Genomic DNA, 57,671 nt, shown 5'->3' with positions numbered 1-57,671 from the left:
ACCCGCCGGCCATGGTTCCCAGCACACTGCCGAGAGCTACCATAAAGGGTACCAGTAGTATGCGAAAACCCATTTCCCGGATTTTTTTGAATAAATCTCCCTGTCGCCCCACATCTATGCCTACAAAAAACAGTAGCAGGCACAGGCCAAACGTTATGAGGTTGCCCATATGGGGGATTATGGTGGGGGGGACAACCAGAATGCCGGCTCCAATGCCCAGAGCAACTGCAATGAAAATAGCGATGGTCATCTTGAGTCTCCTTTTCGATGAAGAATATGGGCAGAAACCATCTTAACGCCTATGACACTAAAAACAATCGAAAAACCAGCCAATACAAATGCCTGTAGTCCGATGGTGCCGAAGGATGCGATCACTGTTTCGTCAAGGCCAATGTTCACGCCCATGATAAATAACAAGAGTAACAGGGCACCACTCTGAAAAAAATCCAGCCGGTTCAGGATGGATGGTTTTAACATGCGGCGGTAACCGATGAAGCCGCCGGTCACAATAATGATCAGGTACAATAAAATATCCAAGCGGTACGCCTCCATTTCGAAAGTCTCAGGTAATTATATCGCAGGCGCAAGTTTCCAGCAATAGGAAATGCGGTATGTTGCCTTACTTTCACGTGAACACTGCTATTTAAAGCACGTGTTTAAGGAGGCTCTCCCGACTCCCTGTGGGAATCGAGATGCCTCCTGTGGTTGGTTGTTTGTTTTATGGGGTTATACTTCCATGATGATGGGGAGAATCATGGGGCGTCGCTGGGTTTTGTGGTAAAGGAAATCTTTGAGACCGTCACGAATGCCATTCTTGAGCTGAGCCCATTCTTTGACGCCCCTCTGTTCCATTTGGTCAAGTGACTTTTGCACAACTATGCGGGCTTCTTCCATCAAATCTTCTGATTCGCGCACATAGACGAATCCTCTGGAAATGATATCGGGTCCGGCAACGACTTTGGCTTCGCTGCGATCCATGGTGACCACAACCACCATTAAACCGTCTTCGGCCAGATGTTTACGGTCACGAAGCACAATACTGCCTACATCTCCCACACCCAGACCATCCACCAAAATCGGTCCTGCCTGAACCTTGCCGGTGATTTTTCCTTCTGCCTCGTCAAACTCCAACACCTGTCCATTTTGCATGGTGAAGACATTTTCTTCGGGCATACCCAAGCTCATGGCCAGATTGGCATGCTGCTTTAAATGTCTGTACTCTCCATGAACGGGAATAAAGTATTTGGGGCGCACCAGGTTGTGCATCAACTTAAGTTCTTCCTGGCAGGCGTGCCCGGAAGTATGCACTTCAGCCAGAGAATCATAAATCACATTTGCTCCCTTTTCAAAGAGTTGATTAATCACTCGGCTGACAGTTTTTTCATTGCCAGGAATGGGTGAGGCGGAGAAGATCACCAGATCCCCTGCCTGTATATCCAGTTTTCTGTGTTCGCCGGAAGACATGCGGCTCAGCGCAGCCATGGGTTCTCCCTGGCTTCCGGTTGTTAAAAGCACCAGCTGATCATCCCGGTATTCATCCATATCTCGAAGATCTATGACAAGACCTTCAGGCACGTTCATGACACCCAGCTCACTGGCAACAGCAAAAACGTTGAGCATGCTGCGACCGTTAATGACCACTTTACGGTTAAATTTTTGTGCTGTGTTAATAATAATCTGCAGCCGGTGGATATTGGATGAGAACGTGGCCACGATAATACGGCTTTTGCAGTTCATAAAAGCATTCTCAAGGGATTTGCGTACATTTTGCTCTGAGATGGTGGCGCCGGGGCGTTCAACATTGGTACTATCAGCCAACATTAACAAAACACCCTGTTCTCCCAGATCTGCAAACTTATGAAGATCCATCACCTGTCCATCGACAGGTGTGTAATCAATTTTAAAGTCTCCTGTATGAAGAATGGTTCCGATATCAGTATGCACTGCAATGGCAAAGGCGTCAGGAATACTGTGGGTGGTTCGGATTGGCTCGATTTTAAAGACGCCCAGCTGGAATGTTTCATCACCCTTGATGCGTTGCATACGTACATTGTTCAGTCGATGCTCTTTGAACTTAACTTCCAGGAGTCCCAAGGCCAAACGGGGGCCATAAATGGGAACGTTGATCTGTTTCAGCAGGTAAGGAATAGCACCAATATGGTCTTCGTGACCGTGGGTAATGACCACGCCTCTTATTTTTTCCTGGTTTTTCACCAAATATGTCATGTCGGGAATGACAATATCGATGCCCAGCATTTCATCGTCAGGGAAACTGAGACCGCAGTCGATGATGAGGATTTCATTTTTGTATTCCACCAGGGTCAGGTTCTTTCCGATTTCTTTCAAACCGCCAAGGGGAATGATTTTTATTTTTTCGCCGCCTGGTTCTGGCACCGGCACCGGTTGAGCTTTTGCCGGTCGTTTCTTTTTCTTGGCTGGTGTCACTTTAGTTGTTGCTGTTGAGCTGTCTGCTGTGACTGTGGGAGTACTACTCTCCACAGGCTGCTCTTTCGGTTTGTCCGATTTGGGGGGGCGTTTAAACCACTTCTTTTTTTTCTTTGGTTTCGTTGTTGTATCTGTCATATTAATTCCTTTCTGTTTTCGCGCACACAAACACAGGTAGTCCCATATCTTATAGATGGACTACCTGCATTTGGAGCATAATCCGAAAAATTTGACTTTATGGTCTGTGATTGTAAACTGATACTTGTTGGTAATCTCTTCTTCCAGCGGATCCAAAAGGTCTTCCCCGACTTCAATAATGGCTCCGCAATTCTGGCAAATCAGGTGATGATGCTGGTGATCTTCTTTGTGATTGTTGAACTCGTAGCGGCTGCATCCATCATCCAGATTGATCTTCAGGATCAAACCCATTTCATCAAGGATCTGCAACGTTCGATATACCGTCGCCAATCCAATGTCCGGGCATTGGGTTTTCACCAGGTCATAGATCTCTTCTGTATTGAGATGCTGCCCCTGATTTTCCATGATAATATTTAAAACTGCCCTGCGCTGCGGGGTCAGTTTATATCCTTTTTCTTTTAGTAACGTTTTTAATTGATCAAGGGGATTTTCCATAAATTCACCTGCTTCCATCAGGTTCTAAGCCTGATGATTCTCATGTAATAATCATTTCATTTCTTATTATAACGGTTGGTCGCATGATTGTCAAATGAAAAAGGGGATATACACTGCAGGCAGAGCTCATCAAATGGATCCACCTGCAGTTCTTTAATATGCAGTCAGTATGTTAGCTTTCTTCTGTTTCCATTTCATCCAACATGGTTTCGTATGCAGCGGCAACCTGTTCAAACTCATCGTCATCTTCAACTGCCACCAGCATTACCTGCTCTTCATCATTGGGATCCTGCTCCATACGGAAAATGTAGGCATCTTCATCTTCGTCAGCATCGACGGGCAAAAGAATGGCATATTCCTGGTCTTCCATTTCCATGGTCATAATAATCTCGAAGTCTTGTTCTTCTCCATTTTCATCCACCAGGGTAACAATGTGTTCATCGTGAGTGTGATCATGTTCGTGGTCATGGGTCATATTTCTTACCTCCTTTGGGAATTGGTTGTCATTGCATTTTCATCTATTCAAAAAATCCAGATACCCTTGCAGAATACAAACTGCTGCTGCAGTATCAATGATTTTTTTTCTTTTGCTGCGTCTTAAATCTGCTTCTATCAAGGAACGTTCGGCCATTTTTGTTGTCAGACGCTCGTCCCATTCTGTGATTTCGCAGCTAATTTCAGGGCGAAGCTGCTCAATAAAATGACGCACTTTTTCTGCCTGCGGCCCAATGGTGCCATTCATATTTTTGGGTAGCCCCACCACCAGATGCGTAACTTCGTACTGTTTGATGACTATTTTCATGGCTTGGATATCGGCTTCAGGGGTTTCTCTGCGGATGGTGTGCAGGCCCTGAGCAGTCCAACCCAGCGGATCACTAACGGCCATTCCGATGGTTTTGTCACCAACGTCAAGGGCTAGAATGCGTTTAAAGGGTTCCATAGTGTTCTCCTTTTGTGTGGTTAAATAAAGACTCATAAGACTTTAATGCAGAACTCTGGGCAATCAACCACACAATAACTGCATAAAATACATCGGCTGTGATCCACAACTGCCTTTCCATTAGTCATGGAGAGAGCTTTCTGACGGCATCGCTTGATGCAGTTTCCACATCCCCGGCACTCGTCTCCCAAGTGAAGTTTTCTTTTTCTGGACATCGCTGCTTCACGAACAGCCCGGGTGAGGGGTAAACCATTTACCAGCTGGCAGTTGGCGTTGATTTCTGCTTGTGACTGCATACCTACTGCCACAGCATCCAATAATGGATGTTCGAGAGAAAATCGGAGGGCCTCTTCGTAGGTGCCCAGTAAGTGGCCGCCACCCAGTGGTTTCATCCCCACAATTGCTTTTCCCGCAGTTCGGGCTGACTGCAGTGCCAGGGTCATTTCGTCAATGCTCCCGTCTTGAATTCCCAGACCAGCAGGGTTGAAGATGGGGAAAATCACCTGCAACTGAGGAAAACGGAGGCTTGCAGTGACGGCCGCAATACGGTGAGTGGAAAACCCCACAGCACGAATAATGCCCCTGTCTTTCAAACGTACGTACTCTTGCAATGCGTCCCCATGCCCCTGCAGGGTGTGGAGACTCTCCTGCTCATGCATCAACATGATATCCAGATAATGGGTTCCCATTTCTTCCAGGGCTTCTTCCACTGCTTCTCTGGCGGTTTCTGCTGACCAGGCGTATGACTTGGTCATAATGACCACATTCTCCCGGCGCACCTGCTTTAGTAAGTACCGGAGATGGGGGTAAGTACCATATAGCTGGGCCGTATCAAAAAAAGTGATACCTTGTTGGTAAGCGTGACACAACAGCCGGCCGCCAGCCTCAGGTGTCATGTTTCGCTGAAGGGGGCCCATTGTCAGGGTTCCGTAACAAAGCCTGGAAACCCTGATGTGCGTCTTGCCTAACGCATGCTGGGAAACCGGTGAAATCATTTCTGGTGCATGTGGTGCTTTATATAGCTGTTAAGCAGTTCTTCCAGTATTTCATCCCGTTCAATTTTACGAATCTGGCTGCGTGCACCGCCATGACTGGTGATGTAGGACGGATCTCCTGAAAGAATATATCCAATAAACTGATTGGCAGGATTATAGCCCTTTTCTTCCAATGCCTGGTAAACCTGTGTGATGATTTCCCGGGCCTGGTCTTTTTTGTCCTGTTCAAGACTGAAACGCATAGTATTATTCATTTGATCACTCATCACTGATTCCTCCTTTGATAAAACTGCTTTTACGCTAAAGCCTGCTGGATCATTTCCATGGCACGGGAAAGGGCTTCAGGGATTTTATCAGGTTTTTTACCACCGGCTTGGGCCATATCGGGTCTACCGCCGCCGCCGCCGCCTGTGATGGCAGCAACTTCTTTCACCAACTTACCGGCATGAAGGCCCTTTTCAACCAGGTCTTTCGAAAGAGTAGCCATAATGTGTACCTTCTCGTCTTCATGTGAAGCAAGCAAAATCACTGCCGAACCTGCTTTATCTTTGATGCGGTCTCCCAGTTCCCGAAGTGCGTCCATTGACTGACCTTCAAGAGAAGTGATCACCACAGCCGTTTGCCCGATGGTTACTGCGTTCTGCAGCAAATCACCCTGCTGGTCTTTCATCTGTTCCTGTTTCATTTTTTGAATAAGCTGATCTTTTTCCCGGTTCTCCTGAATCATTTCTTCCAATCGGGGAAGCAGTCGTTCCTGGCGTGTTTTAAGCAAAGAAGCCATGATTTGCAATGTTTCCTGATGCTGTTTAAAGAGGCGGTATGCGCCTGTACCTGTAACGGCTTCAATACGCCTTACTCCTGAGGCAATACCGCTTTCACCAAGAATCAGCAACATGCCGATTTCACCACTGTTATTGACGTGGGTACCTCCACATAGTTCAAGACTGAAGTCACCGGTTTTTACAACACGCACCGTCTCGCCGTATTTGGCATCAAACAGGGCTTCGGCTCCCAATGACCGGGCTTTTTCCATTGACGTTTCCATGATTTGAACCGGAAGTGATCGCTGTATTTGTTGGTTGACAATGGTTTCAACCGTTTCAAGTTCTTCTGCGGTCATGGGTTCAAAATGGTTAAAGTCAAACCGGAGGCGTTCTGGGGTTACAAGAGATCCCGCCTGCTGCACATGTTCTCCCAGTATATGTTTAAGTGATTTATGCAACAGGTGGGTTGCAGTGTGATTCCGGGCTGTATCGGCGCGGCGCTCGGAGGTGACAATGGCCTGGAGGGTGTCTCCCACGGCTATCTGCCCCTGATCGGCCTCCACAACATGGTAGATCACTTCCCCGCTTCCCTTTCGGGTATCAACCACACGTCCTATGAAAGTGGCGCCTTTTAGAACACCCTGATCACCCACCTGCCCGCCACCTTCTCCGTAGAACGGGGTTTGATCCAAGAGAACGAACAGCGTTGTTCCTTTTTCGGCAGGACCTCTTTCAACAGAAGTTCCCTCTTGAATGAGTGCCGTAACAGTGGCAGATACAGCGAGACTATCATAACCGACAAAATTGGTTTGAGGCACTGCGGTCAGTATGGTTAAAGGATCTTCTTTCCAGCCTACAGCCCCGGCTTCGCTGCGGGCATTTCGGGCACGTGTTTTTTGTTGTTCCATTTCTGCTTTAAAGGCAGGTTCGTCGACGGTCATACCTGCTTCTTCCAGAATTTCTTTGGTTAGATCAAGGGGGAAACCAAAGGTATCGTATAGTCTAAAAGCCTGGGAGCCGCTAAGAACTTGTTGGCCTTTCGATTTCATCGTTTCGATGTATGCGCTGAGCATTTCGCTGCCCTGATGAATGGTTTCCTGAAAACGGTCCTCTTCTACCAGTATTACCTTGCGAATCATCTCCTGTTTTTCCATTAACTCTGGGTAACCGGAATGGAATTTTTCGACAACTTGATCCATCAGCAGATAAAGGAAGGCCTGGTTGAGTCCCAGAAGCTTTCCGTGACGGGCAGCCCGACGCAAGAGCCGACGTAACACATAGCCCCTGCCCTCGTTGCTGGGTAGTATGCCATCGCTGATCATAAAGGTGATGGAACGTATATGGTCTGTAATGATGCGAATGGATATGTCATGTTGATGATTTTCTCCATAAGCAACGCCTGAACGTTCACAGATATTGTCGAGAATTACCCGCATGCCGTCTATTTCAAAGATGGAATCAACTTCCTGCAACATACAGGCTACGCGTTCCAGGCCCATACCGGTATCGATATTGGGATTAGGCAATGGTGTATAGTTGCCGGCTTCATCTTTGTTGAACTGGGTGAAAACAAGATTCCAGTATTCCACATAGCGGTCACACTCGCAACCAGGTTTACAGGCTGCATCACCACAGCCATATTTTTCACCCCGGTCAAAGTAAAGCTCAGAGCAGGGTCCGCAGGGGCCCAGTCCAATCTCCCAGAAGTTATCTTCTTTGCCAAGTCGCACAATGCGTTCTTCTGGCAGGCCCACTTCCTGACGCCACAGATGAAAGGCTTCATCATCTTCTTCATAAATTGATGCCCAGATACGTTCCGGCGGAAGTTTTAAATGATCCAGTGAAAATTCCCAGCTCCATCGTATGGCTTCTTTCTTGAAATAATCACCGAAAGAAAAATTTCCCAGCATTTCAAAGAAAGTGGCATGCCGGGCAGTTTTTCCAACATTCTCTATATCGCCTGTACGAATACATTTTTGACTGGTGGCCATTCTTTTTTTGGGGGGAACCTGTGTACCTGCAAAAAACGGCTTTAATGGTGCCATACCGGAGTTAATCAGAAGCAGGCTATTGTCGTCTTTGGGTATCAGGGAAAAACTGGGGCGCACCAAATGATTTTTTGATTCAAAAAATTCAAGAAAAGCTTGACGAATTTCATTGATCCCTTTTTTCTCCATGTTGATCCTCCTTTTGTGGCACCATTATATCACGGGGCAGGGGTTTCCTGCATCTGATTCATGTAAAAAAGTGATAGAGGTACTTCAGCAACAGAAACCAGCGTCCATTTATCTGATACGCGACTCAATGATGCCGCCACCAATTACCACATCACCATCATACAGTACCACTGACTGACCTGGCGATATGGCTTTTTGAGGCTCATTAAACAATACTTCCAGTTTCCCATCTTCTGTTATATTGGCAACACCCGGAACCGGACTGGCATTATATCTGACTTTGATGGTGACTGGATGGCGGGTCAGTAGAGTGTCCCAGGGAATGAAATTCAGGTCATTGGCCAGCAACCCATGAGCCATTAGATTTTCCGGATTGCCGATATGAACTTCGTTGACTGCCGGAAGAATATCTGTCACATATACTGGTTTTCCCATGGCCAGACCCAATCCTTTTCGCTGTCCCACCGTGTAGTGAATAATTCCCTTATGGGTTCCAACAGTATGTCCGTCTTGATCTTTGAAGAGCCCTGTTTCAGTTATCTGACCGTCGTACGCTTCGATGAATTTTCCGTACTGATTGTCTGGTACAAAGCAAATTTCCTGGCTTTCGGGTTTGGTTGCCACTGGCAGGTTAAGCTCTTGTGCAATGCGCCGAACCTCTTCTTTGTGGTAGTTTCCAAGAGGCATCAGCGTTCGCTGCAGTTGCTCCTGAGTCATTTGATACAAGGCGTAGGTTTGATCTTTTCTGTCAGTGACCGATTTTTTCAATAGATAGCGCCCTGTTGAGGAGTTTTGGTCGATGATGGCATAATGGCCGGTGGCTACGTAATCACACCCCAGTTGCAAGGCACGTCGCAACAGTTCTTCGAACTTGACATATCGGTTGCAGGCAATGCAGGGATTGGGGGTTCGGCCTGCTCTGTACTCCCTGACAAAATAGTCGATCACCGTTTCACGAAAATAGTCTTTGAAATTCATTACATAAAAAGGAATGTCCAGATGACTGGCCACTCGTCGCGCGTCTTCAACGGCACTGAGGGAACAACAGCTGCTTTCCGGTGTGTTTTCTTCCGCCTTTTCATCTTGCCAAATTTGCATGGTAACGCCGATGACATCATATCCCTGTTCTTTTAGCACATAGGCAGCCACTGAACTGTCTACCCCGCCGCTCATTCCCAGCAACACTTTTTTTTGATTTGTTTTCTTCATACACATTTCCCCAATTCGCTATGGATCAATCAATAATGACACGCATGGACAAAGCGGAGAAATGTCTTCTCCGCTTTCGTTTATTCTTCTTCGCCGTGATCGTGATGATCTTCGTCCCCGGTGGGCGGTTGGTATCCTTTTAGACCTTCAAAATCCCGCTTGTGTCGCTGTGCAAAATCAAACATGGCACTTTTGATGGCTTCTTCTGCCAGAACAGAACAATGCATTTTTGCCGGCGGTAGACCATCAAGAGCATCTGCCACAGCCCGGTTGGATAATGCAAGTGCTTCGTCAATGGTTTTTCCTTTAATGAGTTCGGTGGCCATACTGGAAGATGCAATGGCGCTGCCGCATCCAAAGGTTTTAAATTTAACATCCACAATAACATCGTTTTCAATCTTGAAGTACATTTTCATGATGTCGCCACATTTGGGATTGCCCACCTGACCAATGGCGTCAGCATCTGCAATTTCACCTACGTTGCGGGGGTTGGTAAAATGATCCATGACTTTTTCGCTATACATGATTAACGGTTGCCCTCCTTAACCTGTTCATATAGGGGTGACATGTCACGTAGCCGCTGCACGATGGGCGGCAGCTGCTTCACAACATAATCAATTTCTTCTTGTGTTGTCATATCTCCCAGGGTTAACCGAAGTGACCCGTGGGCGATTTCATGACTAAGACCAATGGCCAGTAACACATGGGAAGGATCCAGTGACCCGGAGGTGCAGGCAGATCCACTGGATGCACCTATTCCCACCATATCCAAACTTAAGAGCATGGACTCTCCTTCAATAAATTCAAAGCTGAGGTTCACATTATTGCACAATCTTCTTTCCGGATGGCCATTGAGGCGGGTATAGGGAATGGCCTCCATCAACTGATTCTTCAAATCATCCCGGAGCGCTGTCAGACGTTGATCGTGGGTTTCCACATCAATATAGGCCAGTTCAGCTGCTTTTCCAAAGCCCACAATACCCGCAATATTTTCAGTGCCGGCCCGCTTCTTTTTTTCCTGGCCGCCGCCGTGTATGAGGTTGTGAATGCGTACACCCTTGCGAAGATAGAGAGCACCCACACCTTTGGGCCCATATAGTTTATGGGCGGAAATAGAAATCATGTCAACAGGAAGATTTTTGGTATCCATCTCCAGATGCCCATAAGCCTGCACTGCATCTGTATGAAAAAGCACGCGATGTTCTCTGGCGATGCGGCCGATTTCTTCAATGGGCTGAATGGTTCCAATTTCATTATTGGCATACATAACACTGATGAGAATGGTATCACTTTTAATGGCGTTTTTCAAGTCATCCAAAGAAATCAAGCCGTTTTCATCCACTGGCAGGTAAGTAACTTGAAAGCCTTCCTTTTCAAGATATTCACAAGCATGCAACACCGCATGATGTTCAATGGCTGTGGTGATAATATGACGTCCTTTTGACTTAAGTGCATAGGCAGTGCCTTTAATCGCCCAGTTATCTGCTTCTGATCCACCACCGGTAAAAAAAATCTCGTCAGGACTGGCGTTCAGGGTTTTGGCAATCTGATCGCGGGCGTTATCAACTGCTTTGCGGCTTTCACGCCCAAAACTGTGAAGACTTGAAGGGTTACCATACTGTTGTGTCAGAAAAGGCATCATGGCTTCCAGCACTTCTGGTTTTATTGGTGTGGTGGCACTATAGTCCAGATATACGTTCATAAGATCACTCCTTTGGATGTTTGGATGTGGGTGCATGGAGATGAAGCTGTTCTTCAATCATGTGTTGCAGCGTCATGGCATCGATGACATCATGAATACTCACACGAATTTTTTCCCATACGCTCCGGGTGACACATTCATCTGCTAACCGGCAACGGGGAGCTTCAGGGTCTGCGACACACTCTGCAGGCGCCAGAGGTCCTTCCAGCGCCAGCAATACCTGTGCCACCGTCACCTGATCAGGCGGACGAAGCATCAAATAACCGCCCTGGGCGCCACGGACACTTTTAACCAGGCCGGCTTTTCTAAGAATGGCAATGAGTTGTTCCAGATAATTTTCTGGAATGCACTGCCTTTCGGCAATGATTTTAAGTGGGATGGGTCCTTTTCCATAATGAAGTCCCAACTCGAACATGGCCTTTAATCCATAACGGCCGCGTGTGGAGAGAATCATGATATGCCTCCGTTCTATCCATTACAATATCTACAGTATAGAATACCCGACTAAATTTGTCAACATTACTTCGATTGTTTAGTGTAATGGTTTTGGCATGCTCCTTGCTTACTAAACTAACAGATGATTTAAACAGATCGTTAATGTGCTTGATTGATTGATTTTTGTGAACATCGCCATCGATAATTCGGCTTAAAATTTGAATGACAAAGGAGCGTATCTAATGCTGAAGCGCATTCAGGAAAACACAGAAAAGTACACCCTTGAACTAACTCGTATCCCCAGTGCTGTGGAAACTGACGGTGAAACAGAAATTGCACGACACATTTTTGAACTATTGAAGAATGAGGCTTATTTTCAGGATCATCCGGATCAGCTCTTTCTGCAAAAACTGCAACAACACAGCACTGACCAGCGTCGCAACGTCATTGCCTATGTGAAAGGTGGCAAAGGTGAGCACCGTAAAACCGTTATTTTACTCGGGCACATTGACACGGTTGGCATTGAAGATTACAGGGATTTGAAGCATATTGCCAATAATCCTCCGGCTCTTGAAGAGGCATTGAAACAGATGACACTGAACGATGAAGTAAAACGCGATCTGGAAAGCGGTGAGTGGGTTTTTGGACGGGGTATTTTTGATATGAAATGTGGCGTGGCGGCAAATCTGGCCACAACACTGGAAGCTGCGCGCAACCCAGACCTTTTCAATGGCAATTTGATCTTTTTAGGGGTACCCGATGAAGAAGGTAATTCGGCAGGCATGCTCAGTGCTTTAAAGTTACTGAATGCCATTCGAAAAAAAGATGATCTGGAGTATGTGGCAGTTCTGGACACGGACTATATGACATCTCGTTATGAAGGCGATGAGAACCGGTATATCTATGTGGGAACCATCGGCAAGTTGCTTCCCTCCTTCTACATCGTTGGAAAAGAAACCCACGTAGGCCAAAGTTTTGGCGGTTTGGATCCCAACGAACTTTCCTCGGAACTGGTTCGAGAAATAAACTTGTGCAAGGATCTTTGCGATGTTGCCGATGGCGAAGTAACAGTGCCCCCTATTACATTAAAACAGAAAGACCTAAAGCAGGACTATTCGGTTCAAATTGCCAAATCTGCTCACTTATACTTCAACTATCCAACTCATGCCAGTGAACCCGATGAAGTTATGGACAAACTTGTTTTAAAAGCAGAAAAAGCCTTCAATCAAGTGATTGAACGTCTAAATGATAACTATAAGGAATATTGCAGAATGAGCGAAATTCCTTTCCAAAAACTGCCATGGAAAACTAAAGTGTATACATTTGATGCTCTCTATCGCAAGCTTGAAACAGAAATGGGAGACAAATTGAAACAGCGTCTTGCTGCATTGAAACGCCGTCTTGATCCTGAAACGATGGATGACAGGGCATACAGTCTGGCAGTTGTCGAGGAAATATGCAAAATGAATCCCGACTCAGATCCGATGATCGTCGTCTATTTTGCACCACCCTATTACCCGCATATGTACATCAATGGCAAAGATGAACGGGAACAACGCCTGCTGGAAGCTTTAAATAACAGCGCGGCAAAAGTTCAGCCTAAAATCAGCGAACCACTAAAACTGCGAAAGTTCTACCCCTATATTTCTGATTTAAGTTTTTGCAGCGTGACCGATAATCAGGATACGATCAACAAGCTGATTACCAATATGCCTGCCTGGCCTGAAAAGTATGAGCTGCCCATTGACGAAATGCGCGCTTTTAATGTGCCGGTGGCCAACATTGGTCCCTTTGGAAAAGATGCTCACCAGTTTACAGAACGATTACACAAACCTTTTTCATTTGAAGTCATGCCTGAACTTCTTGTTGAAACAATTATCGATTTATTTCGTTAAACAATACAAACAGGCACCCGGCAAACTCTTTCAAGTATTTTGACAGAGTTTGCCAATTTATTTGCATTATGCGCCCATTCATTTGCACTTGGTGTGAATCGTCTATAATTTTAATAAAACAATTACATTTTATGCTATTTGAATGACGATAATGCGATTATCGTCATTTTTATTTTCGCCCACTCTTATCCTATTGATTAGCACATTGTAAAAATTGCTTGATAATTGAATTTGTCTGCCATAACCGATGACCATTGGAATTTAAAGCATCCATCGATCAAATCTTTGAACAAAAATTCAGTTGACATTCATTTTATAAAAATTAAATCTGATTCTTCCATTTGGTACTAAGATTCTGAATTATGAACACTATGTTGGAATGAAACTTGCAAATAAATACTAATGAGATTATACTTATCGATGTTTGCTAAATAAAAGGAGGTGTTGCCATTCATGACTGTTTTTGTCTGATACCTGATGCCAAAGTGCTCAGGAATTTGCAGCAGAACATTATGAAAGAAAGGGGTTATGTTAAATGGAAGGATTGCTTAACTTTGTAGGGTGGCTCACCGGTTTGGTATGGGGACCACCAATGTTGATTTTACTTGTGGGGGGCGGTCTTTGGCTCTCAATTGAACTGGGATTTTTTCAGTTCCGTTATTTTCCATATATCGTTAAACAAACCTTTGGCAAGATTTTTACCAAACCAGAAGGCGAAGGTACTGTAACACCTTTTCAATCAGTAACTGCTGCCCTGGCTTCAACAGTGGGTGCCTCTAATATTATTGGTGTCCCTGCAGCCATTATGTTTGGTGGCCCAGGTGCCATATTTTGGATGTGGGTTATTGCCTTTGTGGGTATGGGTTCCAAATTTGCCGAAACAGTATTAGGAGTCAAATACCGCGAAAAAAATGCAGAAGGTGAGTTTGTCGGCGGACCCATGTACTACATGAAAAAAGGGCTAAATTCCAAGTTTTTGGCGGCTTTCTTCGCCTTTGGCCTGATGCTGGAATTGATCCCCAGCGTGATGGTTCAAGCCAATTCCGTTGCTGCATCTGCTTCCACTGCCTTTAATCTCTCGCCGCTGGTATCAGGGATAATTATGGTGGCTTTGGTGGGCATGGTAGTTGTTGGCGGCATTAAACGAATTGGCCGTGTGACAGAAAAGCTGGTTCCCTTTATGTCAATACTATATTTATTGGGAGCTATTATCATCATTCTCTCTAATATCACAAAAGTTCCTGCTGCTTTTGGCCTTATTTTTTCACACGCTTTTCAACCAGCAGCAGCAGTTGGTGGTTTTGGTGGTGCTGCCTTTGCTGCCGTTGTGCGCTGGGGGGTAGCTCGTGGAGCTTATTCTAATGAAGCTGGAATGGGAACTGCACCCATGGCCCATTCAGCAGCCATTACAGATCATCCTGTTCGTCAGGGTTTCTGGGGCGTTTTTGAAGTTATCATTGATACACTGGTCATTTGCACCATTACGGCATTGGTGATTCTCACCAGCGGTCTCTGGCTGGAAGAAGGTGCGGCGGCAGATCCCTCAGCATTGCCTGCAATGGCTTTCGGGGAAATGTTTGGCCCCATGGGCGGTGCCGTGGTTACTTTCTCGTTGCTGGCATTTGTCGTATCAACCATCATCGTAGTCATTTTTTATGGTGAAAAGCAGGCAGAATACCTGTTTGGAACTGCTTTTTCCAAAAAATGGATTTATGTTTATCTGATATCAATCATTGTGGGTGCTGTGGGTGCCGCTGAAGTATTGTGGCATTTTCTGGATATCATGCTGGCGGCCATTATCATCCCCAACATGATTGCTATTATTCTCCTGCGTAAGGAAGTGGTAGCGTTAACCAGAGAGTTCTTCACCAGTGAGAAGTATTACTTGAAGGATATTCGGTAATATCTCCATCTTTTATACAGCACTGACAAAGCCAGGTACCATTTTCATTTGGTACCTGGCTTGTATTTATGGATAGGCAATATTATGCTTAAAGCACTACTTCTGCTGTCAACTGTAATTCTGTTGAACCCAAACACTGGAGATGGTACAGCGTTATGGCTCCTGCCCAAGTGATTCTGTTTGAAGCAGCTGTTGGATTGCATAGGACAGCAATGCCGGGTATATTCTGAATGAGTAATCTGCATGTAATCTTTCAGTGTTTTTATGAGCATCCTTGCCATAAGGACCAATGTTCATCACCGGTAAGTTCAGCTTTTTGATGGTTTCAACGGGGAGCTCGTAAGAGAATCCCCAATTGGGCATATTGGGTTGAATATTTGAAATCACATCTTCAGCATTTTGAAGACACACAAAACTCAAATCACATAATCCGGTGAAGAACTTGTCCACCAGCACTGTTTCACCAAAGACTTCTTTTGCATATTCAGCCACTTGATTGACCACCTGAGCAGCTTTCGCCTGACGGGGAGTGGTGGTGCTGGGTTTAATATGGGGATAGTAAGGAGGCACATACAACAAGATAATTTTGGGATGCTGGTCGGCACAGAAACTGTGCACCTCCTGAACCATTTTAAGGCTGAGAATGCGTTGATCCATTTCTGGTTGCTGTTTCCATTTTTTTCTGCAAGAATCCATATGAGCTTCAAAGGTTTCACCACCGTTTTCCAATGCCATTTGCCAGAGTTCGCTATAGGAGAGGACGGTGGGGTCCCAGTCATAGTAGCTACCCTCTGAACCCGTCATTTGAAAGTAGCGCTGGGTTTGATCTTTCTGACGTTTCAGTGCATCTTGCATGGATTCCATTGCCAGTTGGCGAACCTTATCAAAAAAATGCTTGGGAGATTGATCCGCTGTCAGAAAATTATAATAGGCATAGGCGGATTCAGGAGTTTTCACATTGTAATGTTCCTTGGTGTCTGTTTGCTTCAGTGAAGTGGGAGGTGAAACCACCACATCTTCAAAAACATCTGCCAAATCCATGTTAAGCTCGATGCGCCGCGTCAGTTCAGATATGATAAGGTTGGCATTGAGACCGGTAAGGGAGTCGCCTCCATGAGTTTCTTTGCCTACAGCATAGGCCATTAAAACAAATTTTCCAAGGGTTCCTTGATACACATATTTTCCAGGATCACCGGGATATCGGGGAAACTGAGGCTCTCCATCAATGCAGACTACATAGTCAAGGTTGTGGGTTTCAGCCAAAGTTACCAGATTGTTGGTAGCAGAAATCATTCCAAGAGAATTGTTTTCTTCATCTGGCACACCAACGAACAATAAATTGCCTTCCAAAGTGTCAGGGGCACCGGCGGCAGCTTCAATCATTGCCATGGCAACAGCAACACCACAACGCATGTCCATTACACCCCGACCAAAAATCCACTCTTTTGATTCATAATCACGGCGCGCATCCGGAGAAAGTGATTCCGGATTAATTCGTTTCATCAGTTCTTGAGGGTGGAAAGCAACATCTTGATTTTTTCCATAGTCTGATGCATCTACCACATCTGTATGACCGATCATAACAATAGTGCGGTTGGAATCATGCTTTCCTTTTACCAGTGCGGTCACAACCTTGCGATGGAAAGCATCACCTTCAATGGGGAATGCTCTCAGATATTGGGTGTGCTTTTGAAAATAGGGCACTGATTCAAAGTATGCCATAATTGCTTCGCTGGTTGTGTTCTCCTGCACTGTTCCAGAAATGCCAGGTGTTGCCACCAAATTGTAAAAAAGTGCTTCAAGCCGTTCGCGATTAATTTCCAGCATGTTGTCTCCTCCTGTTCACTTTTTTAGGTAACGATTGATTGTATTCTTTCGCATCATACTTTATTTCTATGCAAGCTGTGTGCCAGTTGTTTTTCTTTTGAAAGCGTCTCGCTTTGTGTCTAAGACCGTTAAAATCTATGCTATAATATTAAACAAGAAAGAATAAGTGAATCAAACTGTTTCAGTAAACTGCATCAGAACACTTTGACCATTCAAACCGACAGGAGTGATGAATGTGAAAACTCTCTTTATTCATGCAGATCCAGTGCTGTTTGACGGCCAGGCTTCATTCGATGCTTTTCTTGTGGAGAATGGTTTCATCGTTGCAACAGGCACCGAATTATCTTTGAAACCTCACGATATGACTCAGGACCCTGCTGTAACAATCGTTGATTTGGAAGGACATGCCGTCAGCCCCGGACTGGTTGACTGTCATCTCCACTTGATTGGTTATGCAGCCATGAAAGAAAAGAATGTCAGTCTCAAAGGTGTAACCAGTCTTGAAGCCATGCAGCAAAAAGTGACCGATTTTATTCATCTAAAAAAAGTGGTGCCCGGAACATGGATAAACGGATCCGGCTGGAATCATGATGCTTTTCCGGTTCGAAAAATGCCCACCCGCCACGACCTTGATGCCATTTCAGACCAGCATCCAATGAAGTTGCTTCGGATGTGCTACCACATTTGTGTGGTGAACACTGAAGCATTGCGTTTGGCGGGTATCACCAAAGATACTCCCGATCCCGAAGGTGGTCGCATTGACAGGGATGTTGATGGGCATCCAACAGGTATATTACGGGAGACAGCCATGAATTTGGTTGATCGTGTCATTCCACCCATCAAAGAAAAAGAAGAAATAAAAGAGTTGATTCTTGCAGGTTGCCAGGATTTGGTGGCCATGGGCTTTACCGGCGTGCATACAGACGATTTTGGGATGGTTGGAGACCGACAGGCTCTGCTGGAAGCCTACCTGGAGCTTGACACTGCCAATCTTTTGCCTTTGAATGTTGTTCTTCAGATGATCACCTACGAACCTTCTGACTTTCAATTCTATCTCGACAATGGGTTGAAGACCGGCAAGTGTTTTAACCGGCTGATGGCCGGACCAATTAAAATTTTGGGTGACGGTTCGCTGGGATCACGCACAGCGGCTTTAAAGTCGCCATACAGTGACGATCCAACTACCAGTGGCTTTATGCTCATGTCTGAAGAAAACCTGGATCAAATGATTCGTCAGGCATTTGAACACGGTTTTGATACAGCTGTTCATGCCATTGGAGATCTGACCATGGAAAAAGTACTGGCAGCTTACGAAAGATACCAGCCGCTGATTCAACAACACCATTTAATGCCTTCCATCATCCACAGTCAGATTGCCAGTCCAGCATTACTTGAACAGTATCAACGGTTGCAGGTGGTGGCTAATTTTCAGCCTGTCTTTCTGCATTCTGACTGGCAAATTGCCGAAGAAAGAGTGGGTACTCAACGTTTAAAAACCAGCTATTGCTGGAAAACCTACCTTCAGATGGGAATCCCCTGCGTTGGCAGTTCAGACGCACCCGTGGAAGGTTTCAATCCTTTTGAAAACCTCTATACGGCCATTGCCCGAAAAGACCTTTCCGGCCATCCGAAGAACGGGTGGATTCCGGAAGAAGCGCTGTCTCGGGAAGAGGCACTTAAACTATTTACCCTCTACCCGCCTCTACTTACACGAGAGACAACCATTAAAGGTCAGCTGGCACCTGGGAACCGGGCTGACTTTGCCGTGCTGTCAGCCCACCCATATCAGGTGGAGGAGGAAAGCATTAAAGAGATCAAAGCTGTAGCCACCTATAAAGACGGCATAAAAATTTATGGTTAAAGCACCACAAGACTCAGCAGAAGTATTCAATAGAACCCTGCCAAATCAATATGGCAGGGTTCTGTTTACTGGTTATGCAACTTATCCATATAGGCTTTTCGTTTCTTTTCTTCTCCCAGCTCAGTCATTTCATAGTATTTTGCACCCAAAAGAGAATCAGGCAAATATTGCTGGTTCACATAATGATCGGGATAATCATGAGCATATTTGTAGTCTTTTCCATGCCCCAGGTTAACCGCACCTCTATAGTGTGCATCGCGAAGATGCTGCGGTACTTCTGTGCTGTGTTTTTCAACATCGGCCTGGGCTCGATTGATGGCCAGAAAGGCAGCATTGCTTTTTGGCGCAGTTGCCAGATAAGTTACTGCCTGGGCAAGGGGAATGCGTGCTTCAGGAAGTCCAATGTGTTTAACGGCATAATGAGCTGCCATCGCAACAGCCATTCCCATAGGAGCTGCGTTTCCAATATCTTCAGAGGCAGAAATAATGATGCGACGGGCGATGAACTCTGGATCTTCTCCGGCCGCAATCATTTTTGCCATGTAATGAAGGGCGGCATCGGGATCGCTGCCACGAATACTCTTTATGAAGGCAGAAATCACATCGTAGTGCTGATCTCCATTCTTGTCATATCGGACGGCCCTTTTCTGAATAGATTCTTTGGCATCCTCAAGACTAACCAATATATTTCCCTGTTCATTTGCCGGAGTACTTAAAGTGGCAATTTCAAGTGCATTCAATGCTTTTCGGGCGTCTCCTCCAGCAGTCTCAGCAAGAAAACTCATGGCTTCAGGCGCCACTTCAGGTGATAATCTTCCCAAACCCCGTTCTTCATCGATTAAGCTCTTTTCCAATAAAACCCGAATATCTGATGTTTCCAGTGGCAACAGTTTCAAGACGGTTACTCTGGATATCAAAGCACTATTTACTTCAAAATATGGGTTTTCAGTGGTGGCTCCTACTAAAACAATCAGTCCTTTTTCCACGTGTGGCAAGAGGGCATCCTGCTGATTCTTCGAAAATCGATGAATTTCATCAATGAAAAGGATGGATTTCTTTCCGGCATGTTTACGTAAATGTTCAGCTTCTTCAACTACAGTGCGAATGTCTTTTACCCCTGCCATCACTGCACTCAATTGAAAAAAAGTGCTGTCTGAGGCTGCTGCCAGCAACCGGGCCATTGTTGTTTTTCCGCTGCCAGGCGGACCGTACAGAATCAGGGAGGGGATCCGCCGTGCACTCACACATCGTTGCAAGAAACGACCTTTTCCGAGAAGCTGGCTTTGACCCACCACTTCTTCCAATTTTTGTGGCCGCATTCGATCAGCCAAAGGTGCTTCTTCTTTTATCTGATTTCGGTTCATGATATCAAAAATATCCATACAATTTCCCTTTCTTTACAAATCAGGCAGCTAGTGTCAAGTTACGTCAGCTTGGGCCTGATGATATCATTAGCGCAGAATGTGATTAAAAATGGCAACAGCCTCCATAATTTGATCCCGACTCACATCTTTATGCGTTACAAAACGAAAATGACGACGGCTTCGGGCATTGGCCAATACGCCATTCTGGGCCATTTTTTCCAGTAGATCAAAGGCGTTGTTTTTTTCACTATCCAACACCGCATTGACAATGTTGGTTTTAACCGACTCTGGTTGAGTGATGAAATGACCTGTTTTCAAAAGTTCTTCTGCTAGAAAACGTGCGTTGTCGTGATCTTCGTGCAGTCGCTCTACCATGTGTTCAAGTGCCACGAGGCCACAAGCTGCTAAAACCCCCGCCTGACGCATACCGCCACCCAGCATTTTTCGGTGTTTGCGTGCCGTATTAATAAAAGTCTGGCTACCCACCAGCATGCTTCCCACTGGAGCGCCCAGGCCTTTTGACAGACAAAACATCACTGAATCTGTATACTGTGCAATTTCTCGAACGTCTCGTTTCAGAGCTGTGGCGGCATTGAATATGCGCGCTCCATCTAAGTGAACTGGAAGGTTTCTTGACTGTGCTAACGCAAAAACTTTTTTCATGTACTCCAGAGGAAGCACCGCTCCACCGTACATATTATGGGTATTCTCCAATGCAATGAGCCCTGTCTCAGGGAAATGAATATTATCTGGACGAATGGCCTCTTCAATACATTCCAAGTTCATTTGTCCCCGGGGGCCACAAAGCGGGCGTGTTTGAACACCGGCTATCCGAGCAACACTGGCCACTTCATAAAGAAAAATATGGGACTTTTCTTCAAGAATCATTTCCTGCCCCGGTTTCGTGTGGGTGAGAACTGCAATCAGGTTACCCATGGTGCCCGTGGGAACCAGGAGAGACGCTTCTTTACCCAGTTTTTCTGCAGCCATTGCCTCTAAACGGTTTACAGTGGGGTCATCGCCATACACATCGTCACCCAGTGGTGCTTGTGACATGGCTTTTATCATTTCTGGGGTTGGTTGCGTCACTGTATCACTTCGAAGATCGATGGGATTCATGGAACCATCTCCTTTAAGAATGTTACTTTCATTATAATTCATGTTCACAAAAGAATCCAATGAAAAAACCCTGTTTGCACAAGGATCAGAATGGCATATAGCCAATATGATTGATCACAAAACTGTGCAGACAGGGTTTCAGTTTTCAGTAAATCAACTCGCTTCAGTCTAAGCACCTTCCACATACTGAGTTGATACATAGGTGCTGGTATTTAGGGCCAGCATTGCACCATAACTGAGTGAGAAAGTCACTTCATCTCCAACACGATAGGTTCGTGATGCATCGCTGATATCTAAAATTAGATGATCGCTGCTGGCACCAAGAATCTCAACTCCCTGGTTGAGCGGGGTAATAGCATGAGTGGCAAAATCCTGTTTGCCGACAGCTGCGATCGCCCTTTTTCGGATGCCGCGATCTTCAAAAACAGGCACCTGCCCAAAAGCGTCTTTTCCAATCGTACCTGTTGGTACAGAGGGCTTTTCTTCCACTTCAATCAGTTCTGCCACCAACTGGAAACAGTCATGATTCATATTTGGAAGTTGAGTGCCATAAGCACTTTCGGTTCCAAGAAGAATTCCTTCGCCAATTCTCAAGTGATTGATACCTTTGGGAAGTTTGCCTTCCTGCAACAAATAAAGGCTGCTGCTATTGCCACCACTGACCATTTCCAGTGGTTTTCCTGCAATCGTGACAGATTGCTCGGCAACGGCTGTTAAACGACCCAGGTTTTTTTCATCAGGCAGAATCGCACCGAAACAGGTGAGATTCGTTCCAATTCCTTTCAGCTCAATATGGGATAGGCGGCAGGTGTTTTTCACCAGATCCAGGAAAGCCCTTTCGCTGAAAAGCCCTTCACGAAGATCACCCAGATCCATCATTAATATCACACCATGGCGGACACCTCGTTTTCCAGCTGCTTTGTTCAAGGCCTGAATGGTTGCCCATTGTGAGTTTAAACTGATGTCAGAAAACCAGACGACTTGCTCAGCCTGGTTGATCATTGGAAGACGCAGCAGGAGTTTTTCTGCTTCGAGAGGTTGGAGCTTGCGAAGGTTTTCGATGCGCGAATCCGCGAGACTGGTGATGCCGCCCTTTAGCAGAGCTGCTGCTGCCTGGGGTTTTGCGCAGAAGCCTTTGGTGACGGCGCTTACTTTAATACCCGATGCAGTGCACATGTCAACCATTTGGGCAGCGTTTTGTGTCAGTTTTCCCAGATGAATCTTAATTCTTGGATTCATGGAATGCTCCTCCTTTCCAGCGCATACTTTTTTTCATTAATTGATAAGCACTGGCCGGATATTTTCTCGACAGAACTCCCAAAGAAGCCATAATATAATCATGATCAAGTAATACCACTGCATCTTCTGTAGGCAGCAATTTGTTTTGCTCATGTTTTGCAAGGATGCTGCGCAGTAATTGGTAGCCATGGGGCAGTCGAGTCAATGCACCACCCGTCCCAATAATATATTGCACATTAGACAAATCTTTACCTTCTGCAATGGTGGTTTTTCCACCAGGCCCATACAGGTGTTTAATCTGCCCCACATGTCTTCCAAGTGCTGTTTTAACAGCCTCCTGAGTCAAACGTTCTGCAAATGCAATCTGATGGGGCGTGACAGGAATTGCCTGATGTGTTTCCATCAGCTGAGATAGATCCATCTGCATCTTCTCTTCTAACTCTCTTTGAAAGTTTTCTTCTCCTATGAGAGCCACAATATTTTTTAGATTCACAAAAACTCCCAGATCGCCTTCAACCGTTCTTTTGGCAATAGGTTCAGGGCTGATCAATATGCGGTTGATTTCTTCGCTTCCCTCTGTAACTGAATGCAGATCTGTTGTGGCACCACCTACATCAAAGACAAGAAGATCCCCCATTTGATCTTTTAGTAGTTTTGCTGCTTCCATCACTGCGCCGGGAGTTGGTATAATAGGCCCGTTAACAAGTTCTCGTACATGTTCCATACCAGGTGCATGGATAATATGGGCTTCAAATACATCCTGAATAATGCGGCGTGTGGGCTCAATGTTTAGCTGATCAATTTTGGGATACACATTTTCGACCACATACAGGCGGCTTTTTGTTTTTTCAAAAATAAGTCTTATTTCTTCCTGATTTTCGATATTGCCGGCATAGATGAAAGGGATCTTCAGATTTAAGGATGCCAACTTTTCAGCATTCTCGATGGCAGTTTCCTTTTCACCGTAATCCACGCCTCCTGCAATAAGAATGATATTGGGGTTAATCTCCTGAAGGGCATTCAAATCGGTTTGACGGAGTTTTCCGGCGGTGACTTGATGAATAATGGCACCGGCTCCTAATGCCGCTTCTCTTGCCGCCCGAACTGTCATGTCATGCACCAGGCCGTGTACTGTCATTTTGAGACCGCCAGCAGCACTGCTGGTGGCCAGCATTTCATCATAGGTGACTGCCTCTGTCTTTAGATTTTTTGAAAGCTCCTCGATGGCGTTGTTGACTCCGATGCGCACATCACCTTCGAGAACACTGGTTGGTGCCTGCCCCTGACCCAGAAAAACCGGGTCAGGGGTGTGAATTCCATTAAACGCATTCACGACTGTTGTCGTGCTGCCAACTTCTGCCACAAGAACATCAACTTTCATGGGTCATCTCTTCTCTCCGATTCACCAGGAATGTGGCGACATGAACTCCTTTAGTGCCACGGCCGAATCCGGCATCGATCCCTTGTTTAACTGCCAGCTCAGGTGTCACCTGGGTGCCACCGGCCACCAGAATCAGTCGGTCTCGCACGCCTTTTTCGATACAGATTTCATGCAGTTTTTTCATATTTTTGTAATGGATCTCATCATGACTAATAATCGTGGAAGCCAGAATAGCATTCGCGTTGAGTTCAATGGCTGCATCTACTAATTTTTCAATGGATACAGAGGTTCCGAGATACTCACATTCTATGCCATATTTTTCGATGCCACCATGTTTAATATCAATGATTTCACGCAATCCAACGGAATGTTCATCCTCACCAACTGTACCTGCAACAATTTTCAAGGGTTGTGCTTCAATTGATTCCCGAATTTGATCATCAGACATGATTTCTGGCTCTGGCGGTATCACCAGGTCGTTGATATCAACCGTAAAATCAACGCGACCTTTTAATTCAACCCGCGTTCCTTCAGCTGTTTGCATGACTTCTTTATGGATGACTTCCACTTCTTTAAGGTTCATTTTCTTAGCAAATTCAATGGCTGCGTACTCGGCTATTCGACGACTGGCAGGAATAAACATGTTAATCATAACAATGCCATCCCCCCGCCATTCCATTTCTGGTTTCAGCTTGCTGGTATCTATTAAATCTTTTTGCTCTTCAAGGCGTACATGCACATTATCTGTCTCATCAAGTTCGTCAATATAGATTATTTTGTCGGGGTCTTCAAGTGTGCAGCCCCCAATAAGAATTGATGGGTTTTCTCTGGCTGCAGGATCATACTGTTCAATGTTGTTGTACCCATAATGTGCTGTCACCGGCGCCAGATATTCCTTGTCTCTTTCAAATATGTTCCCAGCACCAATACCTCCATCGATTTTACGGGAAATACCGTCACCATTTCGTTCAGGGTAGTAACCAGAGTCTACAAAGAACCCTTCTTCCACTGCCTGAAAGTAACCACCTGTCTCCAGCACTTCTTCCATAAAGAGGACTGCTCGTTCTTTGATTTCTCGGCTTCGCTCGTGGAGATAGCCATCTTCTTTCAACTGAACCATGGACATAAGATCGTCCATTCCTACAAAAGCCTGTTTGGCGGTATCAACGGCTTCCATGTTGTAAATGTGCCAGGGAACATTGCGCCCTTCATCCGGGGTGATGGTTGACTGGATATCTGCACGGGTCAGGCGGGAAATCATGAGATTTAACACGTGGGTAACGGTGGCTTCACGGGTGGAAGATTCAATGTATTTTGTGTTCATCTGTGCCCGCATTTTATAATCTCTAAAAAGGTCTCTCAGTGCAACTGCATAGGGTAGATCCAGCTTCATGCATGGTGCTGGCGGTGCAGTTGGCGGCACGGTGGAAAGGCAAATATTTTCTTTTTTCATGCCCACTTTAACAGAAAAGATTGAATTGATGGCATGCTGCACCAGAAGCTCTGGCATTACTTTCCAGGCTTCACGAGCTGTGGCATTGGCGTTGTGTGCACCATCAATTTGCGCTATATCAGCCCACACCATGATTTTTTTCGCTTCTGCAGCATCAACATAGGAGCGCACCATATTAATGTTTCTGTAAAGTACATTGTATTGGGGATCCTGATGAGCACCATTGACGCCCTCTTCGGCAAACATGACAGAAATTTCCGGCCCTGCAACTCCGCTGATGTATGAATGATAATTTAAAGGACGTCCCACTTCTTCTTCGATAAGATCAAGGGCTTTGCGCTGGGCACGTACTTGCTTGCGGGTGATGGGTATGCCTCCGATGCCCTGAGGGGTACCCTCAATAAGACCGTCAAAATGACTTTGACCTGCTGTCCGAATCACCATCAGATGATCAGCACCATGCCAGGCGGCCATGCGCATGCGGCGGATATCATCTTCAAAACGTCCAGAGGCTATTTCTGTTGTGATCACACTGTCGGGCTGAGGATCAATATCTCCAAAGTATTTGGCTGATGGAAGGGGAACGCTCTGCTCCAGTGGTTTGGCACAGTCTTGATAAGTAAAGTGGCCCATTTTTAAATCTTTTTCTTTTTCTCGCCAGGTCCAGCCCCTTCGTTTGGGTCTGTACTTGTCCAGATCTTTCAAAAGTTCTATGATGTTAAGTTTATCATTGGGTTTAAGTTCCATTATCTTGCCTCCTTAAACAAAGCAACTGCTTCATCCCAACCTTCGCCTGCAGCCAGCTTTAGTCCTGTTTCACGTATGTCTGTATTTCTCATCTTTGCCAGCTTATACACCACATGACCTGCCCCCTTGCCCATAAGGCCTCTATCCATAACACCTTCAACAATGGCTTTTGCTTCCAGGCTTGAGAAACCCATGCGCAGTAAAACGGATCGCTCGATGGAAGGGGTGGTGTTATGATGGGCCAGATCAAGCATGGGATCAACCAGTTTTTCAGCCAGCTCCCAAAAACGTTGTTCCAATGCTTCATCACTCAGATGTGTCAAATGCTCTCTTCTGGTTTGAAAATCATCAGTTCTTTTCAAATCATTCACCTCGTTTCAAAAAATCGATGCAGGAAATGCCCAGCGGCATTTCCTCATCGTATCATCATTATGTTCGACCTGTTCGCATGAAATATCAGACTTTCACAGAAATGTTCATTTTTTCAAGTTCAGCCGCAATAAATGTCTGGTCAGTTTTGGTTTCAGCCATCAGGTATTCCACATCTTCCTGAGTGAGTATTGATGCATCTGCAATGGCATTTTTGATGAACGAAGCGCGGAGCTTGTTCATGTCAACATCTCGTGCTTTCATCATTGAGGGATGTTCAGGTAATATGATATTTTCACCTTTTACTTCATCATCAGGGTTGCCAAAGAAAATCTGAATTCCATTTTCACGTGCAAAAGTCAATTGTGCCTGAATGTGCTTACCCGCTCCCGTATACTCGGTTTCCTGCACAACAATGATCTGATCTTCATTCATCTCCTGCGCCAGTGCAAAGGCAGCAGCCAGTGCTGTATTGCCTGCAGGACCACGTTCAAGGCCTTCAAGCTGGGCCAGTGCTTCTGTCATATAAAAGACTTCTCCCTGATTTACCAACAAGTAGCGATCCATGTAACGCAGGGGTCTGGCTGCAGATCTGGGAACATCAGACCGGTCAGGACTGGTTGCGAAGGGTATTCCAAAGCCGGTATGCCCAGTGGTAAAGGACTTGCGATTAAAGTGATTGTCGCTGGCCATATGCAGCCCTGTCAGGTCAACACTGGCTCCCACTATTTTCGTTTCAGTTGCTCCAGCTTTTATCAACCCTCTGGCAGTGCCAGTTAAGTTGCCGCCACCAGCATTGGTGCATAAAACCACATCCGGGTCGCGCCCTTCTTTTTCTCGAAATTGCATGGCCAGTTCGTAGCCCAGCGTTTCAACACCGGCAATTCCAAAAGGTGTATAGAGGGAGGCGTTAAAGTAGCCTGTTTCTTCCAGTAATGTGAGGAAAATGTAGAATAGTTCTGGACCCACACTGGTCTGTAACACCTCGGCTCCATAGGCTTCACATTTTCGCGCTTTTTCAATGATTTCAGGCTGTCCCACATAATGACTGTCGTAGCACTCCTGAACAATGATGCACTTCAGCCCGTGCATGGCAGCCTGACTGGCAACTGCAGCTCCGTAATTGCCGCTGGTAGCTGCAATGACACCCTTGTATCCCAATTTTTTGGCGTGATGAACTGCATTGGCAGCCCGCCTGGCTTTAAAACTGCCTGAGGGATTAGCAGCCTCATCTTTTATGAAAATACGCGCGCCTTTTCCCTTCGGCGCATACTTTCGGGCAAGCGCTGTCAGGTTACTCATTTCCAGCAAAGGTGTATTGCCAACTCCTGTTGATCCTTGAATCTCTTGCATTTCTGAAAGAGTATAGCCAGTTTCTTTCATCATTCGTTCATAGTCAAACCCAATACCACTCAGTTCAAACTCTTGATAATCAATTCCAACAGAAGCTTTCATTATTTCTGGGCGTCGTGACATGACAGCTTGGTAGCTGTTATCTCTATTCATCATCGGCACCTCCCCAACGTTCCCGACGCAAATCGGCACCAATGCGAAGCAATTCAGGTATAAAAGTGCCGTAATTATGTTGATAAGTCGGTTCCACTTCTGTTAGTGTTCCTTCAACAAGGCGTCCCGTTATGGTTTTGACAGTTACCAGACTGTTCATCTCAGCCTCTGCCACCAAAAAACCTTTCGCCCACATCAAAAATGGCACTTGCTTGGTGTCTTCCGGCAGTTGAGGTGCCCGCTGGCCAACCGGCAATACCTGACGTTGTATTTTTACCCAAGTTCCCTGTTGTATCAAAACAATCGCTTCCTTTCCTGCTCACACTCATACTTCAGTATTATAGATTTTTCTGTTTGATTTTCACGCTGCTAATACCGACTTCATCTAATGGAAGAATACCCTATCGCTCGATCATATCTCTCATATCTCCCATGATTGCACGAGGTACTGGCATATCCATCATCGTTTTCAAACCGGGACGGGAGTTAATCACATGAGGAATCATGTTCACTGCCATGGCAATGGTACCAATACCACCGGGAATCTCCGGCTTAATTTGCATATCGATGTTAGGAACACCACGCACCCATATATAGTCACCCGTATCCTGGCCTTCAAGATTTGGATGAATTTGCTGTGGATGCTCCATATCTATCTTCACTTCGCCATCAACTTCACCAGTGGCACAATGTCTGCACCCTGCCACATTACCTGGATCGACTGAAACATATTTGGTTTCACGGGCAACGGTACTGATGATAGGCTCTCGAGTTTGTTCAATTTTGCTGATTTTCCAGCCCAGGCCTTCTGCCACCATGCTGATGCTCTCGGGGAAGCCCACATGACCAACCACTTCGCCGCTTTCCACGCCGCTCATAAATGCTTCTTCTGTCAGCCCCACCCCTTGTCCTTTCATCACAGCCGTGCCGAAAGGTGATAAGTCATTGACACGGGAAGCTTTGATATAGTCAACGGTTTCGCAGGTTCCAGTAAGGGCCAGAATCAGCAGGTCCAATACAAATCCAGGGTTAATGCCCGTCCCCAGAATTGTCACATTGTTCTCTTTAGCGATCTGATCCATTTTTTCTGCCAGTTCAGGTTCCTGTGCCTTGGGGAAAGCCATTTCTTCAGCAATGGAAATGACGTTAATACCATTCTCAGCTACTTTTTTGATTTTGTCAAAAGTGTCGCGTGTGAAAGAATCTGTTGCAACAAGTACCACGTCAGCTGATTTCTGCTTCACCAGTGTATCAATATCATTGGTGACGATGATGGGTTGACGCCCGGCTGCATCTATTTCCAGTACATCGAACAAATTTTCTCCAACGTGACTTCTGCGGCTGCAAACACCAACAATATCAACACCCTTTTTTTCCAGTAGCATTTTAGCCATTCCACTACCCATTGCACCAATTCCCCAAATAATCACTTTCACATTTTCCATCATTTTGCCTCCTTTTGAAATAGTCATTCGTTCGACGTTAATCTGACATCAGCTTTTGGAATTTCATTAACTTATACACTATGCAAAAGGCGTGCCAATATATAATAAATCAAAAAACGCCGGAATAATTCCGGCGTAACAATCATTTCAGCTAGTGTTCAAGGCTGTATTTTTTGAGTTTATGCTGCAGTGTCTGCCTTTTGATTCCCAATCGTTGTGCAGCCTGGCTGATATTTCCACTTGTTTGGAGCATGGCATTTTTGATATAAGCGCTTTCCACTCTGTCAACCACTTGATTCAGATCGACAAACTCATCCAATGACACATGCAAATTATTTTGCGTTTGTGCAAAATTTTTCTCAGCTTCTCTGAAAATATATTCAGGAAAACTGTCACGCATCAGGAGTGATTCTCCAATACTCAGGTTCATGGCACCTTCGATGGCATTTTCGAGCTCACGTACATTGCCAGGCTAGGGATAGTTCATGAAAGCATCCAAACACTCTGAGTCCATACCAGTCACTGACAGCTTCAGTTGGCTGTTGTACTTGGCAATGAAGTAATCTGTCAATCCTTCGATATCTTCTTTTCGGTCTCTCAGGGGGGGAATCAAAATATTAACCACATTCAATCGATAATATAAGTCTTTTCGAATTTTTCCGTGTTGGAGGATGAACTGGGGGTCTTCGTTGGTAGTGGCAATAATTCTGACATCTACCGGAATATCTTTTAAGCCTCCCACACGACGAACATATCCCTCCTGAAGCACACGAAGAAGCTTCGCCTGAAGTTGAAGGCCCATGGAATTAATTTCATCAAGAAGGATCGTGCCACCGTTAGCCTGTTCGAAAATCCCAGGTCTATCAACAGCACCTGTAAAGCTGCCTTTCGAAGTTCCAAACAGAAGACTTTCCAGCAAAGATTCTGGAAAAGCGGCACAGTTCTGGGCAATAAACGGGTTGGATGACCGCCTGCTGGCATAATGAATTCCCTGAACAAAGAGCTCTTTTCCAGTACCGGTTTCCCCGTAAATAAGAACGCTTGAAGATGACTTGGCAGCTCTTTTTGCCAGTTTGATTGCTTTTTGAAATGTAGGACTCTGCCCTTTCAGATCTTCAAAGGAGTAGCTTCTAATGTGATGTTTACCATGATAGACCGGCTGTGTTATGGTTTGCTGCAGGCGCATAATTTCATCAGAAAGTTCTTTGATTCGGGTTATGTTTTTTGCAATTTCAACTGCCCCAATTTTTTCATTGTTAACATATAGAGGAATAGTGGAATTGATAGTCATTATTTTCTTCTTCTGTCGGTTCATATAAGTCTGGCTTTGATCAAGAATTGGTTTTTCGGACGTTAGTACCTGCAAGAGGGTGCTGGTTTGATGATTAAGGTCGGGGAAAACACTGAGAAATTTTTGTCCGACGACATCTTCTGCCTGCATACCCTCTAATTCTCCCATAGCTTTATTATAGAGAATGGTAAATCCGTTTTTGTCGATGACATGTATCCCTTCATCAATGACATTGAGAATATTTTGGAGAATTGCCATCAAAACGCTTTTTGTGACCATTCCGTTTCCCCCGTCCCTTTAAACCACTTTCACTGGGTTGCTGATGAGTCTATTCGTACAGTTTATACCTGGAGCACAGGGCACCGACTCTGGTCTGTACCTTTTCCTTATGAGTTGGATGATGAATGATCTCAGCAATCAAATCAGCAATCTCTTTCATTGCATCTTCCTTCATACCCCGGGTCGTCACCGCTGGTGTTCCAAGGCGCACACCACTGGTTACAAATGGACTTTCAGGGTCATAGGGAATGGTGTTTTTATTGCAGGTGATGCCAATTTCATCAAGTAAATGTTCTGCATCTTTTCCTGTAATGCCCTTATTGCGAAGGTCCAGCAGAAGAAGATGGGTGTCTGTTCCATCAGATATCAGATTAAACCCATGAGATTTAAGCGCTTCACCCAAGGCTATGGCATTGGAGATAGTTTGACGCTGGTACTCCTTAAACTCCGGTTCCAACGCTTCTTTAAAGGCTACTGCTTTTGCGGCGATGACATGCATCAGTGGACCGCCTTGTATCCCTGGAAAAATAGATTTATCGATCATTTTCGCATGCTCTTTTCGGCAGAGAATAGCTCCTCCTCTGGGGCCGCGGAGGGTTTTGTGAGTGGTAGTGGTAACAAAGTCAGCATAAAGGCAGGGATTTTGATGAAAGCCGGCTGCAATTATTCCTGCGATATGAGCCATATCAACCATTAGGTATGCATTCGCTTCATCCGCAATTTCTCTGAAGCGTTTAAAATCAATTTCACGGGGATAGGCACTGGCACCAGCAACAATCATTCGGGGTTTTTCCTTAAGAGCGAGTTCCCGAACTTCATCATAGTTGATCAGATGAGTTTCAGCATCAACGCCGTATGCCACAAAATTATAGTAGTTGCCAGACATATTGACAGGACTGCCATGAGTAAGATGGCCACCGTGGGATAAGTTCATGCCCAGCACCTTGTCACCTGGCTTTAAGACAGCGAAATAGACGCCAAAATTCGCACCAGATCCTGAATGAGGCTGCACATTGACATGCTCAGCATTAAACAACTGCTTCATTCGATCCCGGGCAAGATTTTCAGCAACGTCAACTTCTTCACAACCGCCGTAATAGCGATGTCCAGGATAGCCTTCCGCATACTTATTTGTCAGCTGACTGCCCATGGCTTCCATGACCGCTGGAGAAACAAAATTTTCAGAAGCAATCAGTTCAATTTTATGACGTTGTCGAGCTGTCTCCCGATGAATCACATCCAGAATTTCAGGGTCTTGCTTTTTCAAAAATGAGTAATCCATTTAATCATCTCCTCTCAGTTTTAAGCTTAACCACAGCATACCTCATTGAAGGAATGCTGTAAAGCCCATAATTTTGCACTTTGATAGTTTCGTTGAAAATGCATATGATGATCTTGAAGCTATATGAAATGCTGTAATTAATTTAACGCTGATCTACTTGATTTTTGCTTTCAAAGAGCCTATACTTCATAGGAAGCTTGTCGACTTAAACAATTGACATGTGCAGTTTCCGAAAAAGTGATGATTTGTTCCAACTGGCATAATAGCCAGTTCAGGAGTTGTTGAAAGAAAGGCTGATAATCATGAATACTGATGCTTCTAAAAAGCTTATGATCTTTGCCCTCTACGCTGGAGAAATACTCCTCAAAAATGGCGCCGAGACTTATCGAGTTGAAGACACGATTTCACTGCTGTGTCGATCAGGTCACTATGAGTATACCGAAGTATTTGTGACACCCACGGGTATTTTTGTTTCCATTGACCAAAAAGATGATCATACAGGACATATGACAACTTTCATCAAGCGCATTAAGAATCGATCCATTAATCTTGAAAAAGTTTCACTGGTAAATGATTTGTCACGACGGTTTGTTGCTGGACACATATGCCTGGAAGAAGCCATGCAGGAACTGAAAGTCATTGATCGATCACCTGGATATCCCTTTTGGCAAAAAGCTGTTTTTGGAGGTATGGGAAGCGCCTTGTTTGCTGCGTTGTTTGGCGCCAACTTTCTTGAGTTTTTCTTTGCTCTGTTAGCCAGTATTCTGGTCACTGTCACCGCTTCTAAAATGGATGAAGCCAGTTTCCCGCCTTTTGTTTGTCACATGGCAGGCGGTGCTGTGGCTGCGCTTCTGGCTGTTATTGCTTCGGGAGTAGTGCCTGGGGTTGAGATGGATAAAGTGATTGTAGGTGCTGTTATCGTATTGGTGCCGGGAGTTGCCGTTACCAATGCAATTCGTGATTCCATTGCCGGTGATTTGATTTCCGGCATGGCCAAGGGAGCTGAAGCTGTTATTATTGCCACCTCCATTGCCATTGGTGTTGGAGCTGTTCTTAAAACCTGGTTGTTGCTGACGGGAGGAAGCCTGTTATGATGATACTGAAAGAACTTTTAATCGTCAATTTTATCATTTGTGGATTTGCCTTTTTGTTTAATGCACCGTTATCTACTCTTCCAAAAGCAGGATTTGGTGGAGCAATGGGGTGGTTGGCACACCTTGGAACAGTTTCATTGACAGGATCTGTCATTATCGGAAGCTTTACTGGTACTCTTGTCATAGCCTTGCTGGGAGAAATTTTTTCTATCAGGGATAAGAAACCGATGACCGTTTTTATTGTTCCAGGCATTGTACCTTTCGTTCCTGGTTTTGGTCTCTACAATACCATGCTTGCCATTTTGGAGCAGGATTATTCGCTGGCAGCTTCGTATGGTACTGATTCATTCTTCGTGGGATTAGCTATTGCATTTGCATTAACGATTATGCTAAGTATAAACACTTATCGAAAAAGCAAAAAGCAAAACCGCCAAATGAAAAAAGAAAAAGGATCCGACAAAAGTGTTGATGTCACTTTGTCTGAATCCTCTTTATAAACATCAAGAGTTATATTTCGGCTTAATCTGCTTCCTCAATCACATTGGTGATAACTGGAAGCATTTTTGATTTAAACTGTTGATTTTTTTCACTTCTGTTTAAAAGCACATAGGCCAGTGCTGTCATTGAGAAAGCAAAGATCGCCGTTAGTAAATCTGCATATTGCTGAACACCCATTGCCTGCAGACCATAATGCCCGACTACCACACCTGTTACTAAAAACAACAGTGGAACCACATACATCAAAAAGGCAGCCAGCAGTACATGCTGATGTTCCATCTCAACTTCAACGATTTGACCTTTAGTCACATTTTGAGGATTCAGTGCTTCCAGTTCGATGGGCTTTTCAGAGGATCCCATCTTGCAGGCATTGCATCCGGCACAACTGGAATGTCGTTGCATTCGGACTCGAGCTGTCTGGTCGCCAGTTTCAATCACCAGTCCACATTGTTTCATCAGTTGATCCTCCCAAATATCTGAAAAACCCATTTGACAGGGCTAAAATTTAAGCGACACCCGCCATGCCGTATGTCGATCGTTTTGGACCTGCTCTCGCAGGTGGGTGCCCTGCCAATGATTTTACAAGTCCCAAAGGGCTTTTGTTCCACCATCAGACGCCAGGCTCCCAATGTAATAGTGTTGGCTCAAAACTAAATCGAATACACGCACACAGCAGGCTGTCTATGTCATCATAATATCATAAATCAGTCGGTTTGACAATGTGGTGGAACTGATTCACCTTTTGTTGACAAAAGAGAAATGCCCAGCTCTTCCAGTTGCTTTGAGTCAGCTGTCGAAGGCGCATTAGTTAATGGACAACCTGCGTTTTGTGTTTTGGGGAATGCTATCACCTGACGAATATTATCTTCTCCTGCCATGATCATAACAAGACGGTCAAGTCCGAAAGCAATACCGCCATGAGGTGGGGTGCCAAATCGAAATGCATCTAAAAGAAAGCCAAACTTTTCATTAATCTCGGTTTCATCCAAACCCAAGGTGCGAAACATTTTTTCTTGAAGAGAGGCATTGTGGATACGAATACTGCCACCACCAATTTCATAACCATTTAGAACAATATCATAGGCTTTTGCACGTGCTTCTCCGGGAGCTGTATCAAGCTTTGTAACATCAGTATCCACAGGTGAGGTGAATGGATGATGCATGGCTACATATCGTTCTGCTTCATCATCATATTCGAGCAGTGGAAAATCAGTAATCCAAACAAATTTGTATTGATTTGGTTCTATGATCTTAAGCCTTTTTGCCAGCTCGCACCGAAGAAACCCTAATGAAGCTGCCACAATTGACGGTTCATCTGCAATGAAAAGAATTAAATCATTCTCTTCAGCTTCCGATTTTGCAATTATTTGATCCAGTGTTTCTTCACTGAAAAACTTTTTAATGGGTGATACAATCTCTTCTGTTTGCACCTTCATCCAAGCAAGGCCCTTGGCACCATAAGTTTTGACCAAGTCTTCAAGCACGCTAATTTCTTTACGCGTAAAAGCATCAGCTCCGCCTTTAACGGTGATGCTTTTCACTTGTCCGCCTCTATTCAGGGTTTCATTAAAAACGTTGAACCCACAGCCTTTAACAACAGGTGCAAGATCAATCAATTCCATACCAAACCGGAGATCTGGTTTGTCAGATCCGAAACGATTGATGGCTTCCTGGTAGGTTAGCCGTTTGAAGGTGAGTGGCAAGTCAATTTTCATCACAGTCTTAAATAAACTCTGCAGTAATCGGCTATTGATATCAATTACGTCTTCAAGGGTGACAAAAGACATTTCGCAGTCAATTTGTGTGAATTCAGGCTGTCTGTCAGCTCTCAAATCTTCATCGCGAAAACATTTTACAATTTGAAAGTAGCGATCCATGCCAGATACCATCAGTAATTGTTTGAAAAGCTGTGGTGACTGAGGCAACGCATAGAATTTTCCCGGATTAACCCTGCTGGGCACAAGATAATCCCGGGCTCCCTCGGGAGTTGGTTTAGTGAGTACTGGTGTTTCAACTTCTACAAAGCCTTCTTCTGTCAAGAAATGTCTAACATGGTTTGCCACCTGTTGCCGTAACAATAGGTTTCGTTGCATACCTGGTTTGCGCAAATCAAGATAACGATACTTAAGACGCAGGGCTTCAGAAACATCGTCATCATCACGAATATAGATGGGGGGCGTTTCAGCAGCATTCAGTATTAACAGGGCATCTGCATAAACTTCTATTTTTCCAGTGGGCAGGTTCGGGTTCTCTGACTGGCGTTTAACGACTTTTCCTTGTACCGATATAACGTACTCTGAACCCAGCATTTCTGCTTTTTCAAATGCTTCGGTGGATAACTCGCGATCAAAAATAATCTGAATGACGCCAGACCGGTCTCTTAGATCAACGAAAATTAAACTCCCCAGATCCCGTCGTTTTTGAACCCATCCGTTGAGTGAAACCCGCTCATTAATTTGCTCTTCAGACAGCTCACCACATCGGTGAGTTCTTTTAAAAAAGCCTTGTTCTGACATCCAATCATCTCCTTCTTTCTATAGACAATATCACATTTGACTTTTCGATGATGTTCAAACACTTATTAAACCTCAGATAAACAGATTGCTTGGCAGGTTACTTATGAAATGATTCCCAGTCCTTATAATGGAAGCCTACTTCGTGCATCCGTTGTATGTAGACCTGGATGCTTTTAGGATTGGGAATCCTTCGAATTCGGTCTTGAGCCGGAAAATACTGTTTTGATACAGCACCGGCACCAACACCAAGAATAGTCTGCTTTTCTTCCATCATGAGAATATTATACAGACATTCAGTGCCAGGCAGAGAATAACCAATGTTTTCCAGATGGCCGGTTATTTCTTTTTGTCGATATAGATAATAGGGTTTCATATGATTTGAATAAGCCATCACTTCAATTTCATCCATCAATATGTCTGCTGTTTGGTCATCCAGTCGCTGGTTATCTCCAATCATGGCCAACGATGAGCTTCGTTTCAGTGCCAATGCATGTACCGTTAGATTTGTCGGCTGAAGCGCTTCTATTTCTTTAAGCGTATGCCTCACATGCTGTATCCCTTCTCCGGGCAAACCAATGATGATATCCAAATTGATGAGGGAAAAGCCTTCCGCTAACGCCATTTCCCATGCCTGGTAAAAATCATGGGTTGTATGATGACGATTTACATTGGCCAGGGTACTGTCATTGAATGTTTGTGGGTTAATGCTCAATCGGTGAACAGGGTATTGATGCAGCTCGCGAAGTTTCTCAAGCGTCAATGTATCCGGCCGACCAGCTTCAAAAGTAATTTCACGCACCTGATGTAGGGGATATATACTCGCCAGTGTATCCATTAACTGATGAATCTGTTTTGCTGAAAATACAGAAGGTGTTCCTCCGCCGATATAGATGGTGTCAAGCTGACGCCCTTGCTCTATGAGCCAACGTATAGCTTGCTTCAGTTCAATAAGGAGTGCTTGCAGATATTGTTCCAGCAATGGATCGTGCTGTCCTTTAACTGGTTGTGAGATAAACGAACAATAAGAGCAACGTGATGGACAAAGAGGAATTCCAATGTACAGGCTTACACGGTTAGGTGCTGTCCTGTGTAATATAGGACGTTGTACCGCTGCGACTTCAGTCAAGAGCGCAGCCTTCTTTTTGCTGATCAGATAATGTGTTTCCAGTGAATCTTTTACCTGCTCGTCATTTTCGAGCTGTTGGGTCAGTTGATGTGCCAGCTTCACCGGACGGACGCCAGTGAGAATTCCCCAGGGCAATTGACGGGGACGCCATTGTTGCATCACTTTGAAAAGACACTTTTTAAAGTCTCGTTTGAACAGTTTTTGGTCAAAATCAATCGAGTGATTTTTGACTCTATCACCATCAATGAACCAGCTTTCTGTAAATGTATGACTTTCTGTTTTCAGGCAGCAAAAAAATCGACATCCCGCTCTGTCTGAATAGCAAAGAAGCCCCAGTGTTGGCACCGGGGTGGTTTCATCGATGTTGGGATCCACTGAGATTAGTGTCAATTCAGCGGGATAAAAAAGCCTTGCCAACTCTCTGGTTTCATAAGCCAGAAAATCATCCTGTACAATTATTTGCAAAGTTTTCAGCGAATGTCGGCTCATATAAACACCTACAGGTAGGGATTTTTCGTTCGTTCCTCTCCAATTTTACTTTCAGGCCCGTGTCCAGGGTAGACGACGACATCGTCCTCAAAAATCATCAGCCGATCTTTTATCGATCGTATCAATTGACGGTGATTGCCGCCTTCAAGATCTGTTCGGCCAATTGACATCATAAAGAGGGTATCTCCTGTAAATAACAAATTATCTGCTTTGAGACAAATTCCACCCTGTGTGTGACCGGGCGTCGAAATTACAAGAACAGACTTATCTCCCAGTAGAATTTCATCACCATCTTCCAGTGTGCCATCAGGAGTTACTTCAATACCTGTACCCATCATAGATGTAAAGTTTCGTTTGCTGTCTGTCAACATGGCGGCATCTTCTTCGTGAATAGCCATTGATACGCCGGTACGATCCTGTAATTCTGCCACTGCTCCAATATGATCTCCGTGACCATGTGTTAAGACAATGAGTTTAAGTGTCCAATCTTGTTGTTCCAGTACTTGTATAACACCTCCAGCGTTTCCGCCGGGATCAATCACGATGGCTTCCTTGGACTCTGTTTCGCCTAAGATATAGGTGTTGACCTGCAATGGACCTGTTACCAGTTTCTTAACTTTAAACATGTTGGTCTCCTTCCATCATTCGCTGAGTGTCTATCTCTAAAACTGCTTTTTACTGTCGACAAGCATGGTGACTGGCCCGTCATTCACTGATTCAACTTCCATATGTGCCTGAAAAACACCTGTCTGTGTATGAATCCCTTTGTCTCTGCACATTTCAACAAACTGACAATACAGCGCATCTGCCTCGGTTGGTGGTTTTGCTTCGGAAAAACTGGGGCGTCTGCCTTTACGACAGTCACCCAACAGGGTGAACTGAGAAATGCATAGAATCTCACCTGCTTCATCCATTAGTGACCGGTTCATTTTTCCGTCCTGATCTTCAAAAATGCGTAGATGAATGATTTTTTCCACCATGTAATTAACGTCTTCCTCAGTGTCGTTTTTTTCTACTCCCACATATATCAAAAGACCTTGTTGAATTTCTCCGGTTATCTGATTTTCTACAGTGACTTTGGCACTCCTGACGCGCTGTACGACTGCTCTCACTGTTGTCACTCCCTCTTTTGTCAGTATGGTTATGTGATTAACGCATATGTGTTGACTGTGTACTCTTACGTTTTTACACGGTACACATCAAGAACCCCTTCCATTCTTCTGCATTTTTGCATGAGATGTTCAAGGAAAGCGATATCTTTTGTTTCAATGACCAAATTGATGGAAGCGGAATGATCTTTACTGGTTCGGGCATTCAAAGCATTGACAGTGACTTTCATGTCTGTCAGCAATTGGGTGATTTCACGCAGCAGCCCTTTCCGGTCAGTGGCATTAATCTGAATTTCGGCCTGAAAATCAATTTGAGTATCACCGTCCCACTCCACTTCAATTACCCGCTCATCTTTTTCCGGACTCTCCGAAAGACTGGGGCAATCACGTCGATGCACCGAAACACCTCGCCCCCGTGTAATATAGCCAACAATGTCATCTCCAGGAACAGGGTTGCAGCATTTAGAAAAACGTACCATGATATTATCGATTCCCTTTACGCTGACACCTTGACTTTTTTTCACCGGGCGTTTTTTATCTGATTCTTTCTTAGGCAATGCCGGCATCCATTTTTCCAGTTCCTCTGACGGAACTTCACGCTTGATATATTCCCTGATTTTGGGGAGAATTTGAGCCAGTGTGATGCCACCATAGCCCAATGTGGCATATAGGTCTTCCTCTGAGGCCAGGCTCATTCTTTTTGCAACGGATGTCAATGTTTTAGGGTTCATTGCCAATTGCATCGGTACGTTCATCCGCTTGACATTTTGCTCCAACATTTCTTTTCCTTTGGCAATATTCTCTTCCCGGCGTTCTTTTTTAAACCATTGCTTTATTTTTGTCTTTGCCTGTGAACTTTGTACAATCTTCAGCCAGTCGCGACTGGGACCATTACTGTTGGATGAAGTCAGCACTTCAATGATGTTGCCGTTTTTCAATTTGTAATTTAATGGTACAATACGACCGTCAACTTTGGCGCCCACACACTTATTGCCAATATCACTATGAATTTTATAGGCGAAATCGATGGGTGTGGCTCCGGCAGGCAAATCAATCACTTTGCCCTTTGGCGTAAAGACAAAAACCTCATTGGTAAACAGATCGATTTTCAGTGATTCCATAAACTCTTTGGGGTCTTTTGTTTCTTTTTCCCACTCCATCATTTGACTGAGCCAAGCAAGTTTCTCATCAATATTACTGGATTCCCGCGTTGTTTGATTTTCTTTGTATTTCCAGTGAGCAGCTATACCATATTCTGCAATCTGATTCATTTCCCAGGTTCGAATCTGTATTTCAAAGGGTTCGCCTTTTGGTCCAATCACAGTTGTATGAAGAGACTGATACATATTAGGCTTCGGCATGGCGATATAGTCTTTGAAACGACCGGGAATGGGTTTCCAGATGGTGTGTACCACACCCAAGACACCATAGCAGTCTTTAATACTGTCAACAATCACCCGAATGGCCAGAAAATCAAATATTTCTTCAAAGGCGCGGCCCTGATTAACCATTTTTTTGTAGATACTATAGAAATGCTTGGGGCGTCCATAAATTTCATTTTCAATATCGAAATCGGAAAGTTTTTCTTTTAACTCTCGGATAACAAGATTGATGAAGTCCTCACGATCTTTTCTTTTTTTGGCAACTTTTTCCACAAGTGCATAATAGCCTTCAGGATCCATGTAAAGCAGGCTGAGATCTTCAAGTTCCCATTTAATGCGGGAAATACCCAGGCGATGGGCAATCGGAGCAAAAATATCAAGCGTTTCATGAGCTTTCTCTTTCTTCTTTTCGTCGCTCTGAAACTTGAGGGTACGCATATTATGAAGCCGGTCTGCAAGCTTTATTAACACGACGCGGATATCCTTTGCCATGGCAACAAACATTTTGCGCAGGTTTTCTGCTTGCTTTTCTTCTTGCGTTTCAAAGCTCATTTTGGTAAGTTTGGTGACCCCTTCAACCAGTTCTGCAATTTCAACACCAAACTCGGATTTGAGTTTTTCATAGCTATTGGGGGTGTCTTCCAGCACATCATGCATTAATCCGGCTGCAATGGTGCTGCTGTCCATTTGCATTTGGATGAGGATTTTTGCAACTTCCACCGGATGAGAAAAGTACCTGTCTCCCGATTTGCGGTATTGGCCTTCATGAGCACTTTCCGCATACTGAAAAGCTCTGATGATCAGTTCGACATCGCACTGTGGATTATACTCTTCAATCATGGTAATGAGATTTTCCAGCATCTCAGGATCACCCCCTTATGGCTTAATTGTTCCGCAAACATCGTTTAGAGCTTTACTCGTCGTAAGTGATCAGTGATTGCACATCGTATCCCTGCAGTCTATCTCTTCCATTGAGAAATTTAAGCTCCATAAGGAACTGAACCGAAACCACAATTCCACCCAGCGATTCGATAAGTCTTGCCGTTGCTAGTACAGTGCCACCGGTGGCTAATAAGTCGTCCACAATGGCTACCTTTTGGCCTGGTTTGATGGCATCACGATGGATTTCAAGAGCATCTGTTCCGTACTCAAGTTCATATTCATAGCGTTCAACTTTAGCTGGTAATTTTCCGGGCTTTCTGACGGGAACAAAGCCAGCACCCACCTGACAGGCGACAGGAACTCCTACGATAAATCCGCGGGATTCAGGCCCAGCAATAATTTCCACGCCCTTATCCTTCAAGTTTTCAGAAATAGCATCAATTGTTGCTTTTAGTGCCAAAGGATCTTTCAAAAGGGTGGTGATATCCTTAAAGTTAATACCTGCTTTGGGGAAATCCTGTATTTCACGAATGGTTGATTTAAGATCCATGGTATACCCTCCTGATATTGGTCAAATTTTCAGTTCTTGCCAGCGCCAATATGTTTCATTATAACGGTTTGATGAAGATTGAGCAATAACTCCCACCATATATACGCGATACCCATTTAATATAAGTGAAAAAACGACCACAGCCGCAGTAAAGCGCATACGGTATGTGGTCGGGGGAAGTTCACTGATCATATAATGAACTAAGCTTTGGCGAACATTTTATTGCGATCCTTTGTACGTTCCTTAATCATCACCCATACAGGGCTGGCAATGAAAATTGAAGAATAGGTCCCACTCACAATACCAGCAATCAGAGGAAGCGCAAACTCTCTTATCTGTGGCACTCCCATAATGTACAGTGCAAGAATCATAACCAGAGTTGTCAGGGAGGTATAGACAGATCGTTTGATTGTTTGATTGATACTGTTGGTGGCCAATTGTTCAAAATCAAATTTCTTCATGGTTTTACGATTTTCACGGATGCGATCGAAAACGACAATGGTATCATTAATTGAATAACCCAATACGGTTAACATTGCTGCGACAAAGGGACTATTCAGCGGAATTCTAAAAATCACATAAACCGCAAGAACCACTAAAATATCGTGGAATAATGCAATAATCGCTGCGATGCCAAAGCTGAACTCGAAACGGAAGGTGATGTATATCAACATTCCCACAGCTGCTATCAGCATGGATAGAAATGCTCTGTCGCGAATTTCTCTTCCGATGGCCGGTCCAAACTGTTCAGCACGCAAAAAGTCATCCTCAGTTATTTGATAGCGGGTTTCCAGTTCACGAAAGACTTCCATCCGTTCAGAATGATCCAAATCTTTAATAGTTCTAATCTGAAGTGTTGTTTGATCACTGCCTATGAAATTAATACTGGCACTTGTATCAAATGTGTTTGTAATCGAACGGATTTCGTCTGTACTTGCAGATTGATGCAGTTCAAACTCCATCAGTGTGCCGCCTGTAAAGTCAATACCTGCATTGACTCCAGACAATAGAGCTATTACCAGCCCCACCATAATAATGGCGGCGGAGATGGAGAACCAGATTTTTTTCTGATGAATAATATCCATTTCTGCTTCCTCCTTATACGCCAAAGTAGCGGGGATTTTTGAAAAGATTAGTGGAAATTAAAAGCTTGAGCAGTACGCGGGTTATAAAGACTGCTGTCAGCAAACTTACGACGAGTCCGATTATCAGCATTACTGCAAACCCACGTATGGGTCCTGTTCCAAACTGATAAAGCACCAAACCGGCAATAAGGGTGGTGATATTGGCATCCATGATGGTTCTAAATGCTCTTTTGAACCCAGAGTCAACTGCTGCACGAACGGTTTTTCCATTGGACATCTCTTCTTTTAAGCGTTCGAAAATAATGACATTTGCATCTACAGCCATACCAATAGAGAGAATCAGCGCTGCAATTCCCGGCAAAGTGAGCGTTGCATTGAGGCTGATAAAGATGGTCAATACCAACAATACGTAGATTGTCAGAGCAATGTTGGCCACAAGACCTGGCAGACGATAGATCAAGAGCATGAATAGGAACACTAATGCAATCCCTATCTTTGCTGCTTGAACGCTCCTGTTGAGAGCATTAACGCCCAGAGAAGCAGTAATTGTAGAAGTCTGAACTTCATTTAAGGTGACCGGTAATGAGCCGGCTCTTATGAGTGCAGCCAGATTGGAGGCTTCTTCAATTGAAAAGTTGCCGCTGATGGTTGCTGTTCCAAGTGAAATCTGGTCCTGAACAATGGGAGCAGAAATCACTTCGTCATCCAGAATAATATAGATTGGTTCACCTAGATATCGTCCGGTGGCCTCTGAAAAGCTCCGGGTACCTTCTGTGTCCAGCTCAAGTCTCACCACTGGATCAGGTTCTCGATCGACATATGTGGGGGATGCGTCTGTTACATTGCTGCCTGTCAGCACCACCTCGCCGTCAGGTGTTACAAACTGTAATTGTGCTGTTTTACCGATCATGTCCAACGCATCCTGCACCTGCTCAACGCCAGGCAGTTCGACTCGAATTCTTCGATCACCTTCCTGAACGATCGTCGGTTCTGTTAACCCCATGGCATCAACCCGTCGACGAAACACTTGTATTGTTTGGTTAATCAACTGATCCAGTTCTTGCCCTGTTGCGGTGGTATCTGCCTCAAAAACCACAAAGACACCGCCCTTTAAATCCAGACCCTGCTTAATACTGTCTCTGACAGGTGCAATTTCAGCGCCGCCTATTTGCAGCCCGTTCACAGCAGCCAAAACACCTGTGATCGCCAATGCAACAATTATCACAAAGGCAATAAGACCTTTTGCTTTCATGTTGTTTCCTCCTTATCGGGCGTCTTGTTCCCGTTTGTGTTGTTGAGCAAAAACAATGTAGTCTTCTGCCGATCGTTTAATTCTGTCGATTTCATCTGATGTCAGATCACGAATCACTTTTGCTGGTGATCCCATTGCCAAAACGCCTGCTGGAATGGTTTTGCCTTCCGGCACCAGACTTCCTGCTGCAATAATCGTGTCGTTTCCAATGACAGCGCCATTAAGAATCACGGCACCCATACCGACCAGCACCCGGTCTCCTACGGTGCATCCGTGGACAATGGCATTGTGTCCAACTGTTACAAAATCACCGATAATGGTGGGATGGTGGTAGGCTATATGTAAAACTGAACCATCCTGAATATTACTGCCTTCGCCAATATAAATATCATTGTAGTCACCTCTGGCAACGACACCATACCAGATACTGGCATTTGGTTTCAAAACCACATTTCCCATGACACTGGCTGTTTCTGCAACAAAGCAAGTGTTGTCAATAGTGGGATGCTGTCCATTATGGACTTTGATCATAGTCAATCCCCTCACTTTCTTTTGCCGCCAGCATTAATGCAGTTTCAATGCGTGATTTTTCAAGTCGGCAACCAATGGCATACGGTTTGATAAGTGAACCATTGCTGTGCCATGCGTTTGCATGACAACCGCCACTGCAATAATACTTTGCCCAACATTCACGACACTCACTTTTATCATATATCGTGGCATTTTCAAATTGTGCCAACGTTTGAGCAGCCGTCAAACCAGTTGTCACATGACCTATATAAAAATCCGGGTTACCAACGAACTGATGGCAGGGATACAAGTCTCCTTCTGGAGTGATGGCCACATACTCTGTACCAGCCCCACAGCCCGAAGCTCTTTTTTTGATGCACGGACCCTGTTTTAAATCAATGATGAAGTGGAAAAAGCGAAAAGACTGACCCGCATTGGCACATTGCAGGTATAACTCTGCCAGGCGGTCATACTCTTTTTCAATCAAATCACAATCTTCATCCCTTAATGAAAGCGGGCTTTCTGGTGGTGCCACCACCGGTTCCACAGAGATTTCTCGAAAACCCTGGTCAACCAAATGAGCCACATCGCTGGTAAAATCAAGGTTTTCCCTCGTAAAAGTGCCCCTGACAAAATGAGGTCTATCTGCCCTCAGAGCAACCATTTTTTTGATGTTTGGCAGTATTTTCTGATAAGAGCCTTCACCATTCCGACATTTACGCATTTGATCATTGACTTCCGGTCTTCCATCGAGACTTAGCACCACATTGCTCATATGCTCGTTAATCCATGCCATGTTTTCATCAGTAAGTGCCAGTGCATTGGTTGTCAGTGTGAAACGAAATTTCTTTCCCGTATCCTGCTCACGACTTCGTGCGTATGCAACGACGTCTTTAACCAAAGGCATATTCAATAGTGGTTCGCCGCCGAAAAAATCCACTTCCAAATGGATTCTGTTCGCGGAATGTCTAATCAAAAAGTCAATGGCAGCTTTGCCCGTCGACAGGTTCATCATAGAACGCTCACCCTGAAAAGTGCCTTCTGATGCAAAGCAATATGCGCATGAAAGATTACAATCGTGTGCCACATGCAAGCAGATTGCTTTCACAACACCCGGGCGATGGGCCACTTCTTCATCCAACGGATGAGCATCAGAAAACAGCAGGTTTGCTGATATTAATTGATGGATTTCAGCCAAAGCATCTATTACGGCTGATTTTCCATATTCAGTTTCCAGCTGTTGTCTCTCATGATCCTGAAGCTGTAAGTGGTTACTGGTGATTGATCCGGTTAAGATCTTGTAAACCAGTTCATCCACCATATGTACAGCTCCGGAGTTCACATCAATTGCCAGATTAATGCCATTTTTACTGAATGTGTGAATCACTTAAAGGCCTTCTTTCTTCATTTGCAGCAGCTCACTCCTGAAACTCTTAGAATGTGCTGCTGGCGATTATATACACAAAACAAAAAAGCAGGGAGTCGAAACTCCTGCTGATGGAACGGACTCTTCAATAATCTATTCTTTTTCACAGATTTGATTTCCCACTGTGCAGGAAGTTTTACAGGCCGACTGACAGGAAGTTTGGCATTCGCCACAACCTGTATCTGCTCCCTTTTTGGGCAGATGCAATGCATTTAAAGTTTTGATACGTTTAAGAGCCATGAAGCGTTCTCCTTTCGAAATGGAATCCTTATGCATTATATCACACGCTTCCAGAAAAAAAAAGAGAAGCGATAATAAATCCTTACAAACCAAAAGCAGCACGGGACTGGCCGGCTGCCTGATGGAGACAATCAATGAGATTATTCGTTACTGCTGTCAGAGGTTTCCTTTGATACTGTTTCTGATGCGAGGTTTCCAACGGCCCATTTGGTGATGGTGAGTTTTGTCTTATCCATACCAACTTCAATGGTGATGACCTCATCCTTGAGTTTCAGAATTCTGCCATAGATACCACCGATGGTGATGATTTCGTCTCCAACTTTCAAATTATTGCGCATTTCCCTGATTTTTTTCTCTTTGGTTTTTTGCGGCTTAATAATTAGAAAATAGAAGATGGCAAGAAATCCCAACGGAATAATCAAGCCAGATAATTGTTGCGGCATGTTAGACCTCCTTCCTGTCATTGTTCAATCCTTATTACATTAAACAACATCTCTGGTATCTTGTCAATGGACAACTACCATTCCAGCGGCTTGCCATAGTACTGTAAATAGAACGCGCGGCATGTTTCCAGTAAACAGTCTTCAGTAATCGCCTGTCGAAGTGTTTTCATCAAATGAAGCAAAAAGTGAAGATTATGCCAGGTGAGCAGTCTCAAACCAAGAATTTCATTGGCTTTAAATAAATGCCTCAAGTATGCCCGGGAATAGTTTTGACACGTATAGCAGTTGCAATTGGGGTCTAAGGGTTCAAAGGCATCTGTGTGAACGGCATTCTTAATGACCACCTGACCCATACTTGTCATGGCGGTTCCGTTTCGAGCAATGCGGGTGGGCAACACGCAGTCAAACATATCAACGCCCCGAAGCACTCCGTGAATTAAACAATCAGGACTGCCTACCCCCATTAGGTATCGGGGCTTATCCTGAGGCATTTGTGGAATTAGATGATCAAGCACATCATACATCGACTCTTTAGGTTCACCAACACTCAGCCCACCGATACCATAACCTGGAAAGTCCATCGCCAGTAATGCCTCTGCACTTCGCTGGCGCAGGTCATGAAAAACGCCTCCCTGAATAATACCAAATAGATGTTGGTCATCCCATCGATTATGCGCATCAAAGCACCGCTTGGCCCATCGTGTTGTCCGATCGACAGAATTCAGTACATACTCGTGATCAGCCGGATACGGAATGCACTCATCAAAAGCCATGATGATGTCTGCGCCAAGTGCATTCTGAATCTCCACAGATTTTTCAGGCGAGATAAAATGCCGCGAACCATCAATGTGCGATTGAAAGGCAACACCTTCTTCGGTTATTTTCCTTAGGGGGCCCAAGCTAAACACCTGGAATCCACCACTGTCAGTCAGAATTGGTCCTGGCCAGTTCATGAAGGAATGAAGCCCGCCTGCCCTGGCTACCAAATCATGGCCAGGACGCATATAAAGATGATACGTGTTGCTGAGCAGGATCTGGGTGTGTATGGTTTTTAATTCTTCTGGTGTCATGGTTTTCACAGTCGCCTGTGTTCCAACGGGCATAAAAATAGGCGTTTCAATTTGACCATGTGTGGTTGTCAGTAAGCCTGTTCGAGCCTTCGACTCGCTGGATACTGATGTTTGCTGAAAAATATTTTTATTCATAGCTGCTCCTTTGCCATCATCGCTCAATCCACATTGCGTCACCAAAACTAAAGAATCGATAAGACGCATCCACTGCCTGACGATAAGATTCCATCACAAGATCTTTTCCAGCAAATGCACTGACAAGCATTAATAATGTGGATTCAGGCAAATGAAAATTTGTAATCAGTACATCGACCCAGCGAAACTGATATCCGGGTGTAATAAACAGTCGCGTCCAATCGCTGCCTGCCTCAATAAATGACCCACCGTTGCACATAGCTGATTCAAGCGTGCGACAGGAGGTTGTTCCGACGGCAACAATGCGTCCTCCCGATGATTTAATACGGTTCATGGCATCGGCACTTTCCTCTGTTATTTCATAATACTCCTCATGCATTTCATGGGCCTCAATATCTTCAGCCTGTACAGGTCGAAAAGTACCCAGACCAACATGAAGCGTTACCGGAATAATAATGACTCCCATGCTTTCGATTTCTTCAATCAGTTCTTTCGTGAAGTGGAGTCCTGCCGTTGGAGCAGCGGCAGATCCTTTGTGACGGCTATAAACTGTCTGGTAGCGCTCTCTATCATCCAGGTGTTCATGAATATATGGTGGAAGAGGCATTTCGCCAAGCTCTTCAAGCACTTCAAACACGGGACGCTCTGTTATAAATTCAATGATGCGCAGACCTTCGTCTTTTTCTTCGCGCACAATGGCACGAAGATCATTTTTGCCAAATATGACTTCTGTGCCTGCCTTTATTCTCTTGGCGGGTTTTGCCAGCACCTCCCAATGATTCAACAGCGTTTGCTTTAAAAGCAAGAACTCAGCACGGCCATTGGTGTAGCGCTTGCGCCCAATTAAGCGCGCTGGAATCACCCTGGAGTTATTGATAACAAGCCCGTCACCCGGTTTCAATAAATGTCTGATGTCTGGAAAATGATAATGCCTGATGGTTCCATCATTGGCATTCAGAGCCAGCAGACGGGATTGATCCCGTTTTTCTAAGGGATGCTGCGCAATAAGATGCTCCGGTAACTCATAGTTAAATTCATTCGTTTTCATAGGCCACATACTTTCTTAGGGAATAAATAGTGAGACTGCCTTCTAACAATGTCCATCTGCTTAAAAAATAATTTTGTTTAGCGTCGAAAGAACAGGTTCAACAGAATTGTTAACAAAAGGCTCACTAAAAGGCTGGTAGCCAATGGAAAATACATCGTAATGTTTTTCCGTTGCAGCATAAAGTCACCAGGCAGGCGTCCAAGTCCCATTCGATTAGCTAATAGAGTGCAACATCCAATTAAGAATAGGACAAGCCCCAAAAACATAAATCCTTTTGCCAGGGTATTCATTTGCATCACTCGCTTTTTTCGTCTAAAGAGCGGTGATAATGTTCATAAGCTCGTTTCATTACCACTCGTCCCCTCGGCGTACGGCTCATAAAGCCAATTTGCATTAAATACGGTTCGTAGACGTCTTCAATGGTTGTCTTTTCTTCTCCCGTGACAGCAGAAAGCGTGTCAAGTCCCACTGGCCCGCCATTAAAATGATCAATCATCGCCAAAATCATTTTTTTGTCAGTTCCATCCAGTCCCAAAGGGTCGATTTCCAACAATGTCATTGCCTCCTGTACCACCTGCAGGTTTATAACGCCATCTGCCCGCACCTGGGCATAATCTCGTATGCGTTTCAGCAGTCGATTGGCAATACGTGGCGTTCCTCTGGATCGGGAGGCAATTTCAAAAGCTGCTTTTTCTTCGATGGATATATCAAGAATTCTTGCAGAGCGTCTGACTATTTGTGCCAGTTCATGTTGTTCATATAACTCAAGCCGACAGATAACCCCAAATCGATCTCGAAGCGGTGATGTGAGCAACCCCGCACGGGTAGTGGCTCCAATGAGAGTAAATTTGGATAAATCCAAACGAACTGTTCGGGCACTTGGTCCTTTACCGATAATGATATCCAGTGCAAAGTCTTCCATGGCAGGGTACAAAATTTCTTCCACCGTGCGATTTAGTCGGTGGATTTCATCGATAAACAGCACATCGTTTTCGCCAAGATTGGTTAAAACAGCAGCCAGATCTCCTGGACGTTCAATGGCAGGTCCACTGGTGATTCGAATATTAACATTCAATTCATTGGCGATAATGCTTGATAGTGTCGTTTTTCCGAGACCAGGGGGCCCATAAAGCAATACATGATCAAGTGCTTCATTTCTTTCTCTTGCCGCTTTAATAAAAATCCGAAATTTTTCCTTGTTATTCTCCTGCCCAATATAATCATCCAAGCGTCGTGGCCTCAGGCCATTTTCAATGGCAACGTCTTCTTCCTGCGTTGAACCTGAAATAATCCGTTCTTCAATAGTCATGGTGGAATCGCCTCTTTTCCATCTTTGTGACGTTTATTTCATCAGCCATGACAAGGCCGCTTTGATGCCTTCTTCGGTGGAAATCCCCTGATTAGTCGTTGCTCTGACGGCCTCCAGTGCTTCTGTCTTATGATAACCCAACGCAATTAATGCTTCCAACACTTCATCTTCAAACGAGTTCATCTGCATCGATATGTCCGTCGCTGAAAAACCCATTTTCTTCACTTTGTCTTTCAACTCCAGCACTATACGTTCAGCTGTTTTTTTGCCTATTCCCGGGGCTTTTGACAACGAATCCAGATTATGGGCCATAATTTGCTGACAAAGAATCTCAACGGAAAATGTAGACAAAATGGCAACGGCTGCTTTTGGACCCACCTTCGTCACTGTGATTAGTTTTTTAAACATGTCCAGCTCATCTCTGCTGAAAAATCCATAAAGACTGGCGCCGTCTTCCCTCAAACTGTAATGAGTATGCAACATTACTTCCTGGCCATTCACCAATTTTGCCAACGTCGTAAGGGATGAGTAGACACCATAACCAATCCCATTCACATCGATAATTGCCTGATCCACCGAAACAGAATGAACGGTTCCCTTTACGAATTCTATCATGATACAGTCTCCTTCCGGAATTGAATACTGCTTTTACATTGGCAAAGAGTTCGCAATTACACACTGAACAACTGCTTGAAATGACCGGTATGTGCATGACATACAGCTATCGCAAGGGCATCTGCAGCATCATCTGGCCGCGGTATTTCTTTGAGATTCAAGAGGGTTTTTGTCATGTGTTGTACCTGTTTCTTCTCGGCACGCCCATAACCTGCAATCCCTTGCTTGACTTGTAATGGCGTGTATTCATATACTGGCAGGCTTGCTGCAGCTGCAGTAACCACAACTACGCCTCGTGCCTGTCCAACCAACAGTGCACTTTTCGCATTAGTATTAAAAAAAAGCTCTTCGACTGCTACTGCCTCAGGTTTATACTGTTTGATAAGTGTTTGAATTCCCTGATGAATTTGCAGCAATCGGTCTGGTAAGGATTGTTTGCTTTCTGTACGAATGACACCATACTGTATTACCTGGAAATGATTTTGCTCAAAATGCACCAGTCCAAAGCCGGTAATGGCTAATCCTGGATCTATCCCCATGATAATCATTTTTTTCCCTCTTCCTCATTCTGACGGCACTCACTGCAATAGCCGTAGATTTCAAAGCGATGTTCCACCGGGAGAAAATTTGTGTGTTGCTTTACAAAACGGTTAATTTCTTCAAAAGGGCATACGTCAACCACCTGCATGTGGTTACACTGAAGACAGATTAGATGATGGTGATGATGATCTGTTACCAGCTCATAGCGAGCAAGCCCATCGTTCAAAGAGATCTGGCGAATAATACCTGCTTCATCAAGTGTTTCCAGATTGCGGTAAATGGTTGAAGGGTTCATGTTTTGATCGGTCAACTGTAGTGCCTGATGAATTTGGGCAGCTGTCAATAAATGCTGTTCTGGAGATAGAAATAGTCGAAGCAACTGTTCTCGCTGTCTTGTCACTTTTATGCACTTCTTTTTTAGTTGATTTTTGAGATCTTCCCATGTCATGTTCATCTTTCTAACTCCCCAGAATGAATTGACTGCCGTCTTGAATACAAAAATAAATTGAGAGCCGGAGCTCTCAATTCGGTGTTGTTTTGGCGGGAGCACGTGGGAATCGAACCCACCCAAGAGGCTACTAACCCCTCGTACTGGTTTTGAAGACCAGAGGATACACCAGCACCCATCTACTCCCGGATTACCCTTTGCCATGAAGGTGGCAACGGAGGTATTATATCACAACCGATGGAGCTTAATCAACTCTGTCTATGCACACCGAATTATTTATGAAAAATACCATTGATTTTCATCAGGATTTTCGACTCAATATACGGCTGTCTCCATTGCGTTTCGTCAGTTTTTCCTGATCAAAATATTCCAGCAAAGCAACTGCAAATTTTCTGCTTGTATTTAAAAGATCCCGGAAATCAGCCGGCGAGATGTCTGAATGATTTTCAAAATGCTTCAGGATTATATCTTTAGCTGTATTAATTGAATTTTGATGGAAAACCATTTCCTGATTGATACGAATTAAGGGTTGTCCCAGCATTAGCTCGATCACCTGGCGCACTTCTTTTTCATTGACTTTGATGATTCCTGCAATTTCTTCAAGCCGTGGTGGTGCAAAAGGCTTTTCCAGATAAAGCGATTCAATTTGATTCATTATATTCTGCTGAATCGGATTGATCTTAATTTTGAACTCAGCTAATGCGACAAGTTTACCATCTGCTTTTATGATTTCTTCAATTTCTAGTTGTTCCAGCCAGCGATCAACTGTTTTTGAGCGGATATCACCAAATACCCTGCTTTTCAGTTCTTCTTTTGGCATGCCTCTTCTCAGCGGATTATCTTTGTGATATCTCGACAGCTTATTGACTATATCCTCAACAATTTGATGATAATAATCTTGATGGACATATGCCATTGAACCAATTGAATAAATGCTGCCCTCATCTTCCAGCTGTTGCAGGAATGTTATCAGCTGATCAGAAGAATAGCCGGTGTGCTTACACAGAGCACCTGTATCTGGAAGTTCTTTGCTGAAACGAAGTATTTGCTGCTCAAGATAGACTTCCGGGCCACCACTTTCTTTTGCCTGAAGCTCATCGATGACATCCTGTCGAAGTGCTTTGTGTTTTTCAGGGTTCGGGTCAATGACAAGAGCACCTCCCAACGTTTGCATGGGGGAATAGAATCGAACAATGAGCTTATCTTCTTTTCTGAAAGCTGCCCGTTCTTCTAATCGAAACTGCACCAACGCACTCTCACCTGGTTCAGCCTGTTCTTTTTCCAGAATGACAACACGGGCAAGAATTTCTGAAGTGCCATGATATAATCGTATACGGTCACGCTGTTTTAAGGGTCTACTGGCATTCTTTAACATCTTTATTCGACAATCAACCATCATGGTATCTGTCATGGACCCCGGTTGTGCAAGAAAGCTGCCGCGTTTTATCTGATCTTTTTTCAATCCGGACAGGTTAATGGCCACTCGCTGGCCTGCATAGGCTTCTTTAACCGTATTGCCGTGAACCTGAATGTTTCTGATTCGAGCAGCTGTTTCTTCCGGAAAAATCTCCAGCGTTTCTTCAACTTTTGCTGTGCCTTCCAAAAGTGTACCTGTCACAACTGTTCCAAACCCAGTTATGGTAAACACACGATCGATGGGAATTCGACAAGGTGCTGTTTGATCACGGGTTTCAATCCTGTCGTATGCTTCGGTTAGCAACTCTAAAAGGGCTGGAATCCCTTCACCGGTAATGGAGTCGACGGCTATAATTGGACTGGATTCCAAAAATGTGTCGCTTGTTGCCTGTCTTATCTCTTCTTTGATAAGTTCAAGCCAGTCAGTCTCAACCAGCGAAGATTTCGTAATGACAATGACCCCTTGCTTCATATCAAGCAATGATAAAATATCCAGATGTTCTTTGGTCTGCGGCATGACACCTTCATCTGCTGCAACAACCAACATGACTAAATCCATTCCACCGACACCAGCGAGCATATGGCGAATGAACTTTTCATGCCCCGGCACATCAATAATGCCTGCCCGCCGCTCATCCGGTAGATCAAAGTAGGTGAACCCCAACTCGATGGAAATACCCCGTTTCTGCTCCTCCTTCAAGCGATCGGTGTTTCTGCCGGTCAATGCATGGATGAGCGTGGTTTTTCCATGATCAATGTGACCTGCTGTTCCAATGATTAGATGTTTCATAACCTCACTCCTGATTTTGCAATGTTATCCAAGCTGTAAATGCTTGGCAGATATCACGATAGTCATGCATAAAAATGGTGCGTAAATCCAAAAGCAACGCGTTGTCCTGAATACGTCCAACAATAGCGGGGTTTTGACTGCGCAAGAATCGTTCGAGCCGGGGTATATTATCAAGTGATGAACTGAAGCGGATAAGACGGCTCTCCATTTGAACTGTTGGATATGAACCACCGCCCACCTGAGACGACCCCGGAACAATATCTATTCGAATGCCAGCGTTGTCATTATTGATAGACTGAAGTTGATCAAATAGGTCTTTTGCACGTTGGTCCAGGCTTTGAACCGATTCAGTCATCATTCTCAAAGCTGGTATTTGTTCTTTCGCCTGCATCGGATCGAGGTATTGTACCAGCGTAGCTTCCAAAGCACATAACGTTAGCTTGTCCACACGAAGGGCCCTCGTTAACGGATGTTTCTCAATAAGACTGATCCATTGACTTTTTCCAGCGATGATACCAGCCTGAGCACCTCCCAGCAATTTGTCGCCACTAAATGTGACAATATCACTACCTGCTGCAATTGCCTGCTGTACAGTTGGTTCGAAAGGGAAACCTTCGACTTCAAGATCAATCAGCAGTCCGCTGCCAAGATCATTAATTAATGGCAAACCGTGACTATGCGCCAGTGAAACCAGTTCTTCCACTGATGCCTCCTGAGTAAATCCCACGATTTTAAAGTTGCTTTGGTGTACTTTCAGCAATGCACCGGTGTGCTCTGTCACTGCTTTTTCGTAGTCCCGTACATAGGTTTTATTTGTGGCTCCCACTTCAATAAGTGTAGCACCGCTTTGTTCCATTACTTCAGGCACTCGAAAAGAACCGCCGATCTCCACCAGTTCACCCCTGGATATAATCACTTCTTTACCCTTAGCGATGGCTGAAAGCACCAACAAAACAGCCCCAGCGTTATTATTCACAACCAACACGTCTTCGGCACCTGTTAGCCGCAGCAATACTTTTTTCATGTGATCATAACGACTGCCTCGTTTTCCTGTTAATAAATTCATTTCAAGGTTACTGTACCCCTGAGCAACATCCCACAATGCTTCTTTTACGAAGTTGCCCAGTGGTGCACGACCCAGGTTGGTATGAAGAACCACGCCAGTCCCGTTTATGACTCTGCGTAACTGTAATGCAGAAATCTGCTGACATCTTTTTTGAACTGTCCTTATTATCTGCTGGATACTCAAGTTTTGCGAGCGCTCTTCGTTGTATTCACCAGCGAGAATTGCTTCCCTCAATTCTTGTAAAACTTGACGCACTTCTGCTTTTAGAAAATCCTCATGAAACGTTTGCAGATCATCAATCGTTTTAATCTGATGAAGCACATCGTCTGTTTTGGGAATTTTCCGCAACCAAGCTTGATGTTCCAAGGTAACACCTCCATGATCATTCCACTCAATTATAGCATAAATCACACTTTGTGAGAACAATGCATGGTATTTCACTGAATGCTATATGTTGAAAACATTGATTTTCAAACTGACTTGCCTTGACTATTCAATGGTTGGTTTTATTAGAGTGAACATATCGTCAAAATTGTCTTAAAAAGGACAATCATCATCTTTTATTGTTTTGAGTATTGTGATAATATGAAACTGTTATAATAGTATAATGCTTTGGGTATACATACACAGAAAGGCATTGATCGTTTTATCGGCATGAACTGAATTAGTTGCAGTGCTGTACTTAAACGCATTCATTGTCTTTTGTTATGACCATTTTCCCAAGCAAATCTTAAGAAAAGGAGGCGAATCTCTGAAAGTCTGTGTTCAGATGGTCAACCACTATGTCAAAGGAGGTCGTGTGATTTGATCGGATTTGTGCAGATGATTGAAAGTATCAACGGCACCATCAATGGTATTGTATGGGGACCCTACATGCTCGTACTTCTGGTAGGAACCGGTGTTTATTATTCTTTTAGAACTAATTTCCTGCAGGTAGGTAAGTTTGGCTTTGCCATGAAAGAAACCCTGTTCAAAATTTTTGACAAGACAGAAATTGCTGAAGATGGTGATATTACTCCTTTCCAGGCACTTTCAACTGCACTGGCCGCTACCATTGGTACCGGTAATATTGCCGGCGTGGCTACTGCTATTGCCATCGGTGGACCAGGAGCAGTATTCTGGATGTGGGTGTCTGCTTTCTTTGGCATGATGACCAAATTTGCAGAAGTCGTACTGGCCATCCGGTATCGTGAAAAGAACGCTGAAGGCAACTGGGTGGGCGGCCCTATGTACTACATTGTTGACGGCATGGGCACCAACTGGAAATGGCTCGCCTGGATATTCTCTCTCTTTGGTGCATTGGCAGCCTTTGGTATTGGTAACATGGTGCAGGCAAACTCAGTGGCTGATGCGCTAAATACAAGCTTTGGCATTCCGCACATTGTTTCAGGTGTTGTCCTTGCCATTGCCGCCGGAGCAGTTATTCTTGGCGGTCTGAAACGTATTGCTAAAGTAACTGAAAAAATCGTTCCATTTATGGCAGTTTTTTACATGATTGGCGCTATCGTCATTGTTATTTTAAACCTGGTTCATATTCCTGAGGCTTTTGCCCTGATCTTCCGTCACGCTTTTACAGCTAAAGCTGGTGTAGGTGGATTTGCGGGAGCGACTGTTATGATGGCCATGCGTTTCGGGGTTGCCCGCGGCGTCTTCTCCAATGAAGCTGGTTTGGGTAGTGCTCCAATTGCCCATGCTGCCGCCCGAACAGACCATCCTGTTCGACAGGGTCTATGGGGTGTGTTTGAAGTATTTGCTGATACCATCGTCATTTGTACCTTAACAGCGTTAACCATCATTACCTCCGGAGTTTGGAGCAGTGGTGTTACTGGAGCCGCTTTGACGACAGCTGCCTTTAATGAAGGGCTTCCTGGCCCCGGTGGTATTATTGTCGCCATAGGTATTTTGTTCTTCGCCTTTTCAACGCTGCTTTCCTGGGCGTATTACGGCGAAAAGTGCGCAGAGTTTATTCTTGGCTCCGGTTTCAACAAGATCTATCGTATTATCTGGTTGCCACTCATTGTTCTGGGTTCTGTCGGAAGCCTGACATTGATCTGGGATATCGCTGATACACTTAATGGTCTCATGGCGATCCCCAACTTGGTAGCCTTGCTTGCTTTAAGTGGTGTCGTCGTTAATCTGACAAAAGAGTTCTTCGAAAAGCAGAATCTCTAAGACATTCTTGTTTACACTTATAACCAAAAAAGGACGGCGCATGCCGTCCTTTTTTGGTTATTTCATTTCTTAACTCAACTTTCCCACCAGTTTTTGACAGATAATCCGTCCGAAATCGGCTGAAAGTTATGTACTTGCAAATAACCTACATCTTAGCGTATCGGGAACTGCATTTAAGAATACATTCATAATCTGATCT

General features: G+C 44.6%; 53 protein-coding genes, 1 tRNA gene, 1 other RNA gene and 1 pseudogene (1 of these 56 running past the window's edge). 6 read left to right on the top strand and 50 right to left on the bottom strand.

The genetic code is table 11. The features are described 5' to 3' along the window. The 13 genes from AAIG11_RS02195 to AAIG11_RS02135 all read right to left on the bottom strand — a co-directional run. On the bottom strand, nucleotides 1-250 hold the 5' portion of the coding sequence (locus tag AAIG11_RS02195) for a LysO family transporter (protein WP_343184645.1). It extends 347 nt beyond the left edge of the window; the window shows 250 of its 597 coding nt (coding positions 1-250); it begins with the start codon at nucleotides 248-250; its stop codon lies off the left edge, out of view. Continuing rightward, complete coding sequence (locus AAIG11_RS02190; RefSeq protein WP_343184644.1) at nucleotides 247-537, bottom strand: hypothetical protein; 291 nt, start codon at nucleotides 535-537, stop codon at nucleotides 247-249. The genes AAIG11_RS02195 and AAIG11_RS02190 overlap by 4 nt, the downstream gene beginning before the upstream one ends. 189 nt (nucleotides 538-726) lie before the next feature. Continuing rightward, complete coding sequence (locus AAIG11_RS02185; RefSeq protein ID WP_343184643.1) at nucleotides 727-2,583, bottom strand: ribonuclease J; 1,857 nt, start codon at nucleotides 2,581-2,583, stop codon at nucleotides 727-729. Between the two features lie 60 nt (nucleotides 2,584-2,643). Then, complete coding sequence (locus AAIG11_RS02180) at nucleotides 2,644-3,078, bottom strand: Fur family transcriptional regulator (RefSeq protein ID WP_283408561.1); 435 nt, start codon at nucleotides 3,076-3,078, stop codon at nucleotides 2,644-2,646. A gap of 172 nt (nucleotides 3,079-3,250) precedes the next feature. After that, nucleotides 3,251-3,553 carry a DUF1292 domain-containing protein gene (locus AAIG11_RS02175; protein ID WP_343184642.1) on the bottom strand — a complete coding sequence of 101 codons (303 nt, stop codon included), beginning with the start codon at nucleotides 3,551-3,553 and terminating at the stop codon, nucleotides 3,251-3,253. 39 nt (nucleotides 3,554-3,592) lie between these two features. Continuing rightward, nucleotides 3,593-4,018: a Holliday junction resolvase RuvX gene (ruvX, locus tag AAIG11_RS02170; protein ID WP_343184641.1), complete on the bottom strand. Its 426-nt coding sequence runs from the start codon at nucleotides 4,016-4,018 to the stop codon at nucleotides 3,593-3,595. Nucleotides 4,019-4,050: 32 nt separating this feature from the next. Continuing rightward, nucleotides 4,051-5,013 (bottom strand): aldo/keto reductase, encoded by a 963-nt coding sequence (locus AAIG11_RS02165; RefSeq protein WP_343184640.1) that lies wholly within the window; start codon nucleotides 5,011-5,013, stop codon nucleotides 4,051-4,053. Beyond that, nucleotides 5,010-5,279, bottom strand: coding sequence for an IreB family regulatory phosphoprotein (locus tag AAIG11_RS02160; protein ID WP_343184639.1), 270 nt, complete (start codon nucleotides 5,277-5,279; stop codon nucleotides 5,010-5,012). Before AAIG11_RS02160 ends, AAIG11_RS02165 begins: the two co-directional genes overlap by 4 nt. 29 nt (nucleotides 5,280-5,308) lie before the next feature. Then, the gene (gene alaS, locus AAIG11_RS02155) at nucleotides 5,309-7,954 is read right to left on the bottom strand and encodes an alanine--tRNA ligase (protein ID WP_343184638.1); all 2,646 of its coding nucleotides are present in this window, start codon (nucleotides 7,952-7,954) and stop codon (nucleotides 5,309-5,311) included. Between the two features lie 108 nt (nucleotides 7,955-8,062). Then, the gene (gene mnmA / locus AAIG11_RS02150; RefSeq protein ID WP_343184637.1) at nucleotides 8,063-9,163 is read right to left on the bottom strand and encodes a tRNA 2-thiouridine(34) synthase MnmA; all 1,101 of its coding nucleotides are present in this window, start codon (nucleotides 9,161-9,163) and stop codon (nucleotides 8,063-8,065) included. Between the two features lie 80 nt (nucleotides 9,164-9,243). Next, nucleotides 9,244-9,690 (bottom strand): Fe-S cluster assembly scaffold protein NifU, encoded by a 447-nt coding sequence (nifU, locus tag AAIG11_RS02145; RefSeq protein ID WP_343184913.1) that lies wholly within the window; start codon nucleotides 9,688-9,690, stop codon nucleotides 9,244-9,246. Next, nucleotides 9,690-10,865 (bottom strand): cysteine desulfurase NifS, encoded by a 1,176-nt coding sequence (gene nifS, locus AAIG11_RS02140; protein ID WP_343184636.1) that lies wholly within the window; start codon nucleotides 10,863-10,865, stop codon nucleotides 9,690-9,692. The genes nifU and nifS overlap by 1 nt, the downstream gene beginning before the upstream one ends. Nucleotides 10,866-10,869: 4 nt before the next feature. Further along, the gene (locus AAIG11_RS02135; protein WP_343184635.1) at nucleotides 10,870-11,319 is read right to left on the bottom strand and encodes an RrF2 family transcriptional regulator; all 450 of its coding nucleotides are present in this window, start codon (nucleotides 11,317-11,319) and stop codon (nucleotides 10,870-10,872) included. Between the two features lie 223 nt (nucleotides 11,320-11,542). Between AAIG11_RS02135 and AAIG11_RS02130 the strand changes: the two genes are divergently transcribed. Together AAIG11_RS02130 and AAIG11_RS02125 are read left to right on the top strand one after the other, a co-directional pair. Next, nucleotides 11,543-13,195, top strand: a complete 1,653-nt coding sequence (locus AAIG11_RS02130) for a M20/M25/M40 family metallo-hydrolase (RefSeq protein WP_343184634.1) — start codon at nucleotides 11,543-11,545, stop codon at nucleotides 13,193-13,195. A 535-nt stretch (nucleotides 13,196-13,730) separates the two neighbouring features. Continuing rightward, entirely contained in the window at nucleotides 13,731-15,098 is a 1,368-nt protein-coding gene (locus tag AAIG11_RS02125; protein WP_343184633.1) for an alanine/glycine:cation symporter family protein, read from the top strand. A gap of 153 nt (nucleotides 15,099-15,251) precedes the next feature. Here AAIG11_RS02125 and AAIG11_RS02120 read toward each other — a convergent pair whose 3' ends face one another. Continuing rightward, entirely contained in the window at nucleotides 15,252-16,925 is a 1,674-nt protein-coding gene (locus tag AAIG11_RS02120; protein WP_343184632.1) for a M20/M25/M40 family metallo-hydrolase, read from the bottom strand. 235 nt (nucleotides 16,926-17,160) lie between these two features. On the opposite strand from AAIG11_RS02120, the gene AAIG11_RS02115 reads away from it, so the two are divergent. Beyond that, entirely contained in the window at nucleotides 17,161-18,786 is a 1,626-nt protein-coding gene (locus tag AAIG11_RS02115; protein ID WP_343184631.1) for an amidohydrolase, read from the top strand. A gap of 65 nt (nucleotides 18,787-18,851) precedes the next feature. On the opposite strand, the gene AAIG11_RS02110 is transcribed toward AAIG11_RS02115, so the two are convergent. From AAIG11_RS02110 to glyA, 12 genes and pseudogenes are all read right to left on the bottom strand, one after another. After that, nucleotides 18,852-20,150 (bottom strand): replication-associated recombination protein A, encoded by a 1,299-nt coding sequence (locus AAIG11_RS02110; RefSeq protein WP_343184630.1) that lies wholly within the window; start codon nucleotides 20,148-20,150, stop codon nucleotides 18,852-18,854. Between the two features lie 87 nt (nucleotides 20,151-20,237). Further along, on the bottom strand, nucleotides 20,238-21,269 hold the full coding sequence (ltaE, locus tag AAIG11_RS02105; RefSeq protein WP_343184629.1) for a low-specificity L-threonine aldolase: 1,032 nt from the start codon (nucleotides 21,267-21,269) through the stop codon (nucleotides 20,238-20,240). 168 nt (nucleotides 21,270-21,437) lie between these two features. Then, the gene (locus AAIG11_RS02100; RefSeq protein ID WP_343184628.1) at nucleotides 21,438-22,508 is read right to left on the bottom strand and encodes an alanine racemase; all 1,071 of its coding nucleotides are present in this window, start codon (nucleotides 22,506-22,508) and stop codon (nucleotides 21,438-21,440) included. Then, the gene (locus AAIG11_RS02095; protein WP_343184627.1) at nucleotides 22,492-23,889 is read right to left on the bottom strand and encodes a GlmL-related ornithine degradation protein; all 1,398 of its coding nucleotides are present in this window, start codon (nucleotides 23,887-23,889) and stop codon (nucleotides 22,492-22,494) included. The genes AAIG11_RS02100 and AAIG11_RS02095 overlap by 17 nt, the downstream gene beginning before the upstream one ends. Then, nucleotides 23,879-26,089 carry a D-ornithine 4,5-aminomutase subunit OraE gene (gene oraE, locus AAIG11_RS02090; RefSeq protein WP_343184626.1) on the bottom strand — a complete coding sequence of 737 codons (2,211 nt, stop codon included), beginning with the start codon at nucleotides 26,087-26,089 and terminating at the stop codon, nucleotides 23,879-23,881. Before oraE ends, AAIG11_RS02095 begins: the two co-directional genes overlap by 11 nt. Beyond that, nucleotides 26,089-26,460: an ornithine aminomutase subunit alpha gene (locus AAIG11_RS02085; RefSeq protein ID WP_343184625.1), complete on the bottom strand. Its 372-nt coding sequence runs from the start codon at nucleotides 26,458-26,460 to the stop codon at nucleotides 26,089-26,091. The genes oraE and AAIG11_RS02085 overlap by 1 nt, the downstream gene beginning before the upstream one ends. A gap of 85 nt (nucleotides 26,461-26,545) precedes the next feature. Then, the gene (ortB, locus tag AAIG11_RS02080; RefSeq protein ID WP_343184624.1) at nucleotides 26,546-27,964 is read right to left on the bottom strand and encodes a 2-amino-4-oxopentanoate thiolase subunit OrtB; all 1,419 of its coding nucleotides are present in this window, start codon (nucleotides 27,962-27,964) and stop codon (nucleotides 26,546-26,548) included. After that, nucleotides 27,957-28,262: a 2-amino-4-oxopentanoate thiolase subunit OrtA gene (gene ortA / locus AAIG11_RS02075; RefSeq protein ID WP_343184623.1), complete on the bottom strand. Its 306-nt coding sequence runs from the start codon at nucleotides 28,260-28,262 to the stop codon at nucleotides 27,957-27,959. Before ortA ends, ortB begins: the two co-directional genes overlap by 8 nt. A 103-nt stretch (nucleotides 28,263-28,365) precedes the next feature. After that, nucleotides 28,366-29,409, bottom strand: a complete 1,044-nt coding sequence (gene ord / locus AAIG11_RS02070; protein WP_343184622.1) for a 2,4-diaminopentanoate dehydrogenase — start codon at nucleotides 29,407-29,409, stop codon at nucleotides 28,366-28,368. A gap of 151 nt (nucleotides 29,410-29,560) precedes the next feature. Beyond that, nucleotides 29,561-29,689: a helix-turn-helix domain-containing protein gene (locus AAIG11_RS18275; RefSeq protein WP_484477155.1), complete on the bottom strand. Its 129-nt coding sequence runs from the start codon at nucleotides 29,687-29,689 to the stop codon at nucleotides 29,561-29,563. 75 nt (nucleotides 29,690-29,764) lie between these two features. Beyond that, nucleotides 29,765-30,958 (bottom strand): annotated as a pseudogene (locus tag AAIG11_RS02060) (sigma-54 interaction domain-containing protein); the annotation flags it as partial. Nucleotides 30,959-31,028: 70 nt separating this feature from the next. Next, complete coding sequence (gene glyA / locus AAIG11_RS02055; RefSeq protein WP_343184619.1) at nucleotides 31,029-32,261, bottom strand: serine hydroxymethyltransferase; 1,233 nt, start codon at nucleotides 32,259-32,261, stop codon at nucleotides 31,029-31,031. A gap of 302 nt (nucleotides 32,262-32,563) precedes the next feature. Here glyA and AAIG11_RS02050 point away from each other — a divergent pair, with 302 nt between their 5' ends. Together AAIG11_RS02050 and AAIG11_RS02045 are read left to right on the top strand one after the other, a co-directional pair. After that, complete coding sequence (locus tag AAIG11_RS02050) at nucleotides 32,564-33,355, top strand: threonine/serine exporter family protein (protein ID WP_343184618.1); 792 nt, start codon at nucleotides 32,564-32,566, stop codon at nucleotides 33,353-33,355. Beyond that, the gene (locus AAIG11_RS02045) at nucleotides 33,352-33,852 is read left to right on the top strand and encodes a threonine/serine exporter family protein (RefSeq protein ID WP_343184617.1); all 501 of its coding nucleotides are present in this window, start codon (nucleotides 33,352-33,354) and stop codon (nucleotides 33,850-33,852) included. The genes AAIG11_RS02050 and AAIG11_RS02045 overlap by 4 nt, the downstream gene beginning before the upstream one ends. A 22-nt stretch (nucleotides 33,853-33,874) precedes the next feature. On the opposite strand, the gene AAIG11_RS02040 is transcribed toward AAIG11_RS02045, so the two are convergent. From AAIG11_RS02040 to selA, 24 genes are all read right to left on the bottom strand, one after another. Continuing rightward, nucleotides 33,875-34,309, bottom strand: coding sequence for a SoxR reducing system RseC family protein (locus AAIG11_RS02040; RefSeq protein ID WP_343184616.1), 435 nt, complete (start codon nucleotides 34,307-34,309; stop codon nucleotides 33,875-33,877). 54 nt (nucleotides 34,310-34,363) lie between these two features. After that, nucleotides 34,364-34,535, bottom strand: a non-coding RNA gene (ssrS, locus tag AAIG11_RS02035) — 6S RNA. Between the two features lie 22 nt (nucleotides 34,536-34,557). Next, nucleotides 34,558-36,369: an aspartate--tRNA ligase gene (gene aspS, locus AAIG11_RS02030; protein ID WP_343184615.1), complete on the bottom strand. Its 1,812-nt coding sequence runs from the start codon at nucleotides 36,367-36,369 to the stop codon at nucleotides 34,558-34,560. Between the two features lie 97 nt (nucleotides 36,370-36,466). Beyond that, the gene (gene hemZ / locus AAIG11_RS02025) at nucleotides 36,467-37,984 is read right to left on the bottom strand and encodes a coproporphyrinogen dehydrogenase HemZ (protein ID WP_343184614.1); all 1,518 of its coding nucleotides are present in this window, start codon (nucleotides 37,982-37,984) and stop codon (nucleotides 36,467-36,469) included. A gap of 8 nt (nucleotides 37,985-37,992) precedes the next feature. Next, nucleotides 37,993-38,610, bottom strand: coding sequence for an MBL fold metallo-hydrolase (locus tag AAIG11_RS02020; RefSeq protein ID WP_343184613.1), 618 nt, complete (start codon nucleotides 38,608-38,610; stop codon nucleotides 37,993-37,995). Between the two features lie 36 nt (nucleotides 38,611-38,646). After that, nucleotides 38,647-39,096, bottom strand: coding sequence for a D-aminoacyl-tRNA deacylase (gene dtd, locus AAIG11_RS02015; protein ID WP_343184612.1), 450 nt, complete (start codon nucleotides 39,094-39,096; stop codon nucleotides 38,647-38,649). Nucleotides 39,097-39,161: 65 nt separating this feature from the next. Next, complete coding sequence (locus tag AAIG11_RS02010) at nucleotides 39,162-41,336, bottom strand: RelA/SpoT family protein (RefSeq protein WP_343184611.1); 2,175 nt, start codon at nucleotides 41,334-41,336, stop codon at nucleotides 39,162-39,164. A 52-nt stretch (nucleotides 41,337-41,388) separates the two neighbouring features. Then, complete coding sequence (locus AAIG11_RS02005) at nucleotides 41,389-41,907, bottom strand: adenine phosphoribosyltransferase (RefSeq protein ID WP_343184610.1); 519 nt, start codon at nucleotides 41,905-41,907, stop codon at nucleotides 41,389-41,391. A gap of 200 nt (nucleotides 41,908-42,107) precedes the next feature. Then, a complete protein-coding gene (gene secF / locus AAIG11_RS02000; RefSeq protein ID WP_343184609.1) occupies nucleotides 42,108-42,992 on the bottom strand; it encodes a protein translocase subunit SecF in 885 nt (294 codons plus the stop codon). A 13-nt stretch (nucleotides 42,993-43,005) separates the two neighbouring features. Next, nucleotides 43,006-44,244, bottom strand: a complete 1,239-nt coding sequence (gene secD, locus AAIG11_RS01995; RefSeq protein ID WP_343184608.1) for a protein translocase subunit SecD — start codon at nucleotides 44,242-44,244, stop codon at nucleotides 43,006-43,008. Nucleotides 44,245-44,256: 12 nt separating this feature from the next. Further along, nucleotides 44,257-44,775: a gamma carbonic anhydrase family protein gene (locus AAIG11_RS01990; RefSeq protein ID WP_343184607.1), complete on the bottom strand. Its 519-nt coding sequence runs from the start codon at nucleotides 44,773-44,775 to the stop codon at nucleotides 44,257-44,259. Beyond that, complete coding sequence (scfB, locus tag AAIG11_RS01985; RefSeq protein WP_343184606.1) at nucleotides 44,759-46,141, bottom strand: thioether cross-link-forming SCIFF peptide maturase; 1,383 nt, start codon at nucleotides 46,139-46,141, stop codon at nucleotides 44,759-44,761. The genes AAIG11_RS01990 and scfB overlap by 17 nt, the downstream gene beginning before the upstream one ends. 132 nt (nucleotides 46,142-46,273) lie before the next feature. After that, on the bottom strand, nucleotides 46,274-46,420 hold the full coding sequence (gene scfA / locus AAIG11_RS01980; RefSeq protein WP_343184912.1) for a six-cysteine ranthipeptide SCIFF: 147 nt from the start codon (nucleotides 46,418-46,420) through the stop codon (nucleotides 46,274-46,276). Between the two features lie 140 nt (nucleotides 46,421-46,560). Then, nucleotides 46,561-46,863, bottom strand: coding sequence for a preprotein translocase subunit YajC (yajC, locus tag AAIG11_RS01975; RefSeq protein ID WP_343184605.1), 303 nt, complete (start codon nucleotides 46,861-46,863; stop codon nucleotides 46,561-46,563). Between the two features lie 74 nt (nucleotides 46,864-46,937). After that, nucleotides 46,938-48,068, bottom strand: coding sequence for a tRNA guanosine(34) transglycosylase Tgt (tgt, locus tag AAIG11_RS01970; protein WP_343184604.1), 1,131 nt, complete (start codon nucleotides 48,066-48,068; stop codon nucleotides 46,938-46,940). A 16-nt stretch (nucleotides 48,069-48,084) separates the two neighbouring features. Continuing rightward, on the bottom strand, nucleotides 48,085-49,116 hold the full coding sequence (queA, locus tag AAIG11_RS01965) for a tRNA preQ1(34) S-adenosylmethionine ribosyltransferase-isomerase QueA (protein WP_343184603.1): 1,032 nt from the start codon (nucleotides 49,114-49,116) through the stop codon (nucleotides 48,085-48,087). A 77-nt stretch (nucleotides 49,117-49,193) separates the two neighbouring features. Continuing rightward, nucleotides 49,194-49,382 (bottom strand): DUF2905 family protein, encoded by a 189-nt coding sequence (locus AAIG11_RS01960; RefSeq protein ID WP_343184911.1) that lies wholly within the window; start codon nucleotides 49,380-49,382, stop codon nucleotides 49,194-49,196. A 29-nt stretch (nucleotides 49,383-49,411) separates the two neighbouring features. Continuing rightward, nucleotides 49,412-50,419, bottom strand: a complete 1,008-nt coding sequence (gene ruvB / locus AAIG11_RS01955; RefSeq protein WP_343184910.1) for a Holliday junction branch migration DNA helicase RuvB — start codon at nucleotides 50,417-50,419, stop codon at nucleotides 49,412-49,414. Nucleotides 50,420-50,458: 39 nt separating this feature from the next. Beyond that, nucleotides 50,459-51,040 (bottom strand): Holliday junction branch migration protein RuvA, encoded by a 582-nt coding sequence (gene ruvA / locus AAIG11_RS01950; protein WP_343184602.1) that lies wholly within the window; start codon nucleotides 51,038-51,040, stop codon nucleotides 50,459-50,461. Between the two features lie 56 nt (nucleotides 51,041-51,096). Then, on the bottom strand, nucleotides 51,097-51,588 hold the full coding sequence (gene ruvC, locus AAIG11_RS01945) for a crossover junction endodeoxyribonuclease RuvC (protein ID WP_343184601.1): 492 nt from the start codon (nucleotides 51,586-51,588) through the stop codon (nucleotides 51,097-51,099). Further along, on the bottom strand, nucleotides 51,585-52,034 hold the full coding sequence (locus AAIG11_RS01940) for a Fur family transcriptional regulator (protein WP_343184600.1): 450 nt from the start codon (nucleotides 52,032-52,034) through the stop codon (nucleotides 51,585-51,587). Before AAIG11_RS01940 ends, ruvC begins: the two co-directional genes overlap by 4 nt. A gap of 84 nt (nucleotides 52,035-52,118) precedes the next feature. Continuing rightward, a tRNA-Sec gene (locus tag AAIG11_RS01935) sits at nucleotides 52,119-52,215 on the bottom strand. Between the two features lie 114 nt (nucleotides 52,216-52,329). Continuing rightward, nucleotides 52,330-54,234 carry a selenocysteine-specific translation elongation factor gene (selB, locus tag AAIG11_RS01930; protein ID WP_343184599.1) on the bottom strand — a complete coding sequence of 635 codons (1,905 nt, stop codon included), beginning with the start codon at nucleotides 54,232-54,234 and terminating at the stop codon, nucleotides 52,330-52,332. A gap of 4 nt (nucleotides 54,235-54,238) precedes the next feature. After that, on the bottom strand, nucleotides 54,239-55,666 hold the full coding sequence (gene selA, locus AAIG11_RS01925; protein ID WP_343184598.1) for an L-seryl-tRNA(Sec) selenium transferase: 1,428 nt from the start codon (nucleotides 55,664-55,666) through the stop codon (nucleotides 54,239-54,241). A gap of 456 nt (nucleotides 55,667-56,122) precedes the next feature. On the opposite strand from selA, the gene AAIG11_RS01920 reads away from it, so the two are divergent. Then, nucleotides 56,123-57,472, top strand: coding sequence for an alanine/glycine:cation symporter family protein (locus AAIG11_RS01920; RefSeq protein WP_484477154.1), 1,350 nt, complete (start codon nucleotides 56,123-56,125; stop codon nucleotides 57,470-57,472). The last annotated feature ends 199 nt before the right edge of the window (nucleotides 57,473-57,671 follow it).

The sequence above is a fragment of the Anoxynatronum sibiricum genome (assembly GCF_039414295.1).
Taxonomy (GTDB): Bacteria; Bacillota; Clostridia; order Peptostreptococcales; family Tindalliaceae; genus Anoxynatronum; species Anoxynatronum sibiricum.
Note: the sequence above shows the minus strand (reverse complement) of the source record. Positions and strands in the feature narration are given on the sequence as shown.

What these genes read in the sequence shown, in the direction of transcription:
- glyA (WP_343184619.1), bottom strand. Translation starts at nt 32,261, where the DNA reads ATGGATTACTCATTTTTGAAAAAGCAAGACCCTGAAATTCTGGATGTG.
- AAIG11_RS02125 (WP_343184633.1), top strand. Translation starts at nt 13,731, where the DNA reads ATGGAAGGATTGCTTAACTTTGTAGGGTGGCTCACCGGTTTGGTATGG.
- secF (WP_343184609.1), bottom strand. Translation starts at nt 42,992, where the DNA reads ATGGATATTATTCATCAGAAAAAAATCTGGTTCTCCATCTCCGCCGCC.
- AAIG11_RS02045 (WP_343184617.1), top strand. Translation starts at nt 33,352, where the DNA reads ATGATGATACTGAAAGAACTTTTAATCGTCAATTTTATCATTTGTGGA.
- AAIG11_RS02160 (WP_343184639.1), bottom strand. Translation starts at nt 5,279, where the DNA reads ATGAGTGATCAAATGAATAATACTATGCGTTTCAGTCTTGAACAGGAC.
- aspS (WP_343184615.1), bottom strand. Translation starts at nt 36,369, where the DNA reads ATGTCAGAACAAGGCTTTTTTAAAAGAACTCACCGATGTGGTGAGCTG.
- AAIG11_RS02040 (WP_343184616.1), bottom strand. Translation starts at nt 34,309, where the DNA reads ATGAAACAATGTGGACTGGTGATTGAAACTGGCGACCAGACAGCTCGA.
- ruvC (WP_343184601.1), bottom strand. Translation starts at nt 51,588, where the DNA reads ATGATTATCATGGGGATAGATCCAGGATTAGCCATTACCGGCTTTGGA.
- AAIG11_RS02165 (WP_343184640.1), bottom strand. Translation starts at nt 5,013, where the DNA reads ATGATTTCACCGGTTTCCCAGCATGCGTTAGGCAAGACGCACATCAGG.
- AAIG11_RS02135 (WP_343184635.1), bottom strand. Translation starts at nt 11,319, where the DNA reads ATGATTCTCTCCACACGCGGCCGTTATGGATTAAAGGCCATGTTCGAG.
- AAIG11_RS02185 (WP_343184643.1), bottom strand. Translation starts at nt 2,583, where the DNA reads ATGACAGATACAACAACGAAACCAAAGAAAAAAAAGAAGTGGTTTAAA.
- scfA (WP_343184912.1), bottom strand. Translation starts at nt 46,420, where the DNA reads ATGGCTCTTAAACGTATCAAAACTTTAAATGCATTGCATCTGCCCAAA.
- ltaE (WP_343184629.1), bottom strand. Translation starts at nt 21,269, where the DNA reads ATGAATCCCATCGATCTTCGAAGTGATACAGTGACGCAACCAACCCCA.
- AAIG11_RS02130 (WP_343184634.1), top strand. Translation starts at nt 11,543, where the DNA reads ATGCTGAAGCGCATTCAGGAAAACACAGAAAAGTACACCCTTGAACTA.
- AAIG11_RS01990 (WP_343184607.1), bottom strand. Translation starts at nt 44,775, where the DNA reads ATGATCAAAGTCCATAATGGACAGCATCCCACTATTGACAACACTTGC.
- AAIG11_RS02175 (WP_343184642.1), bottom strand. Translation starts at nt 3,553, where the DNA reads ATGACCCATGACCACGAACATGATCACACTCACGATGAACACATTGTT.
- tgt (WP_343184604.1), bottom strand. Translation starts at nt 48,068, where the DNA reads ATGAATAAAAATATTTTTCAGCAAACATCAGTATCCAGCGAGTCGAAG.
- alaS (WP_343184638.1), bottom strand. Translation starts at nt 7,954, where the DNA reads ATGGAGAAAAAAGGGATCAATGAAATTCGTCAAGCTTTTCTTGAATTT.
- AAIG11_RS02100 (WP_343184628.1), bottom strand. Translation starts at nt 22,508, where the DNA reads ATGAATCCAAGAATTAAGATTCATCTGGGAAAACTGACACAAAACGCT.
- selB (WP_343184599.1), bottom strand. Translation starts at nt 54,234, where the DNA reads ATGAAACATCTAATCATTGGAACAGCAGGTCACATTGATCATGGAAAA.
- ruvA (WP_343184602.1), bottom strand. Translation starts at nt 51,040, where the DNA reads ATGATAGAATTCGTAAAGGGAACCGTTCATTCTGTTTCGGTGGATCAG.
- secD (WP_343184608.1), bottom strand. Translation starts at nt 44,244, where the DNA reads ATGAAAGCAAAAGGTCTTATTGCCTTTGTGATAATTGTTGCATTGGCG.
- ruvX (WP_343184641.1), bottom strand. Translation starts at nt 4,018, where the DNA reads ATGGAACCCTTTAAACGCATTCTAGCCCTTGACGTTGGTGACAAAACC.
- AAIG11_RS02180 (WP_283408561.1), bottom strand. Translation starts at nt 3,078, where the DNA reads ATGGAAAATCCCCTTGATCAATTAAAAACGTTACTAAAAGAAAAAGGA.
- queA (WP_343184603.1), bottom strand. Translation starts at nt 49,116, where the DNA reads ATGAAAACGAATGAATTTAACTATGAGTTACCGGAGCATCTTATTGCG.
- AAIG11_RS01960 (WP_343184911.1), bottom strand. Translation starts at nt 49,382, where the DNA reads ATGTTTTTGGGGCTTGTCCTATTCTTAATTGGATGTTGCACTCTATTA.
- AAIG11_RS01920 (WP_484477154.1), top strand. Translation starts at nt 56,123, where the DNA reads ATGATTGAAAGTATCAACGGCACCATCAATGGTATTGTATGGGGACCC.
- AAIG11_RS02005 (WP_343184610.1), bottom strand. Translation starts at nt 41,907, where the DNA reads ATGGATCTTAAATCAACCATTCGTGAAATACAGGATTTCCCCAAAGCA.
- yajC (WP_343184605.1), bottom strand. Translation starts at nt 46,863, where the DNA reads ATGCCGCAACAATTATCTGGCTTGATTATTCCGTTGGGATTTCTTGCC.
- nifS (WP_343184636.1), bottom strand. Translation starts at nt 10,865, where the DNA reads ATGAACGTATATCTGGACTATAGTGCCACCACACCAATAAAACCAGAA.
- hemZ (WP_343184614.1), bottom strand. Translation starts at nt 37,984, where the DNA reads ATGAGCCGACATTCGCTGAAAACTTTGCAAATAATTGTACAGGATGAT.
- AAIG11_RS02095 (WP_343184627.1), bottom strand. Translation starts at nt 23,889, where the DNA reads ATGAAAGTTGATGTTCTTGTGGCAGAAGTTGGCAGCACGACAACAGTC.
- AAIG11_RS02050 (WP_343184618.1), top strand. Translation starts at nt 32,564, where the DNA reads ATGAATACTGATGCTTCTAAAAAGCTTATGATCTTTGCCCTCTACGCT.
- mnmA (WP_343184637.1), bottom strand. Translation starts at nt 9,163, where the DNA reads ATGAAGAAAACAAATCAAAAAAAAGTGTTGCTGGGAATGAGCGGCGGG.
- AAIG11_RS01940 (WP_343184600.1), bottom strand. Translation starts at nt 52,034, where the DNA reads ATGAACATGACATGGGAAGATCTCAAAAATCAACTAAAAAAGAAGTGC.
- AAIG11_RS02120 (WP_343184632.1), bottom strand. Translation starts at nt 16,925, where the DNA reads ATGCTGGAAATTAATCGCGAACGGCTTGAAGCACTTTTTTACAATTTG.
- oraE (WP_343184626.1), bottom strand. Translation starts at nt 26,089, where the DNA reads ATGGAACTTAAACCCAATGATAAACTTAACATCATAGAACTTTTGAAA.
- AAIG11_RS02010 (WP_343184611.1), bottom strand. Translation starts at nt 41,336, where the DNA reads ATGCTGGAAAATCTCATTACCATGATTGAAGAGTATAATCCACAGTGC.
- ortB (WP_343184624.1), bottom strand. Translation starts at nt 27,964, where the DNA reads ATGAATAGAGATAACAGCTACCAAGCTGTCATGTCACGACGCCCAGAA.
- AAIG11_RS02020 (WP_343184613.1), bottom strand. Translation starts at nt 38,610, where the DNA reads ATGTTTAAAGTTAAGAAACTGGTAACAGGTCCATTGCAGGTCAACACC.
- ord (WP_343184622.1), bottom strand. Translation starts at nt 29,409, where the DNA reads ATGGAAAATGTGAAAGTGATTATTTGGGGAATTGGTGCAATGGGTAGT.
- AAIG11_RS02110 (WP_343184630.1), bottom strand. Translation starts at nt 20,150, where the DNA reads ATGAACCGAAATCAGATAAAAGAAGAAGCACCTTTGGCTGATCGAATG.